Genomic DNA, 57,671 nt, shown 5'->3' on the forward strand with positions numbered 1-57,671 from the left:
TCATCCGCCGGGTAGTAGCCGTTGCGCCATTTGGGATCAGCAAAAATGGCTTTACGCTGGGCTTCACCGACGCCGATGGCCCATGCCGAGTGAGCCTTGCCCATGGCAATAAGCAGAACCTGCTCCGCGCGGTCATCCATTACGGCAAACTCGAGCGCCTGCATGCCTCCCATCGATGCTCCGATGGCAAACCGCACGCGGTTGACCTTAAGATGGTCCAGCAGCCGCTGCTGTACCCGGACCATATCCCTGATGGTTATTTCCGGAAAATCTCCGCCGTATCTGTTTCCGGTTTCGGGATTCACGGAAAGCGGGCCTGTGGTACCGTAACAACTGCCCAGCACATTGCTGCAAATAATGTAGTGCTCTTCCGGATCAAGCAGTTTGCCTTCGCCAAAGAAACCCTGCAGCCATTCGTCAGCCGAGGCATGACCCGTCAGAGCATGAAATACGACCACAACATTGCTCATCTCCGGGTTTGGTTTTCCCCAGGTTTTGTAGGCAATTTCCAGTTCCGGAAAGGCAAATCCCGATTCGGTCACAAAGGGATCGGGATCACGATAAATCAGAGTACCGGTATTTTTTGACATGGTTTCAATGGACTTCATTTCAGTTGGCGGCACATCCTCCGGCGATGACCGCCGGAGGATGTGTCCGTTATTGCGTCAGACAGACTTTGAAAAAGCCACCTCAAAGTCATATTTGATGTCATCAATATGCTCAAGGCCGACCGACACCCGCACCAGATCTTCCGTCACGCCACTTGACCGCTGCTCTTCATCACTGAGCTGCTGGTGCGTGGTAGATGAGGGGTGTATGACCAGCGTTTTGGCATCACCGACATTGGCCAGATGACTCGCAAGCACAGTGCTGTTGATAAACTTCTTGCCGGCCTCATAGCCGCCTTTTATGCCAAAAGTAAGAACCGCGCCGAATTTGCCCGGATTCAGATACTTTTTGGCAAGATTATGGTAGGGGTGACCCGGCAGACCGGCATAATTGACCCATTCGACTTTGTCGTGGTCATCCAGCCACTTTGCAAGTTCAAGCGCATTCTCACAGTGGCGTTCTGCCCGCAACGAAAGCGTCTCAATGCCCTGCAGAAGCAAAAAGCTGTTGAACGGAGACTGGGACGGGCCGAAGTCCCGGAGTCCTTCAACCCTTGCCCTTATGGCAAAAGCGATGTTTCCGAACGGTCCGTCCTCCCCGAATACTTCCCAGAAGTTCAGTCCGTGGTAGCCGGGGGAGGGCTGATCAAACAACGGAAACTTGCCGTTGCCCCAGTTGAAGTTGCCGGCATCAACCAGAACGCCGCCGATAGATGTTCCGTGTCCGCCAATCCATTTTGTAGCAGAAGAGACCACGATATTGGCTCCGAAGTCGATCGGGCGGGCGATGGCACCGGCGGCTCCGAAGGTATTGTCCACTATAAGCGGAATTCCGTGTTTTTGAGCTACAGCGGCAAGACCTTCAAGGTCCGGCACATTGGATTTCGGGTTGCCAAGTGACTCCACGTATATGGCCTTGGTGTTGTCGTCAATTTTGGCCTCGTAAGCTCCGGGATCATCATCTTCAACAAATGCGACATCTATGCCGAGCCGCGGCAGAGAAACCTTGAACTGGTTGTACGTACCGCCGTAAAGATTGCTGGTGGATATGATATTGTCCCCTTTCTGTGCGATGGTAATGATGGTAAGAAACTGCGCTGCCTGTCCGGATGACGTTGCAACAGCAGCTACTCCGCCTTCCAGCGCGGCGATGCGCTTTTCGAACACATCGTTTGTCGGATTCATGATCCGGGAGTAGATATTGCCGAATTCCTTTAGTCCGAACAGAGATGCCGCATGCTCTGTGTCGTTGAAGACGTAAGATGTGGTTTGATAGATCGGGACCGCCCGCGCATTGGTGGCAGGATCCTTCTCCTGTCCGGCATGCAACTGGAGCGTTTCAAACTGAAAGGGTCTGTCTTCTGCTTTATCTGACATGATTAATCCGTTTTTTGATGATTTTTCATTTTTGGTTGCTGTTCTGGTCTGTTATCCAACTGTATTGCTTTCCGGCAGGTTCCACCCGATGATTACTTTTCAATCCGGGTAAAAAAAAAGCCTCTGCCGGGGTTTCGATTCCGGAAGAGGCTTTTAAAACGACAACCATCTTCCCTCATCTTTCCCACGGGACGGTTTCACCATCCCGGAGCAGGATTTAGCACCTGACCTTCCCGATTACACAGGTAATCCGGAAGCGGTTGCTAAGGTTTCACAGGGCCTGATCCCTCCACCTTTCTCGATAAGAGACTTTTCAAAAAATCAAGGAACAAAAAAGCCCTTCACGAGAAATCGGGAAGGGCTCAAATTTTCTGTCAACACACATCAGCCCCTCACCTGCAGCAGCAGGACATACAACAGAGGGACATCTTTTTAAATAAACCGTTCATTAGCTGATTTATATCAAGCTTATTCGAAGTAAAGTGTGTTATTCCGACTCAACGGTCAAGTCTACCACTTTATTTTTTTCCTGTCAACATTAAAAATAATATTTTTCGTCAGTTACATCAACAAAGCCGGACACACTGCCCGGAAAAGCGCTACCGGTAACCATAGCTTTTGAGAAAGTTTTCTTTCTCCCGCCATTTCTCGCGCACCTTAACGAACAGTTCCAGGTGCACCTTTTTTCCTACCAGTTCTTCAACGGATTTCCGGGAACGTATTCCGAGCTCCTTGAGCATTTTACCTTTTTTACCGATAAGAATGCCTTTTTGAGATTCACGGTTAACAACAATTTCAGCGTGGATCCGGTCCATCTCGTCTCCTTCCTTGTATTCGATCACATTCACGGCGCAGGAATAGGGAATTTCCTGCTGGTAGAGAATGAACAGCTGCTCGCGGATAAGTTCGGATACAAAAAATCGCAGAGGCAGATCACTGACCTCTTCTTTGGAGTAGAATTCCGGTCCTTCCGGCAGCCGCTGCTTCAGCCGCCGCACCAGTTCGTCCACACCCACTCCGTGAAGAGCAGAAACAGGGATGACTTCAATGTAGTCACGCATTTCCGTACACTGCTGCTGCACTTCCAGCAGCCGCTCCTGGCTGATCAGATCCACCTTGTTCACCACGAGCATTACCGGAAGATTCAGTTCGTCAAGTGTCTCCCAGACCACATCATCTTTCCCGGGCGGTCGTTCACCGTCGACGATATGAATGAGCAGATCGGCATCCGTTCGCAGCCGCGCAACCTGGTCCATCATCTTTTCCTGCAGCAGATAACGGGGCTGAATGATTCCGGGCGTATCCAGAAAAATTATCTGGGACTCCTCATCGGAATATATGCCCTGAATGCGGTGCCTGGTGGTCTGCGCCTTATGCGTTATGATGGACAGCTTTTGTCCGAGCAGATAGTTGAATAGTGTCGATTTGCCGGCATTGGGCTGGCCGATGATGCCTGCGTAACCCGAAGTGTGTGTTTTTTCCTGATTTTGTGCCATATATCCTACCCCCTGATCAGGTCGGCCATGCGGCGAACGGTATTTTCCAGCCCGTTGAACAGGGCATCGGCAATCAATGCGTGTCCGATACTGATATCATTCAAATGGGGGACGTTGTCAAGAAGCGGCTGAATGTTGCTGAAATTCAGCCCATGACCGGCGTTCACTTTCAAACCCAGTTCATGAGCCATTTCGGCAGCATTCCGCAGGCGGTCCAGCTCTTTCTCCCGGGCGAAACCGGACGGAGCATTGGCATAGGTGCCGGTATGCAGCTCAACGGCCTCGGCGCCAAGCTCCGCTGATATCCGGATATCAGCCTCGGCCGGATCGACAAAAAGGCTGATCTGAATACCGTTTTCTTTCAGCGGCGGAAAAACTCTTTGTTCAAAATCCTCTTTTACCTTCCGCATGTTCAGTCCGCCTTCGGTGGTCAGCTCCTCCCGGCTTTCAGGAACAAGCGTTGCATAGTCTGCTTTCATACGCGAGCAGAAGCTGATCATTTCGTCGGTTGCCGCCATTTCAAAATCGAAAATCCCCTGCACCACATCCCGAAGCCGGATAACATCATCGTCACGAATATGCCTGCGGTCTTCCCTCAGATGAAAGACAATCCCTGATGCGCCGGCCTTTTCGGCTACAACGGCAGCTTCCACCGGGTCGGGCACCGTTTCTCCTCTCGCGTTGCGAAGTGTGGCTACATGATCAATGTTTACCAGCAGTTTTCTCATAATTCGAATATATAATTTGATTTCCTTGTTGCGGCAAGCGGGGCTGACACGCACGGTATGTTTATTTCAGATAATAGTCGTAATTTACGAACTTGTGCATCCAAGTGAAGCTATAGATTATGAAAGTCATTGAACATTACGAAAAGGCAAAAGATCCGTTAATCTCTTTTGAAATCATTCCTCCCAAACGTGGCGGCTCTGTAACAAAGGTGTTTGAGACACTGGACGGGGTGATGAAATACCATCCTCCTTTTATAGATGTAACATCACATGCCGCCGAGGCCTATTACGAAGAGTTGAAGGACGGTTCTGTAAAGCGGCATATCCGCAGAAAACGTCCGGGAACCATCGGCTTGTGCGCGGCAATCAAGCACCGGTACAACGTTGACCCTGTGCCTCATCTGATTTGCAAGGGGTTCACCAAAGAAGAGACTGAGGATGCACTGATCGAGTTGAATTACCTGGGCATTGAAAATGTACTTGCCATTCGTGGTGATGATCAGGGATACCAGAAGCCGGTCCAGAAGTCGCGCGGCATCAACGAATATGCCGTTGACCTGGTTCAGCAGATCAAGCGCATGAACAGCGGGGTTTATCTTGAGGATCTTATGGATGCCGAGTCAACCGATTTTTGCATCGGAGTGGGCGGATACCCCGAGAAGCACATCCAGGCTCCGAACATGGAGTATGATATTGCCCGCCTGAAGGAAAAGGTGGAAGCCGGTGCTGATTACATTGTCACCCAGATGTTTTTTGACAACACGGCTTATTTCCGGTTTGTGGAAATGTGCCGGGATGCCGGAATCACCGTTCCCATCGTACCCGGACTCAAAGTACTTACAACGCCCAGGCACCTGCAGTCGCTGCCCCAGTTTTTTCATCTTTCCATCCCCGCACCCCTGACCAGGGAAGTAAGCGAAAACCCTGACAGGGCACGTGACATCGGGGTTGAATGGGCAGTGAAGCAGTGTCGCGAATTGCTTGATTATGGTGTTCCCGGCCTGCATTTTTACGTGATGGGCAACCCCAAGCCGGCAACCAGAGTTATCGATCAGCTTGATATTGTGCCGGTCAGCGCTGTATCATCAAAAAAATAAACTCCGGACGACGAATTTTTTACACATTTACCACTATTTGTGACGCCCCGGTTTTCAAGAATTGCATGCTTGCTGTTAGTAACGGGATGTGCATGGATCATGGCATCCTGCAGCACACCCCGGCACACAGCCAATCCGGAAGCCCGGCTCATTGAAGAGTTCAGGAAATGGGAAGGTACGCCGTATCGGCTGGGTGGTGATTCCAGAAGCGGCGTCGACTGCTCGGCATTTGTCCGCATTGTGATGCGGGATGCTTTCGGTATTTCCATTCCCCGGACGACCCGCGAACAGTTGCAGGCGGGACGAAGAGTCCAGCCAAGAGCCGCGCGGCTCGGCGATCTTGTTTTTTTCCGGACCGGCCGCACCACATATCATGTCGGCATCATGATGCGCGGTGATTTTTTCATGCATGCCTCCACCACACGCGGAGTCACGATCGACCGTCTGCAGGAATCCTACTGGCAGGAGCGGATGATTCAAATCCGCAGGTTCAGCGGCAGATGAGTTGCCTATGGCATCACTCAGTATCACTCATTGCTGTTATCATCACTGAACTCAAGGAATCGCTCTTTGATACCCGGTTCGGGAACCCGGCATTCCGTCCTCTTTCCGAACCAACCGTAGCGGCGACGGGCGATGACATTGTAAATGAAATCTCTTGCCGGACGTGGTATAACGACCATTACCCGAAGCAGCCTGATGCTTCCGCGCAGGTATCGCACAAGCTGCAGCACGGCATCCGATCGTTCATAAACCTTGCCGTTGTCAATCAGGATAACGGTGTCCATCTTGTCAGGATGGTACCCGGCAGACTCCAGCAGTGACCTGCCGGCGCCGGACTGAAGCGGTGCGAATCTGATTCCGGCATCAGGATCCCGGTCTATAATGATATTCACCCATTTGTTGCAAAGGTTGCAAAAACCATCAAAAAGTAATACCGGTTTTTCTTTTGCAGCTTGTAACATGGTTACACTCCCGGCCACCGGTTATGATATAAATACCAGTAAATTAGAAATTTGGATATTTTCTGTAAGAAAGTGGGGCGTCACTATTTTTCAAGAGCTTTCAAAATCGTAAATTAGTCAATTATCAACACACTATATGACTGCAATGAACCCTGATCAGGATTAAAAGGGCAAGGCAACAAAAAAACCGGTTTATTGATGCAGCTCAATAAACAGACTGTCTTGTTGGACTTGATTGTATGAGTTTTTCTTCAAGATCAACATCTTTTATCTCCGTGCCGTTGCATTGCAAAAGTATTTACACATTCCGATTAACTGTAGCGTTTCATGTCTGACAGTAAAAAAATTATTCTTGTTGAAGACGACTTCATCATTGGCATGCTGCTGGAAAAACAGATCCAGCGCATGGGGTTTGAAGTTGCTGCCAAAGTGGACAGTGGGGAAGAAGCCGTTACCAGGGTCAAAGAAGAGAATCCGGAGCTTGTGCTTATGGACATCAAGCTGGTCGGTGATATTGACGGAATTGATGCAATGGAGCAGATCCGGCAATTTTCCGATGTGCCTGTGATCTATCTGACCGGCAATGCTGACAGCAATACCCGCGCGCGGGCCGAAAAAACCGGGCCGGAAGGATATCTGATCAAGCCTGTCGACATGAAAGTTTTGCGCCAGAAAATTCTGAAAATCATGAACGGACAGCAGACGTAGACTTCATCTTCAGAACAATCCATAAAGCAGACGCAAAGCAACAAACAGGACCAGTATCCCGAAAAAGATCTCGATCGTTCTGAGCCGGAACACATCCAGCAGCCATACACCGTAGCGGGCACCCACCACTCCTCCGGCAAGAAGCGGCAAAGCGGCTCCGAAATCCACATACCCCCAGTGCAGACCTGAAAAACCTGCAGAACCCGGAGCAATCATCCCCAATTGAATCCAGCCGGCAAGTGTGATAATGACTATGGCCATGGAAGAAATGCTCACCACCTTCTTGAATCCGAATGCCAGAAAAATGGACATGGCGGGAACCAGTATGAGTCCGCCGCCAACTCCGGCCAGTGCCGCAAGCATGCCGGCTGAAAAACCGATGGATACTCCGTGATACCACCTCATGGGAAGCACTTCGCGTCCGGCATCCAATGGAGAATCTTTCTTTTTTTTCAGAAAATGATAAACCGAATAAAAAAGGATGATGGAAAAAAAGATGATAAACTCACGTTCGCTGTAATACGTCGAGGTGGCGATAATCCGGCCGGCATAGGTGCCGGCAACCCCGAATGCTCCCACCATCAGCCCTTCTTTGGGATACACGTTTCCCATCTGCATATGCTTCACGCTGCTGCTCAGCGATGTGACGAAGTTGCAAAACAGGCTGGTCGCGATGGTCCAGACCACCGGATCCGGAATGCCGGACTTCTGAAACAGAAACAACAGCACGGGGGCAAAGAGGATACCTCCCCCAAGACCGAGTAATCCGGCAATCAGTCCGGCAAGTATGCCTGCCAATAGTAATAGGAGAATTGTGATAACCATAAATACTTTTAGAGCACAAAAGATAACGGTGCATGGCCTGATTTGAAAATTTGATATGACCGGTGCCGGAAATGCTTCGTATCTTGCGTTTTCTCTCAACGGAAACAGAATTTCGGATTATCCAGAAACAGTGATTTTTTATGTCCTTGCCGGTTTTTGCTCTTGACAAGCTGGAGTTTCACAAAATCAGGGCGACCCTCGCTGAATATCTCTCCACCCCCTCCGGCAGTGACATTGTTGCCGGACGGACACCTGTTGCCGATACCGGCGCGGTTGTCAAACGATTGCGCGAGTCCGGCGAAATGCTGCGGCTGCTGGAATCGTCAGAACCACCGCCGATCCAGACCTTGCAAGATATTTCGGATGCACTTTCAAAATCCCGTATTGAACGATTTCTTCTTGACGGCATCACCCTTTCTCGCATTGGGAAATGGGCCGTGTCGGCACGCACGCTGCGATCTTTTTTTTCGGGGAAACAGGAAGAAGCGCCTGCACTCTGGGAAACAGCCGGCCAGCTGACTACCCTGAAGGATCTTGAGCGGCGGATCACAAATGTGGTGGATGACAAGGGCGAAATCAGGCCCGATGCCAGTCCGGAACTGGCCAGAATCAGCAGGCAGATAAACAATCTGAAACAGCAGGCCAGGAATGCGCTCAACAATATCATGCGTCGTGGCAAAGAGTCGGGCATTGCCGGAGATGACGAAATCACCCTGCGTGGAGGGCGGCTGGTTATCCCCGTTAAGTCCGAGCACAAAAGAAAAGTCAAGGGATTCATTCACGATACGTCGGCAACCGGCCAGACCGTCTACATCGAACCGGTAGAGGTTTTTGAGAAAAACAATGAAATCCGCGAGCTGGAATCTTCGTGGAAGAGGGAAGTTGAGCGTCTGCTTCGTGAAGTGACCGGGGAGGTTGGAGCACATTCTGACCCCCTTTCCTGCAACACCGACCTGATCGGCTATATCGATGCCTGCTATGCAACGGCCCGGCTCGGGCAGCGATGGCAGGGCACCATTCCCGAGATTACCGGCGATGGTTACCTTTCGCTGAAGGAATGCCGCAACCCGCTGCTCCTGCTGAAGTTCAACAACCTGAAAGAGGGAAAGAAAAATGTGGTTCCGCTCCATCTGGAAATGGATCCTGATGAAAAAGGGATCATTATTACGGGTCCCAATGCCGGCGGGAAATCGGTGACCCTGAAAACATTCGGACTCACGCTCGCCCTCGCCCAGTTCGGAGTTCCCGTTCCTGCGCTTGAAGGAGCGCGTCTGCCATGTGTAAGCGGACTCTACATGGATATGGGTGATGAACAGTCGATTGACAATGACCTCAGCACGTTCTCATCCCGGCTCTACTGGATGAAACAGGTGCTCCAGCAGTCAGATCCCGGAAGCTGGGTACTGATCGACGAGGCCGGAAGCGGCACGGATCCGGATGAAGGTACGGCCCTGGCTCAGGCGTTCCTTGAGCAGCTGGCCTCAAAGGGCGTGCGCTGTATTGCCACCACACACCACGGAGCGCTTAAAACCTTTGCGCATGAAACACTGGGCTGGAGCAATGCCTCGATGGAGTTCGACCAGAAGACACTTTCGCCGACATACCGGTTCCGCAAAGGCATCCCGGGAAGCAGCTACGCTTTTGAAATCGCCGAGCGGCTGGAACTTCCCGAAGAGATGACGCGCCGGGCGAGGGCATGGGTTGGAAGCGGAAAGAACAAAATGGAGTCACTGATTCTGAGCCTGGAGCAGGAGAGTCAGGAACTTGAAGAACGGAAAAAGTCACTTGAGAAGCAGGAACAGTCCCGCAGAACGGCCAAAGAAGAGCTGGACAAACGGCTGGCTAAAGTTCAGCAGGAACGGGATGCCATCCGCTCAAAGGCTGTAGAGGAAGCCGGGATGCTGCTGAGTGATGCCAACCGCAAGATCGAAGAAGCCATACGTGCCGCTACCGAAAAGGACAAGGCGCTCCTTAAAGAAAAAAGAGAGGCTGTGAGCGATTTGCAAAAGGAGGTCCAAAAACGCGGAAAGCGAAAAAAGCTGAAACGGCGTCAACCGGATGAGCCGAAAAAACCTCCGCAACCCGGTGACAGTGTGCGTCTGATTGACAGCAACACAACCGGCGAACTGATCGAAGTCAGCGGCAGCAAGGCCATTGTCAATGCCAACGGATTTCGCCTCAAAACCCGTTACGACAATCTCGAGCGAACGGAAAAACAGCAATCCCGGAAAAAATCCGCCGGTTATAAACTGACCTCACCGGGATCCGGCCCGGAGCATGCACAGCCGTTTTCACACTCCCTGGACATCCGCGGCAAGCGCGGAGATGAAGCGGTAAGAGAGGTGACCCGCTATGTTGACGAAGGGCTTTCCCGCGGAATGGAACAGCTCATGATCATTCACGGAAAGGGCGACGGCATTCTTCGCAAACTGGTCCATGAACACCTGGGTTCGCGCGGCGATGTTAAGCATTTTGAGGCGGCTCCCATCGAAGAGGGCGGTGACGGGTGCACATACGTCTATTTGTGACTATCCTGAAGTGAAGCATCTACAGATGCAGCGGATTGATTCCGATCAGCCACAAGATAACGAGCAGCACCAATGCCCAGATCGACATCAGCAGAATCTTCATGGTGATCAGGATAATCGCCTCCCTGCTTTTCATTGTGGCCGGAATACCGTATCCCAGCCGGTACATCATCCACCGGGAGCCGACGGATGCCGTCAGAAAAATCAGAAGCAAAACAATCAGGTCAGTAAGCATGTATCCCGTGGTTAAAAAAGTTTTATCGCCCTGTTTAAAAACTGCATCACCCGGTTCATAAATTGCATCGCCCGGTTCATAATCAATTCTGATGAGAAAGCGTCCAGATGCATCCGCCGGCAGGATCAAAACATGTATCCGATATTTGCATAAATCCGGTACATTTCGTCGGAGAATCCTACATCAAGCCGCAGAATGAAATCAGGTGTGAGTACTGATCCGGCAACACCAAATCCGAACGTGCGGTGATAATCATTGAATATATCATCAAGGGCATCCCCGTCATCGAAATGAAAGACCCGGCCGGCATCGTGAAATCCATGAACTCCGATCCGCAAAGCCCATGGATGGTACTGGTATACCCAGGTGCGGAGTTCGGCATTGTAAAACAGGGCTGCATCGCCGCGAAACCGGAACTGGGGATAGCCTCTCAGCGTATATTCATCGCCGAGATGGGGGAATTCCCAGAACGGAATGGATCCGAAAGCCCGGGACCCGGCCATCCGCAGAGCCAGAACCGGATAGAAATAGGGTACCGGAAGGGTGACATACTGACGCACATCTCCGGACAAAGTGGCCATGGGGTAGTCGCTTAAAAGCCATGGCGACGCCCAGTCAAACGAAATTTCTGCGCGGTTACCCCGTGTTGCGGCAGCTTCACTGTTGCGGTTCTCCCACAAAAGTCCCGTGCCGATCGTGTTCATCCAGCCGCCGTCACTGCCTCTGGGGCGTTCATTCCCCGAGCCCAGAAGGTTGTCATCAGCAATATCCGGATCCTGATAGCTGAAGGAAATTGTACCTTTCAGGTCCAGTCGTCCACCCCTTCTGCCTCTCTGGTAAAGATTGTAGCGCGACGACCATTCCGCTTTCAGGCGGATGACATCATAAAAGTAGTACTGATCATCCCATTTGTCATCATCAAAAGGTGTCCGGTTGCCGATGCCGAAATAGTTTTCGTTGGGATAGCGTTCGCCGTGCAGCATCCAGAACGAGCGTATGGAGCTTCCGAACGTTTCCGTCATATCATGCCTGATGCGAAAATCCAGCAGCCCTTTTGTTGAAGCCTGTACCCTCACCTCGGTCATGGATTCATAAGGAACGGCAAGCGGATGGTACCGGAATCTGGTGTATATGGCGGAACCAAGGAATCCCACATCGGAGGCATAAGCTGCCGCAGGCAGGATGGCGGTAACGACCGTATCTCCGGGTATTTCTTCCGGAAGTGTCATTGTTTGCGCAGCAGCCGGCCGGTTCATCATGAAGCAACTGATAATCACTGCAAACAGCGCAAAGTAATATTTGGAAAAGGGAAATCGCAAACCGGCAAGGGGGTTTTGGAAGAATAAAGCAGCAACGGCGTTCTGCACGATGCCTCACAGACTGCCTCCTGAGCAGACAGGTCACATTTCAGGCCTGTAAAATATAACGTTTTGCGCGTTTTACCGCTTGCGCAAATCCACATTTCATTGCGCGTGTCCCGCAGTGCTTCAACTGCGATGAATTTTGGCGGAGCCAACCCGCAGTGATGCTTATTTAGATTTAGTACAAATAAAACTTGTACATATCACCATCGATTCCTATTTTCAACAATCAGCATTATCAAATGCTTATGGCCGGGCTAAAGTTACAGACGCAATAATCCCTGCCGCCTTCCGAATACATTATTTCTGTCCGCATCCATCAGATACATATCCGAACCGGAATCTCCATGTTTATTACTCTACTGACTTTTCTGTTTGCATTTTCGGCAACCCCGCAGGCCGGGCCGACCGGAACACTTGAGGGTACCGTAACGAATAACAACAACAATACCTTGCCTCATGCTCATGTGGCACTTCCCGATATAAACAAAGGCACGATAACACGCCGTGACGGAAGTTTCTCCATATCAGATGTTCCGGCCGGGGAGTACCGGGCAGTCATCAGCCACGTCGGATATGATGCGTTTGAAAAAAAGGTTGCCATCAGCGAAAATGAACGAACCCGCATTGAGGTCCGGCTTAAGGCCAGCTATGAAATGCCACAGGTAGAAATTGTGGGACGAAGCCCGGAGCGGATGGTCCGCATACCCGGTTCGGCTTCCCTTGTTACTGCGGAGAGGCTGGAACAAATTGAGCCCTTGAGCGGAACGGAGGTACTGCGCCAGGTGCCCGGCATTCACTCTGTTGATCACGAGGGGATGGGGCTCCGGGCGAATATCGGGATCCGGGGACTGGATCCGGACCGCAGCCGCAACGTCCTGATGCTCGAGGACGGCATTCCCGTTGCTTTGGCACCTTATGGGGAGCCCGAGATGTATTACACACCTGCCATAACCCGGATGGAATCCGTTGAGGTTATCAAGGGTAGCGGCGCAATTAAGTTTGGCCCGCAAACTGTTGGAGGAGTTATAAATTACATCACGCCGGACCCGCCGCCGGAACCGGAACTGACCGCTTACATTACCGGCGGCGAGAGAGGTTATTTTACCTCGAGGCTGGGCTATGGCAACACCTACGGCAATTCCGGTTTTCAAATCACCTGGCTGCGCCGCCAGGGAGACAACATCGGTCCGCTGAATTTCCATCTCAATGACCTGAGTGCAAAATGGAAACTGGTACTCGGTGACAAATCCGTACTTGGTGCAAATCTGAGTATTTACGATGAGCAATCAAATTCAACATACGTCGGTATGAGTCAGCCCATGTACGAAAGCGGCCGGTATCACTTCACCGACCTGGCTCCTGATGACGAACTGGATATCCGCCGGTATTCCGCCAACCTGACACATGATTACTTTTTCAGCGACAATGTCCGCCTCAGAACCTCCGCCTATGCCTACACCACCAGGCGAAACTGGTCACGGCAGGACTTCGACAATCAGCCTGTTGACGGCAGGCAGTACAGCAGGGTTGTCGGCAATGAGGATGAACCTTTTGGCGCCCTTTGGTTCAGAGAAACAACCGGCAATCGCAACAGAGAATTCGAGGTCATTGGAATAGAACCGAGATTCAGTGCGCGTTACTACACCGGGGAGTTCCGGAATGAACTGGATGCAGGCTTCCGGTATCTGTATGAGCGGGCATTTGAACAGCGGGTAAACGGCTCCATCGACAGTCCCAAAACAGGTGATATCCGCGATGATGAAATACGTACCGGCTATGCAGCCAGCGGATTTGTCCAAAACCGTTTCTATGCCACAGACAGGCTTACTTTTACACCCGGGATCAGAGTAGAGTATTTTCAGTACGAAAGGGATATCATGCGCAACAATTTTGAGGATGTATCCCGCACGTCATCAGATGAGACGCTGGCCTTTATTCCGGGGTTCGGGGTCAATTATCAGCTGGGTCATCTTTCCTCCTTGTTTGCAGGCGTGCACCGCGGGTTTAGTCCGCCAAGAGTCAAAGATGCCATCACCCCCGCCGGTGACAGTGAAGAGCTTGAGGCTGAATGGAGCTGGAGCTATGAAGCCGGATTCCGGCTTTCGCCTGCCCGCTACCTTTCATCCGAAGTCACCACGTATTACATGACATTTGAAAATCAGATCATACCGGTTTCCGAGTCTGCCGGCGGACAGGGACTGCCCAATGCAACCGGGCTGACAAACGGTGGTGCCACTGAGCATTATGGTCTGGAATTTTTGGTGAGGTTGACTCCATTTATAACCGAAGAAACAGGAATTACACCTGAGTTTGAAATCGGCGGCACCTGGAGCAGGGCATCCTTCAGTGAAGACCGGTTTGTTTCATCTGATGGTGAAATCGTTAATGTCAAAGGAAACGAACTGCCCTATGCACCGGAATGGTCCGGCTTTTCACAGCTGTCCATGCGTCACGAAACCGGTGTTTCCGGCTACATTAAAGCAACATATACAGGGGAGCAGTTCGGTGACGTTCTGAATCGCACCGGGCCGACCGGTAACGGGCGCGAAGGAATGCTGGACAGCTATACGGTACTTGATGCCGGCCTGCGCTACCAGCTTCCCTTTGATTACGACTCATCCGTTTCGGTAACCATACGCAATCTTACCGATGAGCGCTACATATCATCCCGCAGGCCGCAGGGTATCCGCATGGGATTGCCGAGGATGATCACTTTCGGAATCGACTTGAAGATATAGAACTTGATTGCAGATTCAGATATGCTTCAGAGATTTAAGTCTGATTTGAAAATTCATCGCTGATTCAGAAATGCAATTCCGGTTCAGTGATGCAGGCCCTGACTGGAAGGTGCAAATCCATTCAGGGCTAATCTCCTGGCAATCCTTGCTGGCAAAGACCGGCATTCAAAGAACATTCGCATCAGCCGGTCAGGATTCTGCTTTCAAATATTCGGTTGAAATGATACTTTTGAGTTGTGGGGAAGCCCTCGGCAGCCATTATATTTACCGTCATTTCAACTGCTACTATTATGAATTCATCGATATCCTATTTTGAAACCAGGAACATCACTTCGATACAGGACATGCTGCTTCAGTCGGCGCAGCACTATTCCAAACGCCGTGCCCTGACGGATTTTAATCCGACGCCGATTTCTGAAGTCAGCTATGAAGAGCTGCTTCGCAATGTTCAGGTGTTCGGTACCGCCATGAAAAAGCTCGGACTCAAAGAGCGTTCGCATATTGCCGTTATTGGCGAAAACCGCGTACAGTGGTGCATCGCCTATCTTGCGGCGGTGTGTTACAACTATGTGGTGGTGCCCATAGACAAAAACCTCAGCAAGACCGAGGTGCTCAACATTGTACACGAATCTGACGCCGGCGCCATCGTCTTTTCCGGCGGGATGAGCTCCCACTTCGAAACCGCCCACAGTGCGCTGAAAAAAGTAAAGCACTACATCCACATGGATCTGGAACAGCAGCAGGGTGATTTCCTCTCCATGACGGCCATGATGAATGCGGTTCCACGGGATAAAGTTCAGGATATGCCGGGAATCGACCCTGAGGCGATGAGCATCATCGTATTTACTTCCGGATCCCTGGGCAGGGCCAAAGGCGTGATGCTGTCCCAGAAAAATATCGCGGCCAATCTGATGGGCATGGTGAAAATGGTCCGGCTCTATCCGGAAGACCGGTTCCTGTCTGTGCTGCCCATTCACCACACCTATGAGTGCACCTGCGGTTTTCTGTGTCCGCTGTACAAGGGTTCTGCGGTTTATTATGCGCGCTCACTCAAAACAGTGGTCGAGGATCTCCAGAAGAGCAAAGCCACCATCCTGCTTGGCGTTCCGCTTCTCTTTGAAAAAATGTACAAGAACATCCGCAAGGGAATTCAGGAAAAAGCGGCAACGCGAATGATGGTGCCCCCGATGGTAGGCATCGGAAAAACGCTGAAAAAACTGGGCTGGAAGGATGCGCCCAAAAAACTGTTCGGGTCGCTGCATCAGAAATTCGGCGGACATATCCGGCTTTTTATTGCAGGCGGGGCCGCTCCTGATCCGCAGATTGCGGCCGGACTCCGGCATCTGGGCTTTACATTTCTGCAGGGATACGGCCTCACCGAAACGGCTCCCATTCTGGCTCTTAACCGCATCGAAGCCTTCAAGGATGAAGCAGCGGGACTGCCTCTGCCGGGAGTCAACATCCGGATTCATGAGCCGGATGAAGAGGGGGTCGGTGAGGTGATTGCCAAAGGCGATAATGTCATGATCGGGTACTACAAGAATGACCAGGCCACCCGTGAAAGCTTCACCAGCGACGGCTGGTACCGCACCGGCGATCTCGGATTTGTTGATGATGACGGATTTCTCCACATCAGCGGCCGCAAAAAGAATGTGATCATTGCCGCCAATGGAAAAAATGTCTTCCCCGAAGAGCTGGAAGACTACCTTAACCGCAGTCCGCTCATTCAGGAATCCATGGTATACGGCGAGCCGCACAGCGGATACAATGAGCGCATTGCAGCTCAGGTCGTCGTGGATGGTGAGGCGCTGATCGCACGTGCCGAATCAAAGAAAAAGGAAATAACCAGGGACTGGATACAGAAAGTCATCCAGAAGGAAATCGACAAAGTGAACAAGCAGGTATCTGCCTACAAGCGGATCCAGAACGTGATCGTCCGCGAGGATGAATTTGCCAAAACCACCACTCAGAAAATCAAAAGGTACATGGTGGGCAAAGATCCGAGTCCGGTCAGCACCGAAGAGCACTGATGACAGCATGCGGAGCCACGAACAAGCAGTCAGGAGCCGGAACTGCGACCATGAGCCCCTGCACCTGACTTCAGCTAAAGATTACATCGTATGTAAACCCCGCAAGGGATAACTGATCCGTCACGGGCTTACTGCGCAATACAACACTTACTCAGTCATCACTGACATAGAGGTAGCGTTTTATCTTTTGCGTGGGTGTTTTCTCAAAAGGTTCGGCCTGTTCGTAGACCTCTGCAAGTTTTGCGAAAGATGCTACGCTGGCATTGGTTTCATTACGGATGTCAACCAGGAGTTTCTTGATGAAACTCCTGATTTCGGCCTGTGACAGTCCTTTTTCCTCAAACTCTTCATCGAGTTTCTCGTAATTCAGGTGGACCCTGGCGACGAGACGGTTGTTCTGCTTGTAGACTATCGACTCCAGCACATAATCGGACCGGTGCAGAACGGATTCGATGCCTTCGGGATAGATATTCTCGCCGCTGGGACCCAGAATCATGTTTTTGAGGCGTCCCCGGATGTAGAGATAGCCGTCCTTATCGAATGCTCCGAGATCTCCTGTTCGCAGCCATCCGTCTTCAGTTATCGTTTCTGCGGTAAGTTCGGGATCGTTGAAATAGCCTTTCATGACATTGGGTCCGCGCACCAGGATCTCACCATCATCCATCTTCTTTCGGGTAATGCTGGCCGCTGAATTCTCGCCATTTTCGGCACTGCCGTCATGGTTATTACGGTCATAATCAATGCGGACCTCAACTCCTGGCATCGGTTTTCCGACTGAGTAAAGCCGGGTTTCTCCCACATTGGCAGCGGCAGCCATGGGCGCGGTTTCCGTAAGACCGTATCCCACAGCGTAAGGGAAGCCGGCTTCTTCCATAAACTCTTCCACTTCGGGAGCGATGGATGCCCCGCCAATGGCAAAAATCCTGAGTGCACCGCCAAAGGTCTTCATCATTTTCCGTCCGGCCTTGCGGTGGATCATCTTTCGGATTGCAGGAATTTTGTATGCGGTGCGGATGGCCCGGTTCTTCTGAATTTCCGGCATGATCCGCCCCTTGTGCATTTTTTCAATGATCAGGGGAACCGACAGCATGACCGTGGGCCGGACCTGTTTGAGCGCAGGCAGGAGCACCGGAGCTGTCGGGGGCTTGCTCACGTAATATACCGCAGCTCCGATCATCATCGGCATTACCAGTCCCACCGTACATTCATACACATGCGGCAGCGGCAGAATCGACAGCAGCCGCTCGGTTTCATCGACCTGAACTACATTCTCAAGCGACATCGCATTGGATACGATGTTTCTGTGGGTGAGCACCACACCTTTGGAATGGCCGGTGGTCCCCGAGGTGTAGATTATGGATGCGGGTTCATCTTCTGCCACGTTGACCGACGAAATGCCGAATTTCTGCAATGCCATGTGCTTTATGCGACGCAGTTCCCGGCTTCCTTCAGCATAGAGCTTGCGAACACGGTCCTTGCTCCAGTCCGGCGACACAACAGACAGGTTGTCCGTCAGAATAACTGCATTCAGGCTTCGCAGATCAAACTCCTCAACCTTGTGGTACAGTTTTTCGGATACAAACAAGGCACAGGCACCGGAATGGCGTATGATGTGATGAATTTCCGAGGGATGAAAATCGTTGAGAATGGGTACGGCGACAGCCTTGAGCGATGTAATTCCGAAGTAGGCGACAGGCCAGTTCGGACTGTTTTCGCTCAGAATAGCCACGCGGTCACCCGCTTCAACTCCGCTTTCACGAAGATAGGAGGCAACTCTGGATACTTTTTCTCCCATCTCCTTGTATGTTGTCGGTTTTTCACCTGCATAGCCCAGGGCCGGCCGGTCCGGAAAATTTGTAATCGTCCGTTTCAGTAGTGACGGCAATGTTTTTTCTTGAAGCGGTTTGAGTTTCATACGAATATGTGTTTTCAAAAAGTCAACAAAGTCAACTATGTTCAGTAATAATACAGGTGTTTGCAAGTCCGGTTGTTTCGAGCAAAAATAACCAAATATCCGGCATCCCCGAAAAAAACCTGTCAAGTTTTGAAAAATGGCTTACCTTCGACGCATAACAACTTTTTTTAACCTATGGCCCGAATTGGAATCATCGGCGCAGGGATCAGCGGACTGACCCTCGCTTTTTTACTGCAGAATAAAGGACATTCCGTCACGGTTTTTGAACGGTCCGTGCAGCCCGGCGGCGCTCTGAGAACTACCCGGACTGCTGACGGATGGAGCGCCGAATGGGGGCCGAACACCATTATTGAATCATCCGGCAGGATCAAATCGCTGATTTCCATGCTGGACCTTGAAGACCGCCGCGTCTATCCGGATGATCTTGCGAAAAAAAGGTATATCGTCAGAAACGGCAGAATGATTGCCGTTCCGGGCTCACTGGCGGAGCTCATCCGCACGCCATTGCTGAGCCGGTCCGCCAAGATGCGCATTCTTCGCGAACCGTTCCGCGGCCGCGGCAACAGCACGGATGAAACACTGGCGGATTTTGTCCGGCGACGTCTGGGTGAAGAGTTTTTGAAATGGCCCATTGACGCGCTTGTCGGGGGTATTTATGCCGGAAATCCGGAGCTGCTCTCGCTTCGGCACGCTTTTCCGCGGCTTGCACTGCTCGAAGAACAGCACGGCTCGCTGATATGGGGCCAGCTGAGGGGCGGCATCAGGCAACCGGCCGGATCGGATGAGATACCACGCAACAAAGCAGCCATTTTTTCTTTCGATGATGGCCTGCAGGTTCTTCCGGAAGCTATAACCCGTAAGCTTGGCGATGCTGTTGTTACGAATGTATGGCCTACGGAGATCAGCACCCCGGAAATCAGTACCACGGATATCAGAAACCCGGCGAACACATCCGACGGGCGGTCGGCCCGATGGCAATTATCCTTCCGGGAAAATCACAAAAAGGGGGCGGATCTCACAACCCGGTCGTTTGATGTCCTGATCTACTCCGGAACGGCATATGGTCTCAACGATATCAAACTTCCGGACTCCCTTTCAAAAGAAATCCGGGCGGTGACAGAAATTCCGCATCCGCCTGTAACCTCGCTCACACTTGGCTTCCGGCGTGATGATGTTGCACATCCGCTGGATGGTTTCGGAGTGCTAGTACCCGGCGTGGAGGGATTTTCCGTCCTCGGCACACTGTTCACCTCATCCCTGTTTCCCGACCGTGCTCCCGACTCCGGACATGTCACCCTGACGACATATCTGGGCGGCACACGTCAGCCCGAAATTGCCGGAAAGGATGAAGATGAACAGGAGCAGCTGGTTACCGGTGCACTTGACCGCTTGCTTGGACTTCGGGGAAAACCGCGTTTTCGTCACAGGGTGCACTGGCCCAAAGCCATCCCGCAATTTCAGACCGGACACCAGCAGTTTCTCGACCGCATAAACCGCGCGGAGAGTGAGCATCCCGGATTTTACATGTCGGGCAATTATCGCACCGGCATTTCCGTCGGCGATACCATCAACGCCGCTTTTGATCTTGCAGACCGAATCCATCATAAACACCAGGATTAATCCATGACTCATCACAGAATAAGTATATTAGGATGCGGCTGGCTGGGCTTTCCGCTGGCGCAACAGCTTGTTGCAAATAACCATTTTGTGCGGGGCAGCACTACCACAAAGGAAAAAATCCCGCTGCTTGAGGAGTCGGGTATCGAACCCTATTTCCTGACGCTTGATCCGCGCCTGAGCGGTGACGATATCACCTCTTTTTTCGATGTGGACACGGTTGTGCTGAACATTCCGCCGCCACGGGTTGACAACCGCGTCGCTGTCTTGCAGCAGCAGGCCAATGAGCTGATCTCCTATCTGAATGCCTCACCTGTAAAACGCGTGATCATGGTCAGCTCTACCGGCGTCTATGGATTCAAAAACCAGGATGCCGATGAAAATGACGCGCATCCGGCTGAAACGGAAAACGGCAAGGGACTGGTTGCAATGGAGCGGATGCTGATGCAGGGCCTGAACGCGATAGTTGCCATAGTACGCATGGCGGGGCTGATCGGGCCGGACCGCCATCCCGGCCGCTTCATGGCAGGCAAGGAAGTAGAGGGCAATGGCGAAGAGCCTGTAAACCTGATTCATCAGGATGATGCCATCGGTGTCGTCGGCGCCCTGATCCGGCAACCGGAAATTTCCGGCGTATTCAATGCCTGCGCCCGGGAGCATCCCACCCGACGGGAAGTTTATGTAAACGCGGCTGAAAGCCTGGGTTATGAGCCGCCGGTATTTCGCGATTCGTCACCCCGACCGTGGAAACGGATCATCAGCAAAAAAATCCGCGAAACAACCGGCTACAGCTTTGCATATGACGATCCGGCATCTCCGGATTTATTCAGGTAGCAGGTTTTCTCCGGTACAGTTTCCAGCCAATCCAGATTGTGATGCACAAAGCCAGCGCTGTGGCAAAAAACGGGAGAAACACAAGCACTCCGAAGAGAAAACCGCCCCATGTCGGACCGATAGCCCGTCCCAGCCCTGAAAGTCCCTGGGCCAGGCCCATCATGGCCCCGTAACTTTCTGTTCCGGCCTCCTTTGAGATCAGACTGTTTATTGTCGGTAGGTTGAGGCTGTGTCCCAGCGCCATAACTCCAAGAAAAACCGTCAGCATGGAGACGGATTGCGACAGAGCGATGGCAGCAAAGCCCAGTGTCATCAGAATATTTCCGGTAAAAAACAGGCCGGTTTCTGAGAACCAGCGGCTCAGCGGCCGGATCAGCCCGCCCTGGACAACAACAGCAATGACACCGATGTAAAAGAACTGCATGCCGACCTCTTCGGGCCGCATATCGAGGATTTCTTCGGCAAACAGAGGAAATGCGCTGTAGAGACTGGCCTGGCCGAATGAAAGAAGAAATGCGGCTCCGAGTAAAAACAGAATGGGTCCGCCGGTGGCTTTTTGCTGCGCCGAGAGCTTTCGCCAGAATTCAGGCATGAAGACGCTCGGGCGTGATGCTGTTTCAGAGGCGGGTTTTTCACCGGGTGCAGAGCGCTCGACGGTTTCCGGCAGAAAAAACATTACGAGCAGAAAACTGCAGAATGAAAGAAATGCCGCAAAAAATCCGGGCAGGCCGAAACGCCGGACTTCCATCCATTCCGCAAATCCTGTCATGCCGGTTGCCGCAACCCACTCCTGCAGTGACGGGTGGATGAGTCCGGATGCCAGAGCGGGCCCCAGAACAAAGCCGATGCCGAAGGCGGCTCCGATGAGTCCCATTCCTTTGGCGCGGTCTTTATCTGTGGTGACATCGGCAATGTAAGCCTGGGCGGTTGCGATGTTTCCGCCCATGACACCGGCGACAAGCCGGGACAAAAACAGCACAAAAAGCGATTCGGCAAAACCGAACATGATGTAAGCCGCCACCGCCCCGGCAGTGCTCAGCAGCATGATGGGACGCCGGCCGATCCGGTCGGACAAGCTGCCCCAGATGGGTGAAAACACCAGCTGCGCCACGGAGTAAATACTGTAAAGCAGGCCGATGACAACCGGTGTTGCCGCAAACTCCCGTGCATAAAACGGAAGCAACGGCAATACCAGGCCAAAACCGATCAGGTCAATCAGTACGACCAGAAATACCGTGGCGAGTGAGCCTTTTTTCAACGGGTCTCACCGGTTTTGTTCATGGATGCCAGCGCCTTGTCAGCAGCATCGATGGTTCGCTGAATCACCGCATCGTCGTGCTTGTGGGAGACAAACCAGGCCTCAAAAGCCGACGGCGGAAGGTAAACGCCTTCTGCAAGCATGCTGTGGAAGAACCGGGAGAAAAATTTCGTGTCGGTTCGGCTGACATCGGCAAAGCTTTCTACCGGACCTTCGCAGAAAAAGAAGCCGAGCATGGATCCCACGCGGTTGTTTGCCACGGTGATGCCGTGTTTTTCAAAGACCTCAAGCATTCCGTTTTCCAGCTTTGCCGATTGCGCTTCGAGGTCGTCGTAGATATGCGGATTCTTTTTGAGCTCACCAAGGAGGGCAAGTCCGGCGCTCATGGCCACGGGATTGCCCGAAAGCGTCCCGGCCTGATAGACCGGGCCATTGGGCGAAACCACGCTCATCACCTCGTCGCTTCCGCCAAAAGCCCCCACCGGCATTCCGGCTCCAATCACCTTGCCGAAAGCCATCAGGTCGGGCTGCACGCCGTAACGCTCCGTCGCACCGCCCGGTGCCACGCGGAAACCGCACATCACTTCGTCGAAAATGAGCAGTACCCCGTGTTCATCGCACAACTTGCGCAGTCCTTCCAGAAAACCTTTTTTGGGAGGCACACAGCCCATATTGCCGGCAACGGGTTCCAGAATAATAGCTGCCACCTCATCCCGGTTCTCTTCCAGAAGCTTTCTGACACTGTCGATGCTGTTGTAATCAGCTGTCAGCGTATCCTTTGCGGTACCGGCGGTTACACCGGGACTGCTGGGCTGTCCAAGAGTCAGCGCACCGCTGCCGGCCTTGATGAGAAATGCATCACCGTGTCCATGGTAGCATCCTTCAAACTTGATCACCTTGTCACGGCCGGTATATCCGCGAGCCACGCGGATGGTGCTCATGGTGGCTTCGGTTCCGGAATTGGTCATGCGGATTTTATCCAGTCCCGGCACCAGGCTGCACACAAGTTCGGCCATCCGGTTTTCAATAACGGTGGGTGTTCCGAATGAAGTGGAACCCAGTGCGGCATTCCGGACCGCCTCAACCACCGCCGGGAAGGCGTGCCCGAGGATCATCGGTCCCCATGAACCAATGTAGTCGATGAGTTCATTGCCATCCTCATCATACATGAAAGCACCTTCGGCTTTTTTCATGAAAAGGGGTGTTCCGCCCACTCCCTTGAATGCTCTTGCAGGTGAATTCACGCCGCCCGGGATAAATTTTCCGGCCTCTTCAAAATATTTCTGACTGTTGGGATATGGCATAATAATTGGATGGATTTATTTAAAAAGTATGTCCGTTTAATGAAGCCCAAGGATACGAAAAATATTGAATAAAATGGAGCACTTACAGCCCGGACAGGAGACAACACGAATATGACTTTTTCCGTTTGCGGAGTCTGCGCTGACTGTTGCCATTCTGTGGGGGAATAGGATTTTTAGATGAATGGCAGGTCAGGTTTCGTTGTTCAGAATGCAATGTCACACATTTCATTTCCCGAAATGTATTTTCAATTGATAACAGGATTATTAATCAAACAACAGCCGGAAATATGCAACGACTGACAACGGTAACCGGCAGCATACTGATACTGATGCTGCTTCTGCTTTCATGCAACGACAATGATGCGGCTCTGCCGGATGACGAGATTCATCAGGATGACATCTATGAAGTAAAAGGGCGGTATCTGAGTACCGATATGCGCGGGGAATCCATTTCGGTGGTACATGAAGAAATCCCGGATGTGATGAATGCGATGCGGATGAGCTTGCGGATTTCTGATCCGTCTGATGCCGAAGAGCTAGAAACCGGCGATGTCATCCGGTTTGAGATGGTCCGTACAGAGTCGGGCTGGTTTGCGCGGGAGATTGAGGTGCTTCCGCCTGACACCGAACTGGATCTTCCTGATGACCTGCATGGAGTCGGGGTGGAATAACTGCAATGGACTCCCGGATGATGATTGTTCTGATGGCCTGATGGCTGGCAAAAAATAACGGCCTGATCCTTGATAAATCCTTGCCTGATGGCAGTTAAAACCTGATCTGATAAGTAAAGCTTGCTCTGATGAATAAAGCCCTGCCTGAAGGATAAAGCCCTGCCTGAAGGGTAAAAAAACCCGGCTGATTGCTCAGCCGGGTTTTGAATTCTAATAGCGGTTGTTGCCGCGGAACCCGTTGTTTTCTTTTCGGGGGCGCGCCTTGTTGACAACAAGGGCACGGCTCATGAATTCGGCCTCGTGCAAATCGTCGATGGCACTTTCTGCCTCATCATTGCTGTCCATATCCACAAAACCGAAACCGCGTGAGCGTCCGGTCTCACGGTCAGTGATAATCTTTGCGGAACTCACATCGCCGTACTCGGCAAAAAGGTCCAGGAGTTGATCTTCATCTGTTTTAAAGCTGAGATTGCCAACATAAATCGTCGTCATAGTAATCAATTAATTTTATTTAAGGGTTATGTAACTTGGCAATTTCAACGGAACAAATCTGAAGAACTACGGAAAATAATCAACATTATCTATTCTACTCTGAACGGCCAATCCGCTTAAATTACGAAAATTATAAACCAGTAACTAAAAATATTATTTCTGGCTTTCACGAAGCAGCCTGACCGCCTTTTCTGCCCAGTACGTTGCAATCACATCGGCGCCCGCACGCTTGCAGGCCAGCAGGCTTTCCAGCATGGCGGCCTCCTCATCGAGCCATCCCTTTTCGGCAGCTGCTTTAATCATGGCATACTCGCCGCTCACATTGTAAACCGCTACCGGCACGCGAACCGACTCCCGCACTGCTCTGACCACATCAAGATACGGCAGACCCGGCTTTACCATAACCATATCGGCCCCTTCGCCTTCATCCATACGGGCTTCCCGGACCGCCTCCCGGACATTGGCCGGATCCATCTGGTATGTTTTTTTGTCACCGAATCCCGGGGCAGATTCAAGCGCATCACGGAACGGACCATAAAAGCCGGAGGCATACTTGGCACTGTAGGCCAGAATGCCGGTATCCGGAAACCCGTTGGCTTCCAGGGCCAGGCGAATCTCACCGATCCGTCCGTCCATCATGTCCGATGGTGCCACGTAATCGGCACCGGCCCGGGCGTGGCTGACCGACATCCGCGCGAGCACATCAACCGTTTCGTCATTCACTATCCGGCCGTCACGTACAACACCGTCATGCCCGTAGCTGGAATAGGGGTCCAGAGCCACATCCGTCATAACAGTAAGTCCGGGTACGGCCTCTTTGATGCGTTTTACCGCCATCTGCATCAGCCCGTTTTCATTCAGCGCCTCCGTACCCTCATTGTCCTTTTTGGCATCCGGTACCATGACGAACAACAAAATGGCGGTGATTCCAAGCTCATGCCAGGATGCCGCCTGATGAACCGCAAGATCCAGTGACAGCCGGTGATAATCGGGCATGGAGCTTATCGGCTCTTTCACTTCGGCACCTTCGGTTATGAACATGGGTGCGATGAAGTCGGATGCGGACAACCGGTGCTCGGCAAGCATGGTGCGCCGGCTTTGCTGATAACGGTTTCTCCGGCCTCTGGAAAGGGGAAATCCGGACGGAAAATGATTCTCTGTCGGTGTCATATCTGGTTGCCTGGTCGGTTTTGAAAGCTTATTGGTTAGACGGTTGATTCGTAGGAACGCCTGACGGATATACGCTTTATGGATTTATGATTTATGGAAGCTTTGCGGATGTACTGCGGGACGGACCGGTGGATGCGGGTCGTCCGGTCATACTGCGCCGCAACGCCGTATCAGACCCAGTCGCGGGGCTTTCTGAGTACCTCTGTCGTTTCGGCTTCCCGGCTTCCCGGTTCGGGGGTGACATTGTAATCCCACCGGACCCTGGGCGGCAGGCTCATCAGAATGGACTCGGTCCGGCCGCCGGTTTTAATCCCGAAAAGGGTACCGCGGTCATGAATCAGGTTGAATTCCACATACCGGCCGCGCCGGAGCTCCTGGAAATAGCGCTCGGGCTCTCCCCAGGGGGTTTCCCTTCGCCGTTCAATGATGGGAAGGTAGGATGACAGGAAGGCATCGCCGCATGCCCTGGTCATTTCATGCCAGAACGCAAGATTCTGCGATTTTTCTGATCTGAGATAATCAAAAAAAATTCCGCCGATGCCCCGCACTTCTCCGCGGTGTTCATTGTAGAAATACCGGTCGCAGGCCTTTTTGAACCGCGGATAGAGATCAGGATGAAACCGGTCACAAGTAGTTTTATAGGACTGATGAAAGTGGCGTGCATCTTCTTCGAAGATATAGTAGGGGGTCAGATCCGCACCACCGCCAAACCAGGAATCCACCGCTTCGCCGCCTTCCTTCTCATACAGCTCGAAAAAACGGAAATTGGCATGCACGGTCGGGACCATCGGACTTTCCGGATGCAGCACAAGTGACAATCCGCAGGCATAAAACTGTCCCTGGTCCACATCAAATCGTTTGCGGATCAGTTCCGGAAGTTCGCCGTGAACCGTGGAAATGTTGACACCTCCTTTTTCAAACAATCCGCCCTTTTCAATCACGCGTGACCTTCCGCCGCCACCGCCCTCCCGTGTCCAGAGATCCTCACGAAAACGGGCTTTGCCGTCAGCAGATTCGAGGGAGGTGCAAATCCGGTCCTGTGCTGAATGGATCCAGCTGGTGAAGGATTCTTTGATGTTCATGGAGGTCAGGAGGTTTCGTAGGATTTCACGGCATCCACAAAAGCGCGGGCATGGTCAACCGGTATGTTCGGCAGTATGCCGTGACCAAGATTGACGATATAGCGGTCTTTGCCGAAACGGTCGATCATCCGCTTCACCTGGTTCCGGATCACAGGAACGGGTGAGAGCAGCCGGCTCGGGTCATAATTCCCCTGGAGGGTCGCCTCGCGCCGGGTGGCTTTCCGCGCATATTCCGGACTCACAGTCCAGTCTATGGAAATGGCTGCGGCACTGGTGCGCCAGGCCAGCCGTTCAAGGGCGTACCACGCTCCTTTGGCAAAAAGGACTACCGGGGCGCCTTTCACCTCTTCGGTAATGCGCTTGAGGTGCGGCATGCAAAACAGGTTGAAATCATCGGGTCCGAGCAATCCGGCCCAGCTGTCAAAAACCTGAACGGCATGCACGCCGGCCTCAATCTGGGCGTTCAGGTAATCGATGATCACATCAGCCAGGACAGAGAGTAAATGATCGGCAGCTTCGGGGTGCTCATAGCAGAACGCTTTGGCAGCAGCAAAGTCTTTGGAACCGCGACCTTCGATCATATAACAGAGAAGCGTCCAGGGAGCGCCGGAAAACCCGATCAGCGGAACACGTCCGTTCAGGCGTTCATTGGTTGCCCGTATGCCCTGCATGACATACTGCAGCTTTTCCAGCGCATCGGCTTTTGTGACTGCCAGCGCCTGTTCTTTTGATGTGATGGGGTTGTCCAGAACAGGCCCGACCCCCGGCTTCATTTCGATATGCCATCCGAGGGCACGCGGGATTACAAGAATATCCGAGAATAAAATTGCCGCATCGGGACCGATTTCATCGATGGGCAGGCAGGTGATTTCGGCTACAAGTTCCGGTGTTTCGCAGCGCGTGAAAAAGTCGTATTTCTTCTGAAGCTCCAGATAGGAAGGGAGGTAGCGGCCGGCCTGGCGCATCATCCAGACAGGCGGGCGGGGCACAGACTGCCCTGCAAGTGCTTTAAGATACAAAGTGTTTTCAATCATAATCTTTATAATACGAGTTTTATCATCTCGCTAAAAGCTGCTTCCGGGGCAACGAGCGGCTCTCTTCCGGTTTCCTCCCGCACAGCTCTGGCCGTTGTTTCGCCGACAGCAACGGGCTTCCAGTCACCATCGGGCAGCCCGTAAAGCCTGCGGAACCCCGATACCCCGTTGGGACTGAAAAACAGGATGGCGTCGGCTGACTCGCGGACAGGTTCGGGATCAGTAACGGGATATCCCTGATAGACCTCCAGTTCCGTCAGGATGATGCCGTTTTCATGGCAGACATCGCGCAACTCATGGCGGCGGTTGACCGAACAGAAGTGCACGGCATTCCGGATGTTATCACGGACGAGCATCCGGGCCAGGTCATGCCCGTTGTGCTTTTCTGACATCCGGATGTTCCGGGCGCCGAAAAGCCTTCTCGCCTCCTGCTCTGTTTTATTGCCCACCACATAGAACCGCGGCAGTGGAATATCCGCATTCCCGCCATCTTCGGCTGCATCGTCCTTCGTGGAAGCATCCTGCGATATGCCGGGGTATCTGCCCGATTCGACCAGTTTTTTCCAAATACGCCACCACCCTTCTGCGCCGCGCCGGCTGGTAAAAACCCAGACCCGCTGCAGCGGATTTCTTATGACGGGAGTGATGTTGGATTCCGGCGGAGTGATCCATCGGTAATTCCATGCCGGGTAATACACCAGCCGGACATTCTTGTCCCTGACAGCCTCTTGATCTCCCGGAGAGGGCGGCCGTGTAGAAATGACCGTCTTTTTTCCTGTCTCTTCTGGTTTTTCCTGTGATACCACAACCGTCACCTGCTCAGTTAGTAATATTTCCAATACGTTTTGAATAGTTATCCGGATGCCCTGCAACCACCTGCTATTATAACATCACAACGCACCCGGCGAATTCCTGCCTTCCCGCAAATCCCGTATCAGTGTGTCCGCCCCGCGCCCGAGCGCCTCATCAGCCGCCCTCCTGCCAAGGTCCCCCGCTTTTTCCCGATCCTCACTCATCTCAAAAGCAATCAGCCCCGATCCGTCAGGATACACCGTGTTCACTTTCAGATGCACCTTTCTGCCGCGGATCTCCGCAAATGCTCCCACCGGCGCGCTGCATCCGCCCTCAAGTGTGTGCAGCACATCCCGTTCGATGCCGGTGCAAAGAGACGTATCCGGATCATCAACCGGCAAAACCGCATCCTTTATCCGCTCATCTTCCGACCGGACCATCACCGCCATCGCTCCCTGGGCCGGCGCGGGCAGCATCCAGTCGATCTTCCAGGCAATGTGGTGCTGCAGCCCCAGTCTTTTGAGTCCGGCGGCCGCAAAAATGGCCCCGTCCCAGTCACTTTCGGCAACTTTTCGCAGCCGGGTCTGAATGTTGCCACGGATATCCCTCACCCGGAAATTCGGGTAACGGGCCAGCCACTGGCCGATCCGCCTGTTGCTGCTGCTGGCAACAACTCCCCGGTATTCCGGATCATCGGGAAACGAAGGCCGGTTATTTCCGCTTTTCTGCCTGCAGGCAGCGCCCCCGGAGGCACTTTCGCGGGATACAAACACATCCGAAACATCCTCGCGCCGGCTGACAGCCCCCACCTTCAGCCCGTCCGGCATGCGAGTGGGAATATCCTTGAAGGAATGCACAGCCAGATCAATCCCGCCGCTGAGCAGGGCATCGTCAAGCGCCTTGGTGAAAACCCCTTTCCCGCCCATCAGCGGCAGCGGGGTGTCAAGAACCCGGTCGCCCTCGGTTTTGATATAGTGCAGTTCTGCAGGCCAGCCGTTTTCCAGCAGAATCTCCCGGACGTACCTTGCCTGCCAGGTCGCGAGAATACTGTCTCTTGTACCTATGCGAAGCGGCTCAGTTGTCAAGGTCAGACTCCGGCTCCAGTTTGAACATGGAGTTTACAAGGCGGGTGATTTCCTCAGGGGCTTCGTGATTGTCCTTCAGATGGTCGATGGAGTGCGCCATGATTTTGTTCACAATACGGCGGGTCAGATGCTCGACATCTCCAAGGGAGGAATCAGGCAGTTTTGCCCGGAATTTTTCGATCTCCCGGCTGCGGATATCATGGAGCTTGTCATTCAGCGCGCGTATGGTGGGTACCACCTTCTGCTCTGAAAGCCAGATCCGGAAATTTGCGATCTCTTCATCGATGATCGCTTCTACTTTGGGGATGTTGCGTTCCCGGCGACGGTATGCCTCGTCGGTGGTGTCGTTGAGCCGGTCCATATTCACCAGTTCGATATTGGGATGCTGCTCTGCGGCCGGATCAATATTGCGGGGAACGGACAAGTCCAGCATCACAACTTTTTTATCGGTTCCCTCAAGATCAGTAAGCTGCTCGGGTCCGATGACCGGCTTGTCGGCTCCGGTTGCTACAATGACGAGATCAGCTTTCCCCATTTCGATGTTGATCTCCTCGAGTCCGGCAACCGGAAGCTGAAAGCGATCTCCGAGGTTTTCTGCCCGTTCTCGGCTGCGGTTGAGCAGGGTTACATTGCGGGCACCCATCGATATAAGATTCTTGCAGGTGATTTTCCCGATTTTTCCGGTTCCGACCAGAAGTATGTTTTTGTCCTTGAGTGACTTGAGCCTCTTTTGGGCAAACTGAACGGCGGCATAGGCCGTTGTTGCGGCTCCGCTGGCCAGATCCGTTTCGGTTCGTGACCGTTTGTGCGTTCTGAGGACAAACTGCATCAGCCGGTGGAGCATGGCATCGGCCATACCCAGGGAGTGCGTATATTCGTAGGCCTCTTTTACCTGCTTGACAATCTGCAGGTCACCTAATATCTGGGCATCCAGTCCGACGGTCACCCGCAGCAGGTGGCGGACCGACTCTTCGCCTTCTTTTAAGAAGCCGTACTGATCAAACTCCTCCCTGCTGCCATCACTGTGTTTGACGAGCAGTTCGACCAGTATCCCGGGCGTGTTATTCCGGGCAAATATTTCTGTGCGGTTGCAGGTGGAAACAATGATCACATCCCTCAGTCCGAGAACACGGGCATCCTCCAGAAACGCCTCTTTCTGTTCCCCGGAAAGGCTGAACCTCTCCCTGAGAGCAACGTCGGCTTTCCAGTGATTGATTCCGATTGCGGAAAATTCAGTGATCTGCGGAGTAATTTCGTTCATTCCGTTCTAAAATAGTATATATCCTTCACGAAACCGATAATGATTGCCTGGTTTTTTCGGGCTGCTCCGAAGTGCCCGTAATATGCTGGATTTTTTTTGAAATTTCATCCTGCAAAGCTGCCAAAAAATCAGGATGATCGTTCAGTCCCTTGCTCACCACAAGTTTATCGACGTGCTTGTTTTGTTCTTCCAGTTCTTCACGCAATTCGATATCGAGCTCATGTGCTGTTTCGATGTGGTCGGTCACGAATGCAACGGGGATGAGTATCATATGTTTTATGCCGTAGTCAATCAGGCGGAACACCAGGTCTTCGGTGTTGGGCTGGGTCCATTTTGACGGTCCGACACGGGACTGATACCCCAGCCAGTGTGTTTCATGGTAATTGCGCATCTTCATGATGGCATCGACGGTTTCTTCGATATGCTGCGTGTAGGGGTCTCCTTTTTTCACCTCACTCAGAGGGGTTCCGTGCGCAGTAAATACCAGATGCACCTTGCTGCGCTCCTTTTCAGTGAAATCTTCCCGGAGACGCTCGTCGATGCGCTGATTGAGGGCCGACAGGTAGCTGGGATTCAGATGATACTGTCCCACAAGATACTCCTGCCAGCCGGGCTGCTTGCTGCCGGCCGGACGGCTGTTGCGGATGGTTTCCCAGTTGCGGAAACTGCTTCCGGTTGTTGTGTATGAAAACTGCGGATAGAGCGGCAGCAGGACCAGGTGCTCGATGTCATCATTCACGGCCTCCTCGAATACGTCGTAATCGAAGGGGACCCAGTACCTCATGGCGGTATACACCTTGACGAAGTGATCAGGCCAGCTGTTTTTGAGCATTTTTTCCAATTCGCGGCGCTGCAGCTCGGTCAGTGAATTAATCGGCGAGCAGCAATCGGACACCACCTTGTTTTGCCTGTTGGGACAATACTTGCTGCCCCGGCATCCTTCAGGACAAGCATTGATGTCACGATACTTTTCAGCTACTCCCTTGTAGCGGAATTTTGCAATTATCTTTGCAAGGCGGCTTTGAAAACGCCCGCCGCCGATGTTGATGATATCCTGATCTCCGAACAGGTTTTCAAGAAAACTTCTGACGGCCGGCTCTGAAGTCGGTCCGCCCAGGTTCAACAGTACAACACCAATTCTTTTTCCGCTTTTGCTCATTTACAGCTGCCTGCGATTATGTGATTTTTATTACAGCCGGCGTTTATCCCAAATGATTGCCGGACAATCATGTCCGAAATTATACAGGAATCCGGTTTCTGATAGTTTTTTGAGAACACGCTCCGTTTATAACGGATGTCCGGAGCTGCCCCCGGGTTTATCCGCATTTATGACAGACAGTAAAGATAAGAAAAACACGTAAAAAATACAGAATTCTTACCCTGTTGAGTGAACTGATTCGGACCCGGTATCCTGCGGGGTTTCCCGGTTCTTCATTTGCACACTTTCTGATGATTTCAGCACAAAAAAGAACCTGCTTCCTTTGCCCACTTCGCTTTCCAGCTGAATATCACTGTCATGAGCCTTCAGTATGCCCTTCACAACTGAGAGGCCGAGGCCGGTTCCGCCCTTGTCGCGTGAACGCGCCTTGTCGGTCCGGTAAAACCGGTCAAACAGCCGGCCCCAGTGCGCCTCGGGAATACCAATACCGGTATCGCTTACCGATACCTCCACGAGGCCATTGTTTCTGGAATATGTAACCGAAATGGTTCCTTCGTTTGTGAACTTGATGGCGTTGGATATCAGATTCTCCAGCACTTGCTCGATTTTTCCCGGATCGGCATAGACCATGCATGAATGGGTGTCATATTCAAGGGAAATACCCTTGCTCCTGGCCGAATACTGATACCAGTCGACAACATCCTGAACAATGTCGGCAAGATCGGCATGCCCGGGTATCACGAACTTTTCATCAGAATCGAAACGCTGAAGGGTCATCAAATCCTTGAACAGCCGGCCGATGCGCTCGGCCTGACTTCTCAGGTTCCGGACATACTTGCGGCGTTTTTCCTCATCGAGGCCGGGCAGTTCAAGCATTTCCAGCGATCCCATGATGGTATGGAGCGGATTGCGCACTTCATGGGTAATATCGGCAAAAAACTGCCGCTGTTTTTCATTAAGCGCCTGAAGCTGCTGGTAATCGGAGCGCAACTTTTGCGCCATTTCATTGACCGATGCAGCCAGGGTTCCGATTTCATCCGACCGGTTCATGCGGATGACATGTTCGGTATCACCCTTGGCGACACGTTCCACATCCCGGGTCAGACGGAACAGCGGCCTGGCCATGTAATGCGCAATGAGAATGCTGAATATCAGAATGAATAAAATGGAGAGCAGCAGGCCGATGTAAATAATCTGGCGTATATCGGCTATGGGCTGAAAAACCTGGGAGCGGGTCTGGTTGATAACAAAAAAACGGGCTTCATTGCGGCTGTTCGGGATGGTGGCGTAGACACGGATTCTTTCATCGTCCGGTTCGTTAATGGTTCGCAGCTGGTCATCCCCTTCCAGCAGGCGGCTCACTTCGCGGGGATGCAGGTGAAGATGGGGCGAACGTTCAGACCCCGCTGGATAGGCCGCAAGAATGGATCCGCCGGAATCATACAGGGCAATCTGGTAATCCGTAGCCCGGCCCACCCGCTCGAGCTCGTCCTGCAGACCCACACCGTCAGGCAGGAACTTGAGCGTGTGCATCATCCAGTAGCCGTCGTTTTCCATGTCGTCGACCGCCTGTTCCAGCATGTAAGCCCTGATGTAATAAAAGGCGTAGAGACTGCCGGCAGTCACGGTAATAACCAGAATGACGGTAAGCGCCCAGGCCAGTTTGGAACGGATGTTCATCAGGTGAGAGCAAGTTCTTTGTTCAGGCCGTACCCCATGCCACGGTATGTTTTTATCAGTTCACCGTCATCTCTGAGCTTGAGACGCAGGTTTTTGATATGGACATCCACCGTGCGGTCGAACACGTATTTTTCTTCGTCGGTGATGTATTCCAGAATCTCCTGGCGGGTGTACACCCGTTTGGGATTTTCAAAAAAGAGCTTCAGCAACTTGAATTCGGTGGTGGTGAGCTCGATTTTTTCGCCGTTTTGCCAGGCTTCCATACTGTCGGACGTGATGTAGACATTGCGGTAGGCCAGCCAGTTGCCTTTTTCCCTGGGACGCCTGCGCAGCATCGATTCCACATGCGCCTTTACCAGATTGAGACTGGCAGGCTTGGGAATGTAATCGTCCGCCCCCAGGTCAAGACCGGCGATTTCATCTTTTTCCTTATCCTTGGCAGTCAGAAAGATGACCGGCACATCACTTAATACCGGATGGCTCCGCAGATACTGGCAGATTTCGTAGCCGTCTTTTTCGGGAACCATGATATCCAGAATAGCCAGGTCGATAGACTGGGCATGCTCATCAATAAGCTTCAGGGCGCGATTGCCCTCCATGGCCAGCAGCACTTCGTATCCATGCATTTCGAGATAGTTTGAAAGCATGTCTGCCGGTTCGGCTTCGTCTTCGACAAGTAAAATGGTACGCTTGAAATTCAAAATCGGACGTTATTTTCCCCGGATTTGGCACCTGTGCCGGTGCCGTTTCCGGATTGATGTGATCAGATGGAAGTAAATCGAATATCCAGACTCATAAAATGTTGAAATATAAGAAAAAAACATAATTGCGTCTGCAGGCATTGCGCCTGAGGACCGGTTCAGATGCTAACGCCTGTGCTTGCGGCTGCGCCTGCGCCATTGAACGAAGTGAAACCCCACAAAAATGATGAAGATAGCAGAAAAGAGAAAAAGGTAATCAAAGAGCAGCTGCTCCGGGTGTTCGCGGACATCAGGCCACGCATCCAGAAGGAACATCTCCACGGCCAGAATGATAAGAGGAAGCAGCACGGCCAGCTTCAGGCTTTCGATAAAAATGTAATTCCATTTTTTTTTCTCACCATTATTGTCGTCTTCCTCCGCTGAAACCGCCGCGTCATCCGGTTTCTCCTCATCCCATGGTTTATTCCAATCCATAAATATTGAATCAATGATAATTGTGCTACATCAGCCGCCTTCGCTTGTTCAAAAAGGCCAGCAGAGCATAATCAAACGGATCCTGCGTATCAACTTCTTCATAAGAAATATTGGCGTCACTGCAGGTAATCCTGAAATTTTTGGTGTATTCCTTCATTTTTTTCTGATAATCCTTCCGGATCTGCCGGGGAACCACATCCATTTCCCCTCCCGTTTCAAGATCGCTGAACACATACCGGTCATCGGGAAAATCCAGTTCACGCTCGCTGCGCTTTTCCAGAAGATGAAACAGAATAACCTCATGCTTTTTGTGACGCAAGTGTTTAAGCGCCGAAATCAGCTCATCCTGTTTCTGGACATTTTCGAAAAGGTCGGTCAGAATAATTACAAGGCTTCTGCGGTTGATCCGCTCTGCAAGCTGATGAATGGCTTCCGCCGAGGCCGTCTGCCTCTTCTGCGGGACATCCCCGTCGTAGGTATCCAGTATCTGCTCCAGGTTTTTGTAAAGATGAAGCAGGTGTCCGTACGATGATTTTGCCGGAATGATCTCCCCGATTTCCCTGTCGAAAGCGGCCAGCCCGCATCCGTCACGCTGACGATGAAGCATATAAGCCATGGCCGCACCCAAATGCACCCCGTAGCGGAGCTTTGACCAGTCCGCAAAATACCGGAACTGCATGGAACTGCTCACATCCATCAGCATGTAGCAGCGCAGGTTGGTCTCTTCTTCGTACTGCTTGACGAAGTAACGTTCCCTTTTCCCGTAGACTTTCCAGTCCAGATGCTTCAGATCGTCACCGGGATGATAGGGCCGGTGTTCGGCAAACTCCACACTGAAACCGAAAAACGGACTTTTATGCAGGCCGCTGATGAATCCCTCCACAATCTGTCTGGCTTTTATTTCCAGTGGAGTAAGACGGTTTAGCAATTCGGGGGATAGCAGCATAACGGATATTATTTTTTTGGAATCTCTGCAAAAAAAGGACAACACTCAAACTTCTTCAAAGTTTTTTTATTTTGGTGAGTTCCAGAAACTGTAAATATTCATACTGCCGATTATGTCATCTATCATAACCAAGCCGGATGAACTCAGGGATGCATTGAAAAATGCCGATAACATGCCGCTGCCTGATCAGGTGCTCATGGTGACTCCGGACCATTTTTCCGTTGATTATATCATCAACCCGCATATGGAAGGCAATGTCGGAACCGTGAACCCGGAAGCCGCCCGGTGGCAATGGGAAGTGGTTCGGGATAAGTTTCGCCATCTGGGGCTTAAAATGCATGAAATCACCGGTCAGCCGGGCCTGCCGGACATGGTTTTTTCAGCAAATCAGAGTCTGCCCTATGTCGACTCCAAAGGGCACAGGCACGCCTTGATGAGCATCATGCACTCTGATCAGCGCAAGGATGAGGTGCCGTTTTTTGAGCAGTGGTACCGCCAAAACGGCTATGAAATCCACTACCTCAATCCGCAGGAGATCAATGATTTTGAAGGTATGGGCGATGCGATCTGGCATTTCAAAAAACGCCTTTTATGGGGGGGATTCGGGTACCGGTCTTCTCGAAAGGCCTATGAGCATATCTCCCGGACCCTTGACGTTCCGGTGGTCATACTGGAACTAATTCACCCTTCGTTTTATCATCTTGACACCTGCTTCTGTATCCTGAACAGTGACTCTGTGCTGATATATCCTCCCGCCTTTACAAAGGACGGACTTGAACTGATACATACGGCTTTTTCCAATGTCATCGAGGCACCGGAAAAGGAAGCGGAAGAGCTGTTTGCCTGCAATGCAAGCTGTCCGGACGGCCGGAAAGTCATCATCCAGAAAGGATGTAATGAAGTTAACAAGGCACTGAAAAAGCTCGGTTTTGCATTTCTGGAGGTGGATACTTCGGAATTCCTGAAAAGCGGCGGCAGTGTTTTCTGCATGAAAATGCTCTTGTGGTAACCGTGCGGAAAGTTTACTGATCCCGTCAAAATGAACACAGCAATCTGTTTGGAGTAAATGAGTAAAAAAATCGGAGCCCCGCCCAAAAAGAATGACTGGTTTACCCGTTTTCTTGATGTTGTTGAATGGCTCGGGAATCTTCTTCCCCATCCCGTAACACTATTTGCGCTGTTTGCCACCGGTGTGATTCTTATCAGCGGACTTGCCGAGTTTCTCAACTGGTCTGTTCCCGATCCTCGCCCGGAAGGTGCCGAAGGACGCTCTCCCGACGGAAAAATTCAGGCTATCAGTCTGCTGAACGGTGACGGTCTGCGGATGATACTTGAAAATCTGGTCACCAACTTTACGGGTTTTGCCCCGCTTGGGGTTGTACTGGTGGCCCTGCTCGGTGTAGGCGTCGCCGAGCATTCAGGACTGATAAGTGCGGTCATCCGCGGGATCGTTCTGAAAGCGGCATCGGTCAAACCGATGACCCTCAAGACAACCGAAAACCTCACGCTGCCGGAAAAAGTCAGCTATTATCTGATGCGGCCTTTTGCGCTGATTCTGGATCCGAAAATACTGGTTACCGTCGCCGTTGTGTTTACCGGCATTGTTTCAAACACCGCTTCCGAGCTGGGATATGTCGTCCTGGTTCCTCTCGGGGCCGTTGTATTTCTTTCTCTGGGACGGCATCCGCTTGCCGGACTTGCCGCGGCATTTGCCGGTGTTTCCGGCGGATACAGTGCCAACCTGCTGCTGGGAACCATAGACCCCCTGCTTGCTGGACTCACTCAGGAAGCTGCACAGCTCGTTGACCCGGGTTACATGGTCCACGCCGCTGTCAACTATTACTTCATGTTCCTCAGCGTGTTTTTGATCACCTTTGTCGGCACATGGGTAACCATTAAGATTGTCGAGCCCAAGCTCGGGCCCTATGATCCGGACATCGCCCTGGAGGATGTCAGCGATGAACAGTCCATGGAGCCGCTTTCATCCACCGAAAAAAGGGGACTGCTCTGGGCCTTCATCACCTTTGCAGGACTCCTGGGCATACTTGCCCTTGGTGTTGTTCCTGAAAATGCCGTCCTCCGCAATCCGGAGACCGGTGAAATACTCAACTCTCCGTTCCTGAACGGAATTGTGGCCATAATTTTTGTGGTATTCATGGTTCCGGGTTTCGTTTTCGGATGGGTTACGGGCTCCATGAAATCAGACCGGGACATCATTGACGGGATGGCAAAATCCATGTCCACGCTCGGCCTGTATATTGTGATCGTCTTCTTTGCCTCGCAGTTTGTTGCCTTTTTCGGATGGACCAACCTTGGCCAGATTGTAGCTGTTACCGGAGCGACATTTCTTGATAACATTGGTTTAACCGGGCCGCTCGTATTCGTGGGCTTCATTATGGTTTCGGGTTTTGTGAACCTCATGCTGGGGTCGGCATCAGCGCAATGGGCGGTAACCGCACCCATTTTCGTACCCATGCTTATGCTCATCGGATACAGTCCGGAGGTCATTCAGGCAGCTTACCGCATCGGTGATTCGGTGACCAACCTGGTGACGCCAATGATGAGCTATTTCGGTCTGATCCTGGCCTTTGCCAACAAATATGACAAAAACCTGGGTATCGGCACGATTATCAGCACCATGCTGCCATACAGCCTGTTCTTTTTCATCAGCTGGGTCATTCTGTTTTACGTGTGGGTATTCGGATTCGGCATGCCTGTCGGCCCCGAAGCGGCAACCTACTACAGTCCCTGATTTCGGCTTATCCGGCATTGATTAAGGAACCGGATGCAGTTTTTCAAAATTCAATTTCAGTAATTCCAATTTTTGGTTATTTTTAGGAGAATGTAACAGAATGATCTGAACACCCTTTGCAATGGGAAAAATTGGCATACTACGTGAGTTTTGGGAGTTTCTCCGCATACGCAAGAAGCTCTGGCTGGCGCCCATTGTTTTCATTCTGCTTCTGTTAGGACTGTTAATAGTAGCAACCAGCAACACGGCACTGGCACCGTTTATTTATGCCTTGTTCTGAGTTTATGACACACCATCCAGATGCAACTCCTTTTTTAAAAATATCCGGCTCTGGTTTTTTCAGTGTCGGATTTTTTTTGGGTATTTCATCCGGGATGTGCGGCCGTTTTACTCCGGTATCACGGCATGAATCAGAACACCTGCCAGGCTCCATCGCAACCCACAACCAGGACTGATGCATCAAACGACCAGAAAAAAGAAAGCCATACTTGCACTGGCTGACGGGACGGTAGCACACGGACACGCCATCGGATTTCACGGCATCACCGGCGGCGAACTCTGCTTCAACACCAGCATGACCGGATACCAGGAGATCTTCACCGATCCGAGCTATCACGGCCAGCTGATGATGATGACCTATCCCCACATCGGCAACTACGGTGTCTCCTCCCGCGACGATGAGGCGCACAAGGTGATGATTTCCGGCCTTATTGTCCGCGACTTCTCGCACCATTACAGCAATACCATGGCCGATGGTGATCTTGATGAATACCTCAACCGCAACAAGATCGTCGGAATCACCGGAGTGGACACCCGCAAGCTGGTACGGCATATCAGGCGCAAAGGAGTGCTGAATGCCGTTATATCCAGTGAAAGCGAGGATGAAAAAGCGCTGGTAGAGCAGGCGGTGCAATGGCCGTCAATGGTCGGACTTGAGCTGGCGTCGCGGGTGTCACGGAAAGAGCCGCAGACATACAAGCCCGATCAGTTCCGGGACTACTTTCCGAGGATATCACAAAATACTGAAGATGGTCTGCTTGACCATCCCACCGATCCGGATGCCACAGGCTACCGGCAGAAAAATCCCAAAACGCTGTACAAAGTTGCTGCGATAGATTACGGCATCAAGCAGAATATCATCAACAGTCTTGTCCAGCGCGGGTGCATGCTGCGCGTTTTTCCTGCCAAAACAGATTTTAAAGAAATACGTGACTGGGGACCCGATGCCTTCTTTTTCTCAAACGGCCCAGGTGATCCCAATCCGATGGATTACGCCCTTGAAACCATCCGGGAAGCAAAAAAGACCGGCAAGCCGATGTTCGGTATCTGCCTGGGTCATCAGCTGATGGCCATGACCGAAGGCATGCGGGTGATCAAAATGCTGGTAGGCCATCGCGGCGCCAATCAGCCGGTCAAAAACCTGCATCGTGATCATGTTGAGATCACTACGCAAAATCACGGATTTGCCGTAGATCCGGAGTCGGTGACATCCGATGTCGCGGAGATCACGCACCAAAACCTCAACGACGGTACACTCGAAGGGCTGGATTTCAAGAATTTTGACGGATTCGGCGTTCAATATCATCCCGAGGCCTCACCCGGTCCGCACGACTCCTCCTACCTGTTCGACCACTTCGTCGACCGCATCCAAAAACACAAAGAAAAAAACGGGTCAGCATAACATGCCGAAACGAACTGATATCAACACCATTTTATTGATAGGATCAGGTCCGATCGTCATCGGTCAGGCTTGCGAATTTGATTATTCCGGTACACAGGCCTGCCGCTCCCTGAGAGAAGAAGGCTACCGTGTTGTGCTCATTAATTCGAATCCGGCTACCATCATGACCGATCCGTCCATGGCCGATGCCATTTATATGAAACCGATGACAACCGATTCCATCAGGGAGATTGTTGAAATCGAGAACCCGGATGCGGTGTTGCCGACAATGGGCGGACAAACGGCACTGAACCTGGCCAGAGACCTGCACCATGAAGGCTACTGGAAAGAGAAAGGCATTGAGATCATCGGTGTGGACATCGATGCGATCGACATCACCGAAGACCGGCAGCAGTTCCGGGACCTGATGGAGGATATCGGGATCGATCAGTGCCGCAGCCGAACGGCTAAGTCGCTGCTTGACGCCAAGGAGATTGTCCTTGAGCTGGGCGGATTGCCTGTGGTGATCCGGCCCTCGTTTACGCTTGGCGGGACCGGCGGCGGCATCGTCTGGACCGAGGAGGAGTTTGAAAAGAAGGTGCTTCGCGGGCTTGAACTCAGCCCGATCCACGAAATCCTGATCGAAGAATCCATTTACGGATGGAAGGAGTATGAGCTGGAGCTGCTGCGCGACAACAACAACAATGTGGTGATCATCTGCTCGATTGAGAATTTCGATCCGATGGGGGTGCATACCGGAGACTCCATCACCGTGGCACCAACGCAAACCCTTACCGACAAGCAGTATCAGCTGCTCAGGGATGCCGCCATCCGCATGATGCGCTCCATTGGCACATTTGCGGGAGGCTGCAATGTGCAGTTCGGGATGGAACCCGGAACCGACCGGCTGGTGGCGGTCGAAATCAACCCGAGAGTCAGCCGCTCATCGGCCCTGGCATCGAAAGCCACCGGTTATCCGATCGCCAAAATTGCATCCAAACTGGCTGTCGGCTACAACCTTGATGAGCTTCAGAACCAGATTACAAAGACAACATCCGCATGTTTTGAACCGTCGCTCGACTATGTCGTGGTGAAAGTGCCGCGGTTCAACTTCGAAAAATTCCCCGGTGTGGATGAAGAGCTGACCACGCAGATGAAGGCGGTGGGCGAGGTGATGTCCATTGGCCGGACTTTCCCCGAAGCGCTTAACAAGGCCTGGCAGTCCCTTGAAGTCGGCCGCGGAGGCCTGGGAGCGGACGGATACGAGGAAATCAACCGTGAAAATGTCCGCAAACGGCTGCTGAAAGCCTATTGGGACCGCAGCCTGCAGGTCCGCAATGCCTTCAAACTGGGCACGAGCATCGAGGAAATTCACGATGTGACGAAAATCGACCACTGGTTTCTTGAAAAAATACAGTACCTCGTGCATCTGGAAAACCGCACCGAAGGGCAGACCATTTACAACATTGATGAAAAAGATCTCCGAGAGCTCAAGCAGGCCGGATTTTCCGACCGGCAGATTGCATGGTTGCTCAGCCAGAGTGATGTTGAAAATATTACGGAGAATCAGGTACGGCAAAAGCGCGATGAGCTTGGCATCCGTGCCGTATTCAAGATGGTAGATACCTGCGCCGGTGAATTCCCCGCATCAACCCCCTACTATTACTCCTGTTACGATGAGGAGAACGAGAGTGAGGTCAGCGACCGGAAAAAAGTACTGATTCTGGGCAGCGGTCCCAACCGGATCGGGCAAGGCATTGAGTTTGACTACACCTGTGTGCATGCGGTTTTTGCCGCGAACGACATGGGCTACGAAACCATCATGGTCAACTGCAATCCGGAAACGGTCTCAACGGATTTCGATGTAGCTGACAAACTCTATTTTGAGCCGGTTTTCTGGGAACATGTGTACAACATTATTCAGCACGAGAAACCTGAGGGTGTCATTCTGCAGGTGGGCGGGCAGACAGCACTCAAGCTGGCAAAGCGGCTGACCGAGCACAACATCCGCATTTTCGGCACACCATTTGAAATGATGGATCTGGCTGAAGACCGCGGCAAGTTTTCCGAGACCCTGCTGCGGCTGGGCATTCCGTTTCCTTCCTACGGCACTGCCTTTACAGCAAAAGAAGCGGTGGAAATAGCCAGCCGGATATCCTATCCGGTCCTGCTTCGTCCGAGTTATGTCCTTGGCGGACAAGGAATGTGCATTGCCGTAAAAGAAAGCGAGCTGGATGAGCACGTCCGGACTTTGCTAAAGACCCATCCGGAAAACGAATTCCTTATTGACCACTTTCTCGAGGATGCCATCGAGGTGGATTTTGACTCCGTTTATGACGGTGAGCAGCTGCATATTTGCGGTATCATGCAGCATCTTGAGCCGGCCGGGGTGCACTCCGGCGACTCAACGGCTGTGCTGCCCCCCTATTCGCTGAGCGACCGCGTCATCGAGACCATGAAAGAGTACCAGGTCAAGATCGCAAAAGCGCTCAATGTGCGGGGTTTCATCAACGTGCAGTATGCGGTCAAAGGCTCGGAGGTATACGTCATCGAAGCCAATCCACGGGCCACCAGGACCATCCCCTTTGTGGCCAAGGCCACTGGCCGCCCCGAGGCGGACATCGGTGTCAAGGTCATGCTGGGCGCCAAATTGAGTGAGTTCGACCTTGAATCAAAACTTGAGCATTTCGCAATCAAGGAACCGATATTTCCGTTCGACAAATTTCCGGAGGTAAAAAAAGAGCTGGGTCCGGAAATGAAATCGACCGGCGAAACCATTTACTTTCTGAAAGACTTCAAAGACGAGCATTTCCGCAAGCCGTTTGAGTTCAAGAATATGTATCTTAGCCGGTAGAATGCTCACTTAATTACATCGGCAATGCAGCAAAACAACCTGGTCATCGCCTTCGGCGGTGTTTCACCGGAGCACGAGGTATCCGTTCTCACGGCCATCCAGGCCGCCTCGGCCCTGAAAGACACAAAATGGAACCCCATTGCACTTTATATCACAAAAAGCGGACAGTGGCTGACCGGATCCCATCTGCTCGACCTTGAATCCTATAAAGACCTGAAACAGTCACAGGAGAAAGGAATTCCCTGCCACTTCACCATATCCGACACGGGTAAAACCGAGCTGATCGCGCGCCCGGGCGGCCTTTTTTCGCGCGACAGCCGCATTCCGGCGGATGTCCTTTTGTGCGCTTTTCACGGTTCCGATGGTGAAAACGGGGCATTCCAGGGGCTCTGTGAGACCATGAACATCCCTTACACCGGCTCCGGAGTAACAGCCTCCGCCATCGGAATGGACAAACGGCTTGCCAAAGAGCTCTGCCGGCAGCACGGTATCCCGGTAGTCGACGACATCCGCATTACAGAAGAGAACTGGGTTGAAAACAAGCAAGACCTCATCGAAAAGTGTGAATCAGTGGGTTATCCCCTCTACGTCAAACCCGTCGCGCTCGGAAGCAGTATTGGTGTTCACCGGGCGGAAAACCGCAGTGAGCTTGATGATGCAGTGGAGGAGTCATTCCGGTATGATTCCGGCCTGCTCGTTGAGAAGGCTGTCCACCCCCTGACAGAAATCAACTGCTCGGTACTGGGCGATGAAGACCATTTCAGGACAAGTGTCTGTGAGCAGCCGCTGGGTAAAGAGGAGCTGCTCTCGTTTGAAGATAAATACATGAGCGGAGAAGGTGAGGCAAAAGGAATGGCCTCAGCCAGCCGGAAGATCCCGGCCCCGGTTTCATCCGAAAAAACCGAAGAGATCCGCAACCTTGCAGGAAACATTTTCAGCATTCTGGGATGCGCCGGTGTGGCACGTCTTGATTTTCTTATGAATTCGGATACCGGCGAGATATTTTTTAATGAAATTAATACGATTCCCGGATCGTTTTCTTTTTACCTGTGGGAAGCAACGGAAATCGGATTCGATACGTTGCTGGAAGAGCTGATTTCTGTCGCACAGAAACGTCACAAGAAAAAAAACAGCCGCATACGGTCTCATGAAGTGAATTTGTTGAGTCAAAAGGCAATGAGAGGACTCAAGGGGATCAAGGGCGGCAAATAACTCACTTGCGCTTACGCTTACACTGTCTATGTCTTTTTCTCCTGATACCCTTTCCCGATTATCCTCCGGATTCCCTTTCCGTCCGGTGACAGGCTTTGTTTTCCTGATCCTCATTCCCGCACTGTGGCTTTCCTCATGCGGTCCCACCACCGAAACCATCGTTGTCGACAGGCAGGCACGCGCCGTGGAAGATGATGAAGAGGAAGAAGTAGTTGAAGAAGATGAACTCCGGGTACTGAAAATCGGTGAATCCAACCGAATCCGGAGCATGGATCCTCTTTTTGCAGTCAACACCGCCACCAAGCGGATGATCCAGCTGAGTTACGAGGGCCTGGTGAAACTTGACGAGGAAGAAAACGCGGTTCCAGCGGCAGCTTCGCGGTGGGAAGTTTCTGATGATTCCCTCACGTACACATTTTTCCTGCGTGACGATCTGTTTTTCCATGATGATGAAAGCTTCAGCCAGGGACGGGGACGAAAAGTAAACAGCAGGGATGTCAAGCGGGTGTTTGAACGCATGGCATCACGGGACGTTCCTCCCAACGCGGCCGAGCTGTTCATGGACAATATCCGCGGGTTCGAGTCCTATTTTCTGGAGCAGCGCGACGTCTATTTCGATGAGGACCGGCAGATTGATTCCATTTCCGGTATTGAAGCAAAAAATGATTCGACGATCGTCTTTCATCTTTCAGAGCAGGATCCGGCCTTTCTTTCATACCTCGCCACGCCCTACGCCGTAATATATCCCCGGGAACCATTCCGTTTTCGTGACGACGGCCTGCATTCCCACGCGGTCGGGACCGGGCCCTTCCGTTACAGCACCACCGTTGGCGACAGCATCCATATTTTCAACAGAAACGAATCCTTCAACAGAAAGGATGACGAGGGACGCACGCTGCCGCGGGCCCACCGTGTCGAGCTTATGAGCGGTATCAGAGAAGCACACCTCTACAGCCATTTCAACCGCGGGGTTATCAATATCCTTCCCGATCCCGGACCCGGAAATATCCAAAGAATGATCACCAGTGAGAATGAACTGAAAGATCCGTACCGTGACAAGTACAAGCTTCAGGCACAGGCCAACCCGGAGCCGCTGGTCATCCGGTACAATCAGAACAATCGTTTCAATATCGGCCGGCCGGAAGCTGCCGCTGTACTGAGGCACGTGACCGGGGATACACTTTATAAAGAGCTCGGGGTTCCCTCACTGGAGATTACCTATCAGGATGATGAGTACTCCCAGTCCAATATCGCAAGAGTCTTCAACAGATTCGGAGAAGATGCGCCAGACCGGCTTGTTTTTGCATATCAACAGGATATACTGCCCAGAACACTGAGCGAAACCATTTATGACCTGATGGACGACAATCTCAGGGTGGACTTGATCCAGCGAAGGGTATTCAGCAGGGATATTTTTCTTTATCTTGACTACATCCCGGTATACACATCCGGACAGCAGCCGGAACGTCAGCCCCAGGAGGTCATGAGGCTGGAATCAGACCGCTATCTGCTGAAAGACAAAACCGTTGACAATGTCAAACTCAATACACTCAGCTGGTGGATGGATCTGACACAGGTCCGGAAAACAGCGGAACCAGCCGAACGGGCTGAAACGGCCGGACGCTGACCGGAAAGGGCAGATCACCAGCTCGAGACAGCCGTGTGCTTGTCAGGCCGCTCATCTGCTGACGTAAAAGAGCACTCCGTAAACCAAAAGCAACGGTATGCCGGATAAACCGGTGACCGGGTATTACCCAACACCGGCAAGAGGCGGAAGCGCACGCAAAATCCTTTTAAAATACCGTCATAATGCGTATATTGAGGAGATTTATAAAAATTATTTCAAGCCCATGAACCTGTCCCTGCACTTACACCCACGCAATCCGATGGCGGTCCAGACCGTCCGGGAGATGCTGGTGATTGCAGGGGAACTCGGGATACACATTCACCTGAGTAAAAGAGTACTTTCTGCGTTTCAGGATGATGCCGACCGCAAGTCCGTCACCGTACATGAGACGGACCGTGCAACCATGGAAGCCGGTGATGCAGTAGCTGCCGTGGGAGGTGACGGCACGATGCTGAGTGCTGCCGGTCTTGCCAGGCCGATACAGCGTCCGCTTCTTGGCATAAACAGCGGCAAGCTTGGTTTTCTGGCAAACATTCAGCGTCAGGATCTCAGCGTCGCACTGCATGATGTAGCATCCGGAAATTACGAACTTGACACCAGGAATTTCATCGAAGCCGAATTCAGCAACGGAGAGATTCACTATGCCCTGAATGAATTCGTTTTTTCACGACACGGATCGGTTTCCATGATCACACTGTCTGCCGAATATGACGGTGAATTTATAAACCGGTACTGGGCCGATGGTGTCATCGTCTCATCCCCAACCGGTTCAACAGCTTACAATTTATCCACGGGCGGACCCATTGTCGTCCCGCAAACCGATGTGATGGTGCTGACTCCAATCAGTCCGCACACACTAACAACCAGACCGCTGGTATTGCCCTGTGAAAAAGACCTGACAATCCGGGTCGATCCTGCAGATCAGAAAGTTTTGTTTTCAGGAGACGGGAACAACCATGACCTGCCTGCGGTCTCTCCGGAAGTAAAGATCCGGAAATCAGCGAGTATCATGCAATTGATCAAACTTTCAGGACAAAGCTATTTTGAGACCCTGCGTAACAAGCTTATGTGGGGTGCAGACATGCGTGATGAGCGTTGAAATTATTTACCAACCAATCAAACCCCAAACCTTAAAAATTACAAGACTATGAAAATTACTGTAGTTGGAGCCGGCGGCAACGTAGGATCAACCGTTGCCTTGACCATAGCTCAAAGAGATTTTGCAAAAGAAGTCATCGCCGTTGACCTGGAGATAAAAAAAGATGACAAATCCTTTTTCCCATCCAAGGGCCGTGCCCTGGACCAGTGGCAGACAGCACCGGTACTCAACTTCGATACCCGTGTAAGAGGTACCGTTGATTATGAGGACACAGCCAATTCCGATATCTGTGTTATCACCGCCGGACTGCCGCGGAAGCCGGGTATGAGCCGGGACGACCTGCTCAGTGCCAACATGAACATAGTAAAAGATGTTACCGAGAAGCTGGTCAAGCATTCACCGGACACGATCATCGTAGTGGTATCCAACCCGCTTGACCTGATGACCTATGTTGCCTGGAAAGCCAGCGGACTTCCCGCCACCAAAGTAATGGGTATGGCAGGAATTCTTGACACAGCCCGTTATCGTGCCTTCCTCGCCGAGGAGCTGAATCTTTCCCCGAAAGACATCCAGGCCCTCATTCTTGGCGGACACGGTGATTCCATGGTCCCCATGCCGCGTTACACCACGGTTTCCGGTATTCCTGTGACCCACTTTATCGGCAAGGAAAAGCTTGATGAAATCATTGAGCGCACCAAGAAAGGCGGCGGTGAACTTGTAGGGCTGATGGGAACTTCGGCATGGTATGCACCGGGCGCTGCGGCAGCGCAGATGGTTGAAGCGATTGCCCTCGACCAGAACAGAATCTTCCCTTGTGCGGCTTACCTTGATGGTGAGTTCGGACTCAAGGATCTGTATGTCGGCGTGCCTGTCCGTCTGGGCCGCGAAGGCATCAAAGAGATCGTTGAGATTGATCTGAACGATGAGGAGCAGGAGCTTCTGAACACCTCGGCCGATCATGTAAGACAAGGCCTCGAAGATCTCAAGCGCCTTTCGTGATACTGAATGAGCCGGTCAGCGTCTGATGACGGCCGGTATATTTATGAAAAGATCTGAAAAAGCCCTGCCGGCATTGACGCTGGCAGGGTTTTTATTTTACATTGCTTTCAGGGCGTCCTGAAACGGTCTGCACCAATTCAGTCAGCCTGGGACTTTGCTTCACAGGGCGCATGCATCAGGGCGCAGATACCAGAACGATATTCTGGGCAACCAGTCCCTTGTCATTCTCGACAAGGTCAAATTCAAAGATCAACTCCCTGCTGGGGAGAAAACTGGTGTCAAAATCGGCCTCAAATTGTGACACATGTGCAAAAACGGTACAATAGGGGGAATCCGGTGAGCGTGAATCCGTAATCCACAGTTTGTCATTGATCTTTGCCAGATAGCGCATGAAGCCATAACCGTCGTTATGGGAAAAGTCATAGCAAACACCGCGTACTCGGGATCCTACCGAGCCCCATTCGTAAGGTGATTTTACGGGCAGCAGGCCGGGAATAACATATCCCGATACATAGAGATCGACCTGGCGTTTCAGCGCGGCATCCATGTTGTCAAAACCGATGAGCTCAACGCGGCACCCGTTATCCTGCATGGCATTGACCAGCCGGGTGAATTTTTCATTATGGGTCAGCAGAACCATGCGGTCCAGCTCCCGTGCCTGGGACATGGCATCCACTGCCATATCCACATCTACAACTCCCTGGGAGATAACTTCTCCGGTATCGGGATCAATAAGGCGGTCAACCGGGCGTTCGATAACCTTGTACTGAAAATCCCGGAGCACTTCGCAGAATCTGGAAGTTTTTGCCTGGTAGTTTTCGTCTTCTTTGGCCCGGCTGCGGTCGTAAGCCAAATAGACGTTCAGCCGGGATGCTCTGCTGCCATCTCTTCCGGCAAATTTTCTTAGGATATCGTAGCGCAGGCCATAACCACCATTCATTGTTACACTGACTGCGTCCACGTAGATGCCGTATTTACTCATAAAAAATTCCTGAGGCTTAATGATTTAGTAAAAAATTGCGGAAATAGTAGCGATCGATTTATAGATAGCAGCTTTTTTATCCAAACCTGACTACCTACACTTCCTGGCGTCTTTCAGCCATTCCAATAGTCACCAACAACAACAAACTTAATATAAACAAGACCATCTTTGCAAACAAAGGTTCAAAAAAATCAGTGGCAAAGCCATGGCCCAAAGCTACGACACTACCGGAAAATAACACAATTGCGACACTTTTTCCTATTTTATACGGTACTTTATAAACTGATTGCGTCAAAACGTACATCAACATGGCCATGGACAGAAAACAAAACACGGCCACCCAAACGGCTCCCTGCATTCCGAATACCGGAACCAGCATCATATTGCCGGCCAGCGTGATCAATGCCCCGATAATGGTAATGCCTGACAGATGCCACATTTTTTCCCTGATAAATACACCGGCCATGAAATTCAGGAACCACCCCTGAAACCAGTAAGCAAGCAGAAGCCACGGGACAATGTAAAGACCCATCCAGTATCTTTCGTCAATCAGTGTTCCGTCGAGCACCGGTATGCGGATTTGCACTATTTGCTCCACAAACAACCCGACACCGATGTAAACAACTGCAGCGGCAATGTTGAACCAGGTAAACACTTCAGCAAAGGTTTTCCGTGCATCATCACTGCCCGACTGCCTCATGAAAAACGGAAGCCATGCCATCCGGAACATCTGTACGGCAAGCAGCATAAAAACCGAAATTTTAATACATGCATTGAATATCCCGGTGATATCATCTGCATTGTAATGTGAACCGTACAGCCGGTCGATCGTCGACTGAGGCATATTGTTTACGGCGAAACGACTGAGCACTTCATTAACCGCGTGGCTGATGCCTGCCGGAATGTAGGGAAGTCCGAACCAGAGTGCCCTTTTTATGACGGCAGTGTCCCACTTACCCTGATACATATGCCTGGTGAACCATGCCAGAATTATCATAGTAACAAATGATGCGACGGCGTTGCTGACCAGGACAGCTTCAATCCCCCATCCTGCAAATACTACCAGATATACGTTCAGGCAGACGTTGATGATCACGTTGAACAGCCGGATAAAAGCATAGGTGTACGATTTCCGGATAAGACGGAGTTCTGCAAAGGGCACCATGCACAGGGCGTCAAGCCAGAGAATGGCAAGCATGAGATAAAACAGGTGCTCGCCGGACATGGTTATGAGTCCGGCCGTACCGGTCCCGGCGGCAGCTTGAATACCCGGATCCGAAGCGGCCGCGGCCTGTGCGGCTGATCCTTCCAGGCCGAGCAGCGGAGCCAGCAGTGGCATGAAAATCCAGGTTACCAGCACCAGCAGCGATGCCCCGCCGAACAAGCTCAGCTGAATGGTCTTGAACACGTTTCGCGCCTTCTCCCTGTCAGCACCATACCGCAGATAGGAAGACTCCATTCCGAATGTGAACAGTACATTCAGAAATACGATGGCCCCGAAGATAAGGCCGATTATTCCGTAGGCGGCAGGATCAAAATACTTGGTGTAAAACGGAACCAGCAGATAGTTGATGAACCGGGCGAGCACACTGCTTATGCCGTAGACGAGAGTATCTGAAAAAAGCTCGCGAAGTTTGCCCACAAAGGTTACCTGCCTTGATTTATTACGATGTTTCCCGGTTTTCAAGAAGTGCCCGGACAGCCATGACATACCCGGAAAAACCGAAGCCGCTGATCATACCGCGGCACACTCCGCCGGTCAGTGAGGTATGCCTGAACGACTCCCGCGCATGAATATTCGACAGGTGCACCTCGATTTTGTCCTGCGGAAGCAGTGTCAGGGCATCACGAAGCGATACCGAGGTATGCGTGAGTCCGCCGAAATTGACAATGATTCCGTCAATGCTTTCATCCCTGGCCGCGTGGATGCGGTCGATCAGCTCTCCCTCATTATTGCTTTGAAACAAGTTGAAGGTGACTTCAGGAAACGTTTCAACCAGAAGATCCATCAGGTCATCCTGCCCTCCGGAACCGTAGTGCTTCTTTTCCCGGTGTCCAAGCATGTTCAGATTGGGCCCGTGCAAAATCAGGATGTTCATGAAGCAGACTCCCACTCCTTTCGGATGCGGTCGGACAATTCCTTCATCTGCTCATCCGGAACGGTAATGTTGTTTCCCAGGGCGACCTGCTGTTTTTTATCATATATGGGGACAAGATGGATGTGGGCATGCGGCACTTCGAGCCCCTCTACGACGATGCCGGTCCGGATCGGAGAAAGCGCCCGGTCGATGGCATGTGCAATCGATTTGGAAAAAACCATCATATCCCCGAGAAGTCCGTCATCCAGATCGAAGATGTAATCGGTCTCCTGCTTTGGAACTACAAGCGTATGACCTTTGCTGATGGGGCGGATGTCCAGAAAGGAGTAGAAAAGCTCATTTTCCGCAATTTTCCAGGACGGGATCTCGCCATTAATGATTTTTGTGAATACTGTTGCCATAGCGCTGTCGTTTTTGTAGTGGTTACATTATTCAACTGCAAGCTGACAGGTAATGTAATCACAAAGGAGCACAAATTCAGCTGCCGGAACAGACAGAGTCACAGATTGTTCCGTATTTTTTCTTGAAATGGTAGTTGATACTGCTTATATTTGAAGTCTTTCGAAGTTCAGGCGAATCGGTAGCTCAGTTGGTAGAGCAACGGCCTTTTAAGCCGTGGGTCGAGGGTTCGAGCCCCTCCCGATTCACTACCCCTTAAGCCCTTGCAGGTCAAACTCTTACAGACTTGCGGGGCTTTTTTATTACCAAGCCCTTCAAAACGGAAGCCGCCCCCCGGCCGAAATGGCAAACTGATCAAACCCGTTAACCGATACTTTGGGCTCGATATAAAACAGGATCGTATCGTAATCAAGCTCCAAACCGGCGCCTCCGTTGAATCCGAATTCACTGCCCTCGGTTACTTCGGGAGATGATCCGGCTATCGGGCGCTCGGAGCTCCAGCTCGCATAGTGACCGCCTCCCATCAGATAGAGCCGGAACATTTCCCCGTTGTAGAGATAAACGCCGGCATTGAGATTGACTTCATAAAATGACGGGCTTTGATACTGCGGGTCGTTCACAAGATAGTAGGTAGCGTCTGCACCCACCCGGATTGCCGAAACAGGTATGTAATACGCGCTGAAATGGAGTCCGGCTTCGGCTTCATCGGTAACACTGGTGCCGTAAGTCGCTCCGAGTCCAAATTCATACTCTCCGCCCATCTTCTGGGAAAGTGCAGCGGCAGGAAGCATGATTATTACGGCGACGGAAAAGATTATTCTTTTGATTATCATGGCATGGAATGGGCTAAGTCGGAAATTTCCGGGATATTTTCAGCAGTCTGTACAGGCGGCATCATGAATCACCGGCCGCCAGTATCCGGAGCAGAAAGATCAGGCGAAAAGTATCAGAAGCAACGCCGCTACCGCAACAACACTGAATGCCGGCAACACGTGCCCGGCAATCGTTTTTCCGCCTATCAACCGAATAATCGCAAATTTGAAAATCGTATTTGAAATCAATGCGGTAAGGATCAGCTTCCACCCCAGGGAAACCTCAATAGTCTGATTCTGAACTTTCTGAGACACCGAAAGTGTAATGGCATCCATATCCGCAAGTCCGGATATACCGGCGACGAGATAAAGTGCTTCAGATCCAAGATATTCGGTTGTGGCTGTTATTACAAAAAGAATAGTTACGTAAACTGCCCCGAACGTAAGAGCGGTGCTCAGCTCACTGGGGTTGCGCTGTTCGGGCATGCTGTGTGAGCTTTTTTTCACCTGCCGGTATGCAAACCATGACACCCCCACCGATACCACGAACATAATCGCAACCGGCCAGATCATCTGATAGAAATAATCGGGTGCCATGACAAGAATTTCAATGGCGATGCGGGGATAGACCATGGCCGATGCAATAATGATCACCACAGCGGCATGCAGTGCGCCTGTCGGTGCTCTTGCCGTGATTTTCGAGTAACTGACCGTGGTTGCCGTACTCGAGATGATCCCGCCGAGCATTCCGCCCAGTGCGGTCCCGGCACGATCACCCATGAATTTGTACACCAGATACCCACCAAGGCTGATTCCCGTGATCAGCACGACAAGCAGCCATGTCCGCTGGGGATTAAACACCTCGAACGGTCCGAAGGTCTGATTGGGCAGTATCGGCAGTATAATAAATGTGATCAGCACAAACTGCATGATCGCCTTGATATCTTTCTCATCAAGACGCGCCAGCGCTCCTCTGAGCTGAGGTTTGATCTGAAGAAGTATGGCCGTGCTGCCGGCAATGGCAGCCCCGATAATCCAGGGTCCCATGGTCAGATAGGCCCCGACACCAAACATCAGCAGCAGGGAAATTTCAGTGGTCATGCCAAATTCCGTACTGCCGCTTTTCATCTTCATGACGTTGCCGACCACGATGATGGTGATCACTCCGAGCAGGCCGAATCCAAGAATAAGCGGTGAGTACGCCTCTGCAAGATAGGCACTGATGGTCCCGAAAAGCGTAACAATAGCAAATGTCCGGAAACCGGCTATACGGGTGTCCTGGAGCTCCCGCTGCATCCCGACCAGAAGACCGAGAAGCAGCGAAATCCCAAGCGTCTGAAAAACCGTATAGAGCTCAGTTTCCTGCATCAGTGTTCGCAATTTTGTTGCTGAAACGTACCAATATAGGAAACTTGCGGCAGATTTTTTAAGTCGTTGATGTTTCCGTTTATGATTCTGCCCTAAAACGTAACCGTAACTCCGCCAAGAATGTGGCGCCCGGCCTGCGGGAAGTAATAATTCTCGCGGAACTCGTCTTCACCCGCAAAATAGCCAAAGGTATAGCCGTTGGATTCGTAGGTATGATCCAGGATATTATTGACCATCAGCTGGAACCGCACGCTGCGAACCGTCTGAAGTCCGCCCCATTCCCATGAAAGCCGGATGTCGTTGACCCACCAGGGATCAATAGAACGGCCGCTGTAGGATGTGTTGTCCAGATACTGCCGTCCGACATACCGCGAGTACCAGTCGATGCCGGCACTGCCCTGCTGCCAGCTCAACTGTGACGCAGATACAACTGCGGGTGAAAACGCAATGTCGGTATTCTCGTGGCGAATTTCATCCTGGCCGACAAACACCCAGTTTTCATCAAAACGGTCGATCCGTTCGACAAACTCCGGAATCCGGTTCCGGCTCAGCGTCACATTCCCGTTCCACTGAAGCGACCGGCTGATGCGGAATGCCGCCTCCAGCTCGACACCTGCGCGGTAACTTTCGGGAACATTGGTCCGGACCGGGTCCCCGACGTCGTTGATATCGCCGGTATTGATCAGCTGATTGTCATACCACATGAAAAACGCATTAAGCCCGAACTGCAGCCGGTCCCATCCTCCCCGGTAGCCGGCTTCTGTATTGTACAACGTCTCAAAACGGGGCTGATAGTTTTCCGTGGCATCCGTGAAATCACGACGGACCGGCTCCTTGCTCGAAATTCCGAAATATCCGTACACGCGGCCAATCTCACCGAGATCATAGGTGATCCCGCCTTTCGGATTGACAAACAGAAAATCATGAGTCTCGTCCAGGATACGCTGGTCATTGTTGATACCATCGAGCGTGTACCGGATGCCCCGGACCTGAATGTCACCAAAAGCGCTCAGCCTTTCGGTAAGGTCAATCATCGCTTTGGCATACAGGTTTCCGTCCGTTTTTTCTCCTTTGTTGTCATAATAGCGATCACCCAGTTCTGCCGGACTCGCCACTCTTGTCCACACGATTTTCCCGAAGTGATCCCCGTCATAGTGGTTCAGTCCGCCGCCAAAGGTGAGCTGCCAGTTCTCTCCACCCTTGTAATCCACCGAAAACGTCGCACCCGCGAAATGGTTGTCAAGCCAGCGCTGCCGCACCAGGTCCGTATTCTCTACCGTTTCCTGCCCGATCGAAACCGGCTGGAAACCGTAACTCGTCAAAGCGTCGCCCTCCCGGAATTCCTCATAATATCCGGCACCGCGGGTGTAATGAAGGGAAAGGTTGCCGGATAAGCGGTCCGAGATTTTGCGTGAATAATGAAGCTGGTAATGCGTCTGGGTGTAGTTGTCGGTCTGATCGTCATAGAAACGTGTCTCCCCGTCCGGCCCGGTGTACATTCCGGCCGGATTGAACCTGCGGTTTTCGTCAAGCTGGTCTTCATGAACACCGTACCAGGCCTGATAGGTCTCTTCCTGACCGGAGAAAACGTTCAGTTTGAGCAGGCTTTGATCGGTGTGCCTGGTGCCGGACAGGAAAAACGAGCGAAGGTCGGAAGATGCGCGGTCAATATATCCGTCGGACCGGATGGAGGACAGACGTCCATCAAAGGCCCAGCCATTGCTCATCAGTCCGGTACCCGTGCGGATGTTGTTCTTGAACGTATTGAACGAGCCGGCACTGCTGTTGATTTCTCCGTAGGGATCGGACTGCAGCGTGGTGGTCTGAAGGTTCACCGTGGCCCCGAATGCGGCGGGTCCGTGTGCCGACGTTCCGACTCCGCGCTGGATCTGGATCTGCTCTACCGATGATGCGAAATCGGGCATGTTGACCCAGAAGACGCCGTGGGACTCGGAGTCATTCAACGGAATACCGTTGACGGTAACGTTAATTCGTTGCGGATCCACGCCGCGAATCCGCAGACCTGTGTAACCAATACCTGCCCCGGCATCCGACGAGCTGATCACAGACGGACTCATTTCCAGCAGAACAGGGACATCCTGACCGAGATTTCGTTCCCGGATCTCTTCGCGGCTGACGTTGGAATAGGTAACCGGCGCACGTTCATCGACCCGGAATGCTTCGACCAGAACTTCGTCACTGATGATGGTTGCCGGTACCAGGCTGATGTTTTTTTCACGCTTGCCGGACCAGTTCACCTGAACCTGAGCCGCTTCATAGCCAACGTAGCGGATTTCAATTGTGCCGGCTCCGTCTTCTCTGAGCTCGAGTTCAAATTCGCCCTGACTGCCGGATGTGGTTCCGTGATCCGTCTGGCTTTGAATGATGGCGGCACCCGGCAGCGGTTCACGGGTCTGGGCATCGCGAACGGTTCCGGTGATACTTTGTGCAAACGATGCGGAAGATCCCGCGACAAGTACAAAAGTGAAGAAAATCGTAATGAATGACTTCATAGCTCCTCCAAATTTTTCGGATGATTCTTCAATTTGAAGGCGCTGTACAACAGGAGAGCTGCTTTCCGATGACAGACTGTAGTTAAAAAAAAGCTGCAATCGGTCAGGTTTCCCTACGCCGGTATTATCCGGTTCAGGTGATCGGGGTATGATCTCAGCTCGTGCGTACAAGCACCCCCAACCTGTATGGTTGACAAGTGCATAATATACGCATCATAATCACCTTAAGCCAGCGGTTTTTGCTTTCGGGTCAGACCGTTTCCGCTTTTGCCCTGGCATGCAGGAAAAAGGACAGGATCATCAGCAGGGTGGTGGTCCCGGCCGAAACAAGGCAGAAGATGCACAATGCTTCGATGACAAAAAACATGAGGTAGACCAGCCACAGGGAAAAGAAAAAGGCGGGAACCGTTACGAATGGCAAATAGTAGAATACGGCTGCCTTGCGTATATCCAGCCAGGCGACACCGGCTACAAGCATGAGTGTGTAAAACAGCACGCCCATCAGTGCGACGGGAACCGGACCGATTGTTGCGTATTCGCTGAGGGCCACTTCATCACAGCCCTCAATCACCGTGCAGGTAGGCACTCCGCCCAAATAATGTGAAGCTGTGAGATAAACCGCATCGGCAAAGCCGACAATTGCAATCACTACAAATGCAATCACCATATAGAACACGGAATCTTTGCTCATAATACTACTGGTATGAAATGATCAGATCCCGGTAATCATCCAGCGAACGGGGATTCTCGACAGCTTCGCCGTTAATGAACAGAGAGGGTACAGAGCGGACGCCCAGTTCCTGACCGTCTTCGTAATCCGCCTCGATACGATCGGAGAGTTCGGGATCCTGGAGGTCTTCATCCAGCTGATCCATATCCAGTTCAATGGAATCGGCAAACTGCCGGAAAATGGATTCTGCGTCACCCCGTGACCACTGCTGCTGATTGATATAAATCAGGTCATGCATTTCCCAGAAAGCATCCTGACGTCCGGCGGCCTCGGCATAGCGCGAAGCAAGACGGGAGTGCTCGAAGTTCCTGAGCGGGAAATGTCGGTAGACAAACAGCACATCATCGCCAAGCTCTTCACTCAGCCGGTCGTCCATGGAAGCGTAGAACCG

The 57,671-nt window shown here is 51.9% G+C and carries 50 protein-coding genes, 1 tRNA gene and 2 riboswitches (2 of these 53 cut by a window edge); of the genes, 19 read left to right on the forward strand and 32 right to left on the reverse strand.

What is annotated here, in order from left to right; genetic code table 11:
* The 4 genes from metX to NATSA_RS12125 form a co-directional block, all read right to left on the reverse strand.
* Window positions 1-590, reverse strand: the 5' portion of a protein-coding gene (gene metX, locus NATSA_RS12110; protein WP_210512864.1) for a homoserine O-acetyltransferase MetX. 475 nt of this gene lie to the left of the window's left edge; only the first 590 of its 1,065 coding nucleotides appear in the window; its start codon is at window positions 588-590; the stop codon falls past the left edge of the window.
* Between the two features lie 75 nt (window positions 591-665).
* On the reverse strand, window positions 666-1,985 hold the full coding sequence (locus NATSA_RS12115; RefSeq protein WP_210512865.1) for an O-acetylhomoserine aminocarboxypropyltransferase/cysteine synthase family protein: 1,320 nt from the start codon (window positions 1,983-1,985) through the stop codon (window positions 666-668).
* 172 nt (window positions 1,986-2,157) lie between these two features.
* Window positions 2,158-2,293: riboswitch (SAM riboswitch) on the reverse strand.
* Window positions 2,294-2,584: 291 nt separating this feature from the next.
* Window positions 2,585-3,481, reverse strand: coding sequence for a GTPase Era (gene era, locus NATSA_RS12120; RefSeq protein WP_210512866.1), 897 nt, complete (start codon window positions 3,479-3,481; stop codon window positions 2,585-2,587).
* A gap of 5 nt (window positions 3,482-3,486) precedes the next feature.
* Window positions 3,487-4,209 carry a pyridoxine 5'-phosphate synthase gene (locus tag NATSA_RS12125; protein WP_210512867.1) on the reverse strand — a complete coding sequence of 241 codons (723 nt, stop codon included), beginning with the start codon at window positions 4,207-4,209 and terminating at the stop codon, window positions 3,487-3,489.
* A gap of 119 nt (window positions 4,210-4,328) precedes the next feature.
* Here NATSA_RS12125 and NATSA_RS12130 point away from each other — a divergent pair, with 119 nt between their 5' ends.
* Window positions 4,329-5,306: a methylenetetrahydrofolate reductase gene (locus NATSA_RS12130; RefSeq protein WP_210512868.1), complete on the forward strand. Its 978-nt coding sequence runs from the start codon at window positions 4,329-4,331 to the stop codon at window positions 5,304-5,306.
* Window positions 5,307-5,405: 99 nt separating this feature from the next.
* Window positions 5,406-5,810 (forward strand): C40 family peptidase, encoded by a 405-nt coding sequence (locus tag NATSA_RS12135; RefSeq protein ID WP_210512869.1) that lies wholly within the window; start codon window positions 5,406-5,408, stop codon window positions 5,808-5,810.
* A gap of 23 nt (window positions 5,811-5,833) precedes the next feature.
* Here NATSA_RS12135 and NATSA_RS12140 read toward each other — a convergent pair whose 3' ends face one another.
* Window positions 5,834-6,271, reverse strand: coding sequence for a thiol-disulfide oxidoreductase DCC family protein (locus tag NATSA_RS12140; RefSeq protein WP_210512870.1), 438 nt, complete (start codon window positions 6,269-6,271; stop codon window positions 5,834-5,836).
* 327 nt (window positions 6,272-6,598) lie between these two features.
* On the opposite strand from NATSA_RS12140, the gene NATSA_RS12145 reads away from it, so the two are divergent.
* Complete coding sequence (locus NATSA_RS12145) at window positions 6,599-6,979, forward strand: response regulator (protein ID WP_210512871.1); 381 nt, start codon at window positions 6,599-6,601, stop codon at window positions 6,977-6,979.
* A 9-nt stretch (window positions 6,980-6,988) separates the two neighbouring features.
* On the opposite strand, the gene NATSA_RS12150 is transcribed toward NATSA_RS12145, so the two are convergent.
* Window positions 6,989-7,777, reverse strand: a complete 789-nt coding sequence (locus NATSA_RS12150; protein WP_210512872.1) for a sulfite exporter TauE/SafE family protein — start codon at window positions 7,775-7,777, stop codon at window positions 6,989-6,991.
* Between the two features lie 167 nt (window positions 7,778-7,944).
* On the opposite strand from NATSA_RS12150, the gene NATSA_RS12155 reads away from it, so the two are divergent.
* Window positions 7,945-10,332 (forward strand): endonuclease MutS2, encoded by a 2,388-nt coding sequence (locus NATSA_RS12155; protein WP_210512873.1) that lies wholly within the window; start codon window positions 7,945-7,947, stop codon window positions 10,330-10,332.
* A gap of 19 nt (window positions 10,333-10,351) precedes the next feature.
* Here NATSA_RS12155 and NATSA_RS12160 read toward each other — a convergent pair whose 3' ends face one another.
* A complete protein-coding gene (locus NATSA_RS12160) occupies window positions 10,352-10,567 on the reverse strand; it encodes a hypothetical protein (RefSeq protein WP_210512874.1) in 216 nt (71 codons plus the stop codon).
* A 125-nt stretch (window positions 10,568-10,692) separates the two neighbouring features.
* Entirely contained in the window at window positions 10,693-11,826 is a 1,134-nt protein-coding gene (locus NATSA_RS12165; RefSeq protein WP_210512875.1) for a BamA/TamA family outer membrane protein, read from the reverse strand.
* 449 nt (window positions 11,827-12,275) lie between these two features.
* On the opposite strand from NATSA_RS12165, the gene NATSA_RS12170 reads away from it, so the two are divergent.
* Together NATSA_RS12170 and NATSA_RS12175 are read left to right on the forward strand one after the other, a co-directional pair.
* Window positions 12,276-14,669: a TonB-dependent receptor domain-containing protein gene (locus tag NATSA_RS12170; protein WP_210512876.1), complete on the forward strand. Its 2,394-nt coding sequence runs from the start codon at window positions 12,276-12,278 to the stop codon at window positions 14,667-14,669.
* A gap of 290 nt (window positions 14,670-14,959) precedes the next feature.
* Window positions 14,960-16,699, forward strand: a complete 1,740-nt coding sequence (locus tag NATSA_RS12175) for an AMP-dependent synthetase/ligase (protein ID WP_210512877.1) — start codon at window positions 14,960-14,962, stop codon at window positions 16,697-16,699.
* Between the two features lie 151 nt (window positions 16,700-16,850).
* Here NATSA_RS12175 and NATSA_RS12180 read toward each other — a convergent pair whose 3' ends face one another.
* Complete coding sequence (locus NATSA_RS12180) at window positions 16,851-18,614, reverse strand: AMP-binding protein (protein ID WP_210512878.1); 1,764 nt, start codon at window positions 18,612-18,614, stop codon at window positions 16,851-16,853.
* Window positions 18,615-18,788: 174 nt separating this feature from the next.
* On the opposite strand from NATSA_RS12180, the gene hemG reads away from it, so the two are divergent.
* Complete coding sequence (gene hemG, locus NATSA_RS12185) at window positions 18,789-20,234, forward strand: protoporphyrinogen oxidase (RefSeq protein WP_210512879.1); 1,446 nt, start codon at window positions 18,789-18,791, stop codon at window positions 20,232-20,234.
* Between the two features lie 3 nt (window positions 20,235-20,237).
* Window positions 20,238-21,065, forward strand: a complete 828-nt coding sequence (locus NATSA_RS12190) for an SDR family oxidoreductase (RefSeq protein WP_210512880.1) — start codon at window positions 20,238-20,240, stop codon at window positions 21,063-21,065.
* Here NATSA_RS12190 and NATSA_RS12195 read toward each other — a convergent pair.
* Window positions 21,058-22,323, reverse strand: coding sequence for an MFS transporter (locus NATSA_RS12195; protein ID WP_210512881.1), 1,266 nt, complete (start codon window positions 22,321-22,323; stop codon window positions 21,058-21,060). The genes NATSA_RS12190 and NATSA_RS12195 overlap by 8 nt on opposite strands.
* The gene (gene hemL, locus NATSA_RS12200) at window positions 22,320-23,627 is read right to left on the reverse strand and encodes a glutamate-1-semialdehyde 2,1-aminomutase (RefSeq protein WP_210512882.1); all 1,308 of its coding nucleotides are present in this window, start codon (window positions 23,625-23,627) and stop codon (window positions 22,320-22,322) included. Before hemL ends, NATSA_RS12195 begins: the two co-directional genes overlap by 4 nt.
* A gap of 287 nt (window positions 23,628-23,914) precedes the next feature.
* Here hemL and NATSA_RS12205 point away from each other — a divergent pair, with 287 nt between their 5' ends.
* Window positions 23,915-24,298 (forward strand): copper-binding protein, encoded by a 384-nt coding sequence (locus tag NATSA_RS12205; RefSeq protein ID WP_210512883.1) that lies wholly within the window; start codon window positions 23,915-23,917, stop codon window positions 24,296-24,298.
* Between the two features lie 210 nt (window positions 24,299-24,508).
* Here NATSA_RS12205 and NATSA_RS12210 read toward each other — a convergent pair whose 3' ends face one another.
* The 12 genes from NATSA_RS12210 to NATSA_RS12265 form a co-directional block, all read right to left on the reverse strand.
* The gene (locus tag NATSA_RS12210; protein ID WP_210512884.1) at window positions 24,509-24,790 is read right to left on the reverse strand and encodes an RNA recognition motif domain-containing protein; all 282 of its coding nucleotides are present in this window, start codon (window positions 24,788-24,790) and stop codon (window positions 24,509-24,511) included.
* A 153-nt stretch (window positions 24,791-24,943) separates the two neighbouring features.
* Window positions 24,944-25,960, reverse strand: a complete 1,017-nt coding sequence (gene hemB / locus NATSA_RS12215) for a porphobilinogen synthase (RefSeq protein WP_210512885.1) — start codon at window positions 25,958-25,960, stop codon at window positions 24,944-24,946.
* A 170-nt stretch (window positions 25,961-26,130) separates the two neighbouring features.
* Window positions 26,131-27,036: an oxygen-dependent coproporphyrinogen oxidase gene (gene hemF, locus NATSA_RS12220; protein ID WP_419539890.1), complete on the reverse strand. Its 906-nt coding sequence runs from the start codon at window positions 27,034-27,036 to the stop codon at window positions 26,131-26,133.
* An 11-nt stretch (window positions 27,037-27,047) separates the two neighbouring features.
* On the reverse strand, window positions 27,048-28,076 hold the full coding sequence (hemE, locus tag NATSA_RS12225; RefSeq protein ID WP_210512887.1) for a uroporphyrinogen decarboxylase: 1,029 nt from the start codon (window positions 28,074-28,076) through the stop codon (window positions 27,048-27,050).
* A gap of 5 nt (window positions 28,077-28,081) precedes the next feature.
* Entirely contained in the window at window positions 28,082-28,915 is an 834-nt protein-coding gene (locus NATSA_RS12230; protein ID WP_210512888.1) for a uroporphyrinogen-III synthase, read from the reverse strand.
* Window positions 28,916-28,966: 51 nt separating this feature from the next.
* Entirely contained in the window at window positions 28,967-29,953 is a 987-nt protein-coding gene (gene hemC, locus NATSA_RS12235) for a hydroxymethylbilane synthase (protein ID WP_210512889.1), read from the reverse strand.
* Window positions 29,943-31,214 carry a glutamyl-tRNA reductase gene (hemA, locus tag NATSA_RS12240; RefSeq protein WP_210512890.1) on the reverse strand — a complete coding sequence of 424 codons (1,272 nt, stop codon included), beginning with the start codon at window positions 31,212-31,214 and terminating at the stop codon, window positions 29,943-29,945. The genes hemC and hemA overlap by 11 nt, the downstream gene beginning before the upstream one ends.
* A 25-nt stretch (window positions 31,215-31,239) precedes the next feature.
* The gene (gene hemH, locus NATSA_RS12245; protein WP_210512891.1) at window positions 31,240-32,373 is read right to left on the reverse strand and encodes a ferrochelatase; all 1,134 of its coding nucleotides are present in this window, start codon (window positions 32,371-32,373) and stop codon (window positions 31,240-31,242) included.
* Between the two features lie 216 nt (window positions 32,374-32,589).
* Window positions 32,590-34,053, reverse strand: coding sequence for a sensor histidine kinase (locus NATSA_RS12250; RefSeq protein WP_210512892.1), 1,464 nt, complete (start codon window positions 34,051-34,053; stop codon window positions 32,590-32,592).
* The gene (locus tag NATSA_RS12255) at window positions 34,053-34,754 is read right to left on the reverse strand and encodes a response regulator transcription factor (RefSeq protein WP_210512893.1); all 702 of its coding nucleotides are present in this window, start codon (window positions 34,752-34,754) and stop codon (window positions 34,053-34,055) included. The genes NATSA_RS12250 and NATSA_RS12255 overlap by 1 nt, the downstream gene beginning before the upstream one ends.
* A gap of 165 nt (window positions 34,755-34,919) precedes the next feature.
* Window positions 34,920-35,228 carry a hypothetical protein gene (locus tag NATSA_RS12260; protein WP_210512894.1) on the reverse strand — a complete coding sequence of 103 codons (309 nt, stop codon included), beginning with the start codon at window positions 35,226-35,228 and terminating at the stop codon, window positions 34,920-34,922.
* A 25-nt stretch (window positions 35,229-35,253) separates the two neighbouring features.
* Window positions 35,254-36,174 (reverse strand): DUF58 domain-containing protein, encoded by a 921-nt coding sequence (locus NATSA_RS12265; RefSeq protein WP_210512895.1) that lies wholly within the window; start codon window positions 36,172-36,174, stop codon window positions 35,254-35,256.
* A 112-nt stretch (window positions 36,175-36,286) separates the two neighbouring features.
* Here NATSA_RS12265 and NATSA_RS12270 point away from each other — a divergent pair, with 112 nt between their 5' ends.
* The 9 genes from NATSA_RS12270 (at window position 36,287) to mdh (ending at window position 48,377) form a co-directional block, all read left to right on the forward strand.
* Window positions 36,287-37,183, forward strand: a complete 897-nt coding sequence (locus tag NATSA_RS12270) for a dimethylarginine dimethylaminohydrolase family protein (protein ID WP_210512896.1) — start codon at window positions 36,287-36,289, stop codon at window positions 37,181-37,183.
* Window positions 37,184-37,240: 57 nt separating this feature from the next.
* Complete coding sequence (locus tag NATSA_RS12275) at window positions 37,241-38,926, forward strand: AbgT family transporter (protein ID WP_210512897.1); 1,686 nt, start codon at window positions 37,241-37,243, stop codon at window positions 38,924-38,926.
* A 121-nt stretch (window positions 38,927-39,047) separates the two neighbouring features.
* Complete coding sequence (locus NATSA_RS12280; RefSeq protein WP_210512930.1) at window positions 39,048-39,206, forward strand: DUF5989 family protein; 159 nt, start codon at window positions 39,048-39,050, stop codon at window positions 39,204-39,206.
* Window positions 39,207-39,380: 174 nt separating this feature from the next.
* Window positions 39,381-40,607 carry a glutamine-hydrolyzing carbamoyl-phosphate synthase small subunit gene (gene carA, locus NATSA_RS12285; protein WP_210512898.1) on the forward strand — a complete coding sequence of 409 codons (1,227 nt, stop codon included), beginning with the start codon at window positions 39,381-39,383 and terminating at the stop codon, window positions 40,605-40,607.
* Between the two features lies 1 nt (window position 40,608).
* Window positions 40,609-43,440, forward strand: coding sequence for a carbamoyl-phosphate synthase large subunit (carB, locus tag NATSA_RS12290; protein ID WP_210512899.1), 2,832 nt, complete (start codon window positions 40,609-40,611; stop codon window positions 43,438-43,440).
* Between the two features lie 24 nt (window positions 43,441-43,464).
* Entirely contained in the window at window positions 43,465-44,652 is a 1,188-nt protein-coding gene (locus NATSA_RS12295) for a D-alanine--D-alanine ligase family protein (protein WP_210512900.1), read from the forward strand.
* 28 nt (window positions 44,653-44,680) lie between these two features.
* The gene (locus NATSA_RS12300) at window positions 44,681-46,279 is read left to right on the forward strand and encodes an ABC transporter substrate-binding protein (protein WP_210512901.1); all 1,599 of its coding nucleotides are present in this window, start codon (window positions 44,681-44,683) and stop codon (window positions 46,277-46,279) included.
* Window positions 46,280-46,376: 97 nt separating this feature from the next.
* A complete protein-coding gene (locus NATSA_RS12305) occupies window positions 46,377-47,378 on the forward strand; it encodes an NAD(+)/NADH kinase (protein ID WP_246481818.1) in 1,002 nt (333 codons plus the stop codon).
* A gap of 48 nt (window positions 47,379-47,426) precedes the next feature.
* Complete coding sequence (gene mdh / locus NATSA_RS12310; RefSeq protein WP_210512902.1) at window positions 47,427-48,377, forward strand: malate dehydrogenase; 951 nt, start codon at window positions 47,427-47,429, stop codon at window positions 48,375-48,377.
* A 175-nt stretch (window positions 48,378-48,552) separates the two neighbouring features.
* On the opposite strand, the gene NATSA_RS12315 is transcribed toward mdh, so the two are convergent.
* From NATSA_RS12315 to NATSA_RS12330, 4 genes are all read right to left on the reverse strand, one after another.
* Entirely contained in the window at window positions 48,553-49,359 is an 807-nt protein-coding gene (locus tag NATSA_RS12315; RefSeq protein ID WP_210512903.1) for an NYN domain-containing protein, read from the reverse strand.
* Between the two features lie 94 nt (window positions 49,360-49,453).
* The gene (locus NATSA_RS12320) at window positions 49,454-51,046 is read right to left on the reverse strand and encodes a lipopolysaccharide biosynthesis protein (RefSeq protein ID WP_210512904.1); all 1,593 of its coding nucleotides are present in this window, start codon (window positions 51,044-51,046) and stop codon (window positions 49,454-49,456) included.
* Window positions 51,024-51,458 carry a type II 3-dehydroquinate dehydratase gene (locus NATSA_RS12325; RefSeq protein ID WP_210512905.1) on the reverse strand — a complete coding sequence of 145 codons (435 nt, stop codon included), beginning with the start codon at window positions 51,456-51,458 and terminating at the stop codon, window positions 51,024-51,026. Before NATSA_RS12325 ends, NATSA_RS12320 begins: the two co-directional genes overlap by 23 nt.
* A complete protein-coding gene (locus NATSA_RS12330) occupies window positions 51,455-51,859 on the reverse strand; it encodes an HIT family protein (protein ID WP_210512906.1) in 405 nt (134 codons plus the stop codon). The genes NATSA_RS12325 and NATSA_RS12330 overlap by 4 nt, the downstream gene beginning before the upstream one ends.
* Before the next feature lie 173 nt (window positions 51,860-52,032).
* Here NATSA_RS12330 and NATSA_RS12335 point away from each other — a divergent pair.
* Window positions 52,033-52,105 (forward strand) — tRNA-Lys (locus NATSA_RS12335).
* Between the two features lie 66 nt (window positions 52,106-52,171).
* On the opposite strand, the gene NATSA_RS12340 is transcribed toward NATSA_RS12335, so the two are convergent.
* From NATSA_RS12340 to NATSA_RS12360, 5 genes are all read right to left on the reverse strand, one after another.
* Window positions 52,172-52,690: a hypothetical protein gene (locus tag NATSA_RS12340; RefSeq protein ID WP_210512907.1), complete on the reverse strand. Its 519-nt coding sequence runs from the start codon at window positions 52,688-52,690 to the stop codon at window positions 52,172-52,174.
* A gap of 99 nt (window positions 52,691-52,789) precedes the next feature.
* The gene (locus tag NATSA_RS12345; protein WP_210512908.1) at window positions 52,790-54,037 is read right to left on the reverse strand and encodes an MgtC/SapB family protein; all 1,248 of its coding nucleotides are present in this window, start codon (window positions 54,035-54,037) and stop codon (window positions 52,790-52,792) included.
* A 92-nt stretch (window positions 54,038-54,129) separates the two neighbouring features.
* The gene (locus NATSA_RS12350) at window positions 54,130-56,550 is read right to left on the reverse strand and encodes a TonB-dependent receptor (RefSeq protein WP_210512909.1); all 2,421 of its coding nucleotides are present in this window, start codon (window positions 56,548-56,550) and stop codon (window positions 54,130-54,132) included.
* Between the two features lie 93 nt (window positions 56,551-56,643).
* Window positions 56,644-56,739: riboswitch (TPP riboswitch) on the reverse strand.
* Window positions 56,740-56,800: 61 nt separating this feature from the next.
* A complete protein-coding gene (locus tag NATSA_RS12355) occupies window positions 56,801-57,241 on the reverse strand; it encodes a vitamin K epoxide reductase family protein (RefSeq protein WP_210512910.1) in 441 nt (146 codons plus the stop codon).
* Between the two features lie 4 nt (window positions 57,242-57,245).
* Window positions 57,246-57,671 carry the 3' portion of a DsbA family protein gene (locus NATSA_RS12360; RefSeq protein ID WP_210512911.1) on the reverse strand. The gene runs 234 nt beyond the window's last position, so 426 of the gene's 660 nt are visible here — the last part of the coding sequence; the start codon falls outside the window, past its right edge; its stop codon occupies window positions 57,246-57,248.

It is taken from the genome of Natronogracilivirga saccharolytica, from assembly GCF_017921895.1.
In the GTDB taxonomy this organism is placed as follows: Bacteria; Bacteroidota; Rhodothermia; order Balneolales; family Natronogracilivirgulaceae; genus Natronogracilivirga; species Natronogracilivirga saccharolytica.

Coding starts and splice junctions, on each gene's coding strand:
- NATSA_RS12155 (WP_210512873.1), top strand. CDS start 7,945: ATGTCCTTGCCGGTTTTTGCTCTTGACAAGCTGGAGTTTCACAAAATC.
- NATSA_RS12125 (WP_210512867.1), bottom strand. CDS start 4,209: ATGAGAAAACTGCTGGTAAACATTGATCATGTAGCCACACTTCGCAAC.
- NATSA_RS12175 (WP_210512877.1), top strand. CDS start 14,960: ATGAATTCATCGATATCCTATTTTGAAACCAGGAACATCACTTCGATA.
- NATSA_RS12145 (WP_210512871.1), top strand. CDS start 6,599: ATGTCTGACAGTAAAAAAATTATTCTTGTTGAAGACGACTTCATCATT.
- NATSA_RS12295 (WP_210512900.1), top strand. CDS start 43,465: ATGCAGCAAAACAACCTGGTCATCGCCTTCGGCGGTGTTTCACCGGAG.
- carB (WP_210512899.1), top strand. CDS start 40,609: ATGCCGAAACGAACTGATATCAACACCATTTTATTGATAGGATCAGGT.
- carA (WP_210512898.1), top strand. CDS start 39,381: ATGCATCAAACGACCAGAAAAAAGAAAGCCATACTTGCACTGGCTGAC.
- mdh (WP_210512902.1), top strand. CDS start 47,427: ATGAAAATTACTGTAGTTGGAGCCGGCGGCAACGTAGGATCAACCGTT.
- NATSA_RS12275 (WP_210512897.1), top strand. CDS start 37,241: ATGAGTAAAAAAATCGGAGCCCCGCCCAAAAAGAATGACTGGTTTACC.
- NATSA_RS12270 (WP_210512896.1), top strand. CDS start 36,287: ATGTCATCTATCATAACCAAGCCGGATGAACTCAGGGATGCATTGAAA.
- NATSA_RS12160 (WP_210512874.1), bottom strand. CDS start 10,567: ATGCTTACTGACCTGATTGTTTTGCTTCTGATTTTTCTGACGGCATCC.
- NATSA_RS12355 (WP_210512910.1), bottom strand. CDS start 57,241: ATGAGCAAAGATTCCGTGTTCTATATGGTGATTGCATTTGTAGTGATT.
- hemA (WP_210512890.1), bottom strand. CDS start 31,214: ATGAACGAAATTACTCCGCAGATCACTGAATTTTCCGCAATCGGAATC.
- NATSA_RS12205 (WP_210512883.1), top strand. CDS start 23,915: ATGCAACGACTGACAACGGTAACCGGCAGCATACTGATACTGATGCTG.
- NATSA_RS12135 (WP_210512869.1), top strand. CDS start 5,406: ATGGCATCCTGCAGCACACCCCGGCACACAGCCAATCCGGAAGCCCGG.
- era (WP_210512866.1), bottom strand. CDS start 3,481: ATGGCACAAAATCAGGAAAAAACACACACTTCGGGTTACGCAGGCATC.
- NATSA_RS12180 (WP_210512878.1), bottom strand. CDS start 18,614: ATGAAACTCAAACCGCTTCAAGAAAAAACATTGCCGTCACTACTGAAA.
- hemG (WP_210512879.1), top strand. CDS start 18,789: ATGGCCCGAATTGGAATCATCGGCGCAGGGATCAGCGGACTGACCCTC.
- NATSA_RS12280 (WP_210512930.1), top strand. CDS start 39,048: ATGGGAAAAATTGGCATACTACGTGAGTTTTGGGAGTTTCTCCGCATA.
- NATSA_RS12300 (WP_210512901.1), top strand. CDS start 44,681: ATGTCTTTTTCTCCTGATACCCTTTCCCGATTATCCTCCGGATTCCCT.
- NATSA_RS12305 (WP_246481818.1), top strand. CDS start 46,377: ATGCCGGATAAACCGGTGACCGGGTATTACCCAACACCGGCAAGAGGC.
- NATSA_RS12265 (WP_210512895.1), bottom strand. CDS start 36,174: ATGCTGCTATCCCCCGAATTGCTAAACCGTCTTACTCCACTGGAAATA.
- NATSA_RS12250 (WP_210512892.1), bottom strand. CDS start 34,053: ATGAACATCCGTTCCAAACTGGCCTGGGCGCTTACCGTCATTCTGGTT.
- NATSA_RS12340 (WP_210512907.1), bottom strand. CDS start 52,690: ATGATAATCAAAAGAATAATCTTTTCCGTCGCCGTAATAATCATGCTT.
- hemH (WP_210512891.1), bottom strand. CDS start 32,373: ATGAGCAAAAGCGGAAAAAGAATTGGTGTTGTACTGTTGAACCTGGGC.
- NATSA_RS12315 (WP_210512903.1), bottom strand. CDS start 49,359: ATGAGTAAATACGGCATCTACGTGGACGCAGTCAGTGTAACAATGAAT.
- hemE (WP_210512887.1), bottom strand. CDS start 28,076: ATGATTGAAAACACTTTGTATCTTAAAGCACTTGCAGGGCAGTCTGTG.
- NATSA_RS12345 (WP_210512908.1), bottom strand. CDS start 54,037: ATGCAGGAAACTGAGCTCTATACGGTTTTTCAGACGCTTGGGATTTCG.
- NATSA_RS12190 (WP_210512880.1), top strand. CDS start 20,238: ATGACTCATCACAGAATAAGTATATTAGGATGCGGCTGGCTGGGCTTT.
- NATSA_RS12165 (WP_210512875.1), bottom strand. CDS start 11,826: ATGATGAACCGGCCGGCTGCTGCGCAAACAATGACACTTCCGGAAGAA.
- NATSA_RS12330 (WP_210512906.1), bottom strand. CDS start 51,859: ATGGCAACAGTATTCACAAAAATCATTAATGGCGAGATCCCGTCCTGG.
- hemL (WP_210512882.1), bottom strand. CDS start 23,627: ATGCCATATCCCAACAGTCAGAAATATTTTGAAGAGGCCGGAAAATTT.
- NATSA_RS12325 (WP_210512905.1), bottom strand. CDS start 51,458: ATGAACATCCTGATTTTGCACGGGCCCAATCTGAACATGCTTGGACAC.
- NATSA_RS12210 (WP_210512884.1), bottom strand. CDS start 24,790: ATGACGACGATTTATGTTGGCAATCTCAGCTTTAAAACAGATGAAGAT.
- NATSA_RS12115 (WP_210512865.1), bottom strand. CDS start 1,985: ATGTCAGATAAAGCAGAAGACAGACCCTTTCAGTTTGAAACGCTCCAG.
- NATSA_RS12130 (WP_210512868.1), top strand. CDS start 4,329: ATGAAAGTCATTGAACATTACGAAAAGGCAAAAGATCCGTTAATCTCT.
- NATSA_RS12140 (WP_210512870.1), bottom strand. CDS start 6,271: ATGTTACAAGCTGCAAAAGAAAAACCGGTATTACTTTTTGATGGTTTT.
- NATSA_RS12260 (WP_210512894.1), bottom strand. CDS start 35,228: ATGGATTGGAATAAACCATGGGATGAGGAGAAACCGGATGACGCGGCG.
- NATSA_RS12350 (WP_210512909.1), bottom strand. CDS start 56,550: ATGAAGTCATTCATTACGATTTTCTTCACTTTTGTACTTGTCGCGGGA.
- NATSA_RS12170 (WP_210512876.1), top strand. CDS start 12,276: ATGTTTATTACTCTACTGACTTTTCTGTTTGCATTTTCGGCAACCCCG.
- hemB (WP_210512885.1), bottom strand. CDS start 25,960: ATGACACCGACAGAGAATCATTTTCCGTCCGGATTTCCCCTTTCCAGA.